At 58.5% G+C, this 57,671-nt stretch carries 52 protein-coding genes and 1 tRNA gene (2 of these 53 cut by a window edge); 17 read left to right on the top strand and 36 right to left on the bottom strand.

Annotation, left to right across the window (positions count from 1 at the left end; genetic code table 11):
• Positions 1 to 351 carry the 3' portion of a DUF1707 domain-containing protein gene (locus tag CHU70_RS02690; RefSeq protein ID WP_070429388.1) on the top strand. The gene continues 342 nt to the left of window position 1, outside the view, so the window shows 351 of its 693 coding nt (coding positions 343-693); the start codon falls outside the window, past its left edge; its stop codon occupies positions 349 to 351.
• Between the two features lie 57 nt (positions 352 to 408).
• Here the strand turns inward: CHU70_RS02690 and CHU70_RS02685 are convergent, their stop codons facing one another.
• The 8 genes from CHU70_RS02685 to CHU70_RS02650 all read right to left on the bottom strand — a co-directional run bounded on the left by CHU70_RS02685 (position 409) and on the right by CHU70_RS02650 (position 9,019).
• On the bottom strand, positions 409 to 1,812 hold the full coding sequence (locus tag CHU70_RS02685) for an aromatic acid exporter family protein (protein WP_147719446.1): 1,404 nt from the start codon (positions 1,810 to 1,812) through the stop codon (positions 409 to 411).
• A 97-nt stretch (positions 1,813 to 1,909) separates the two neighbouring features.
• Positions 1,910 to 2,320: a DUF3151 domain-containing protein gene (locus CHU70_RS02680; RefSeq protein WP_016421545.1), complete on the bottom strand. Its 411-nt coding sequence runs from the start codon at positions 2,318 to 2,320 to the stop codon at positions 1,910 to 1,912.
• A 132-nt stretch (positions 2,321 to 2,452) separates the two neighbouring features.
• Complete coding sequence (locus CHU70_RS02675) at positions 2,453 to 3,670, bottom strand: glycoside hydrolase family 76 protein (RefSeq protein ID WP_049169856.1); 1,218 nt, start codon at positions 3,668 to 3,670, stop codon at positions 2,453 to 2,455.
• A 69-nt stretch (positions 3,671 to 3,739) separates the two neighbouring features.
• Positions 3,740 to 4,411: an RNA methyltransferase gene (locus CHU70_RS02670; RefSeq protein WP_070429389.1), complete on the bottom strand. Its 672-nt coding sequence runs from the start codon at positions 4,409 to 4,411 to the stop codon at positions 3,740 to 3,742.
• Complete coding sequence (locus CHU70_RS02665) at positions 4,398 to 5,243, bottom strand: lysoplasmalogenase (RefSeq protein ID WP_016421548.1); 846 nt, start codon at positions 5,241 to 5,243, stop codon at positions 4,398 to 4,400. Before CHU70_RS02665 ends, CHU70_RS02670 begins: the two co-directional genes overlap by 14 nt.
• A 117-nt stretch (positions 5,244 to 5,360) precedes the next feature.
• Positions 5,361 to 5,921, bottom strand: a complete 561-nt coding sequence (pyrE, locus tag CHU70_RS02660) for an orotate phosphoribosyltransferase (protein ID WP_147719444.1) — start codon at positions 5,919 to 5,921, stop codon at positions 5,361 to 5,363.
• A gap of 51 nt (positions 5,922 to 5,972) precedes the next feature.
• The gene (locus CHU70_RS02655) at positions 5,973 to 8,000 is read right to left on the bottom strand and encodes a hypothetical protein (RefSeq protein WP_147719443.1); all 2,028 of its coding nucleotides are present in this window, start codon (positions 7,998 to 8,000) and stop codon (positions 5,973 to 5,975) included.
• 188 nt (positions 8,001 to 8,188) lie between these two features.
• Positions 8,189 to 9,019 (bottom strand): sulfurtransferase, encoded by an 831-nt coding sequence (locus CHU70_RS02650; RefSeq protein ID WP_016421551.1) that lies wholly within the window; start codon positions 9,017 to 9,019, stop codon positions 8,189 to 8,191.
• A gap of 70 nt (positions 9,020 to 9,089) precedes the next feature.
• Here CHU70_RS02650 and CHU70_RS11440 point away from each other — a divergent pair, with 70 nt between their 5' ends.
• The gene (locus CHU70_RS11440; protein ID WP_255456206.1) at positions 9,090 to 9,221 is read left to right on the top strand and encodes a hypothetical protein; all 132 of its coding nucleotides are present in this window, start codon (positions 9,090 to 9,092) and stop codon (positions 9,219 to 9,221) included.
• Positions 9,222 to 9,283: 62 nt separating this feature from the next.
• Here CHU70_RS11440 and CHU70_RS02645 read toward each other — a convergent pair whose 3' ends face one another.
• From CHU70_RS02645 to clpB, 3 genes are all read right to left on the bottom strand, one after another.
• Positions 9,284 to 10,822 (bottom strand): HNH endonuclease signature motif containing protein, encoded by a 1,539-nt coding sequence (locus CHU70_RS02645; RefSeq protein ID WP_147719442.1) that lies wholly within the window; start codon positions 10,820 to 10,822, stop codon positions 9,284 to 9,286.
• 247 nt (positions 10,823 to 11,069) lie between these two features.
• Entirely contained in the window at positions 11,070 to 11,717 is a 648-nt protein-coding gene (locus tag CHU70_RS02640; RefSeq protein ID WP_147719441.1) for a GNAT family N-acetyltransferase, read from the bottom strand.
• Between the two features lie 185 nt (positions 11,718 to 11,902).
• Positions 11,903 to 14,482: an ATP-dependent chaperone ClpB gene (clpB, locus tag CHU70_RS02635; RefSeq protein WP_147719440.1), complete on the bottom strand. Its 2,580-nt coding sequence runs from the start codon at positions 14,480 to 14,482 to the stop codon at positions 11,903 to 11,905.
• Between the two features lie 359 nt (positions 14,483 to 14,841).
• On the opposite strand from clpB, the gene CHU70_RS02630 reads away from it, so the two are divergent.
• Positions 14,842 to 15,729, top strand: a complete 888-nt coding sequence (locus CHU70_RS02630) for a fructose bisphosphate aldolase (RefSeq protein WP_070560409.1) — start codon at positions 14,842 to 14,844, stop codon at positions 15,727 to 15,729.
• Positions 15,730 to 15,841: 112 nt separating this feature from the next.
• Here CHU70_RS02630 and CHU70_RS02625 read toward each other — a convergent pair whose 3' ends face one another.
• Together CHU70_RS02625 and CHU70_RS02620 are read right to left on the bottom strand one after the other, a co-directional pair.
• Positions 15,842 to 16,459 carry a trimeric intracellular cation channel family protein gene (locus tag CHU70_RS02625; protein WP_038626783.1) on the bottom strand — a complete coding sequence of 206 codons (618 nt, stop codon included), beginning with the start codon at positions 16,457 to 16,459 and terminating at the stop codon, positions 15,842 to 15,844.
• Between the two features lie 116 nt (positions 16,460 to 16,575).
• Entirely contained in the window at positions 16,576 to 17,424 is an 849-nt protein-coding gene (locus tag CHU70_RS02620; protein WP_070607431.1) for a nitrilase-related carbon-nitrogen hydrolase, read from the bottom strand.
• A 143-nt stretch (positions 17,425 to 17,567) separates the two neighbouring features.
• Here CHU70_RS02620 and CHU70_RS02615 point away from each other — a divergent pair, with 143 nt between their 5' ends.
• The gene (locus CHU70_RS02615; RefSeq protein ID WP_038626786.1) at positions 17,568 to 17,885 is read left to right on the top strand and encodes a hypothetical protein; all 318 of its coding nucleotides are present in this window, start codon (positions 17,568 to 17,570) and stop codon (positions 17,883 to 17,885) included.
• Entirely contained in the window at positions 17,873 to 19,435 is a 1,563-nt protein-coding gene (locus CHU70_RS02610; RefSeq protein WP_147719439.1) for an alpha/beta hydrolase, read from the top strand. Before CHU70_RS02615 ends, CHU70_RS02610 begins: the two co-directional genes overlap by 13 nt.
• Before the next feature lie 94 nt (positions 19,436 to 19,529).
• Here the strand turns inward: CHU70_RS02610 and CHU70_RS02605 are convergent, their stop codons facing one another.
• The 4 genes from CHU70_RS02605 to dnaK are packed head-to-tail and all read right to left on the bottom strand — an operon-like array spanning position 19,530 to position 23,639.
• Complete coding sequence (locus CHU70_RS02605) at positions 19,530 to 19,952, bottom strand: heat shock protein transcriptional repressor HspR (protein ID WP_115598433.1); 423 nt, start codon at positions 19,950 to 19,952, stop codon at positions 19,530 to 19,532.
• Positions 19,952 to 21,148: a molecular chaperone DnaJ gene (dnaJ, locus tag CHU70_RS02600; protein ID WP_070595703.1), complete on the bottom strand. Its 1,197-nt coding sequence runs from the start codon at positions 21,146 to 21,148 to the stop codon at positions 19,952 to 19,954. The genes CHU70_RS02605 and dnaJ overlap by 1 nt, the downstream gene beginning before the upstream one ends.
• Before the next feature lie 59 nt (positions 21,149 to 21,207).
• Complete coding sequence (grpE, locus tag CHU70_RS02595; protein WP_147739747.1) at positions 21,208 to 21,795, bottom strand: nucleotide exchange factor GrpE; 588 nt, start codon at positions 21,793 to 21,795, stop codon at positions 21,208 to 21,210.
• Between the two features lie 2 nt (positions 21,796 to 21,797).
• Positions 21,798 to 23,639 (bottom strand): molecular chaperone DnaK, encoded by a 1,842-nt coding sequence (gene dnaK, locus CHU70_RS02590; protein WP_016421564.1) that lies wholly within the window; start codon positions 23,637 to 23,639, stop codon positions 21,798 to 21,800.
• A 518-nt stretch (positions 23,640 to 24,157) separates the two neighbouring features.
• Between dnaK and CHU70_RS02585 the strand changes: the two genes are divergently transcribed.
• Complete coding sequence (locus tag CHU70_RS02585; RefSeq protein WP_049171733.1) at positions 24,158 to 24,889, top strand: YcnI family protein; 732 nt, start codon at positions 24,158 to 24,160, stop codon at positions 24,887 to 24,889.
• 277 nt (positions 24,890 to 25,166) lie between these two features.
• Here the strand turns inward: CHU70_RS02585 and CHU70_RS02580 are convergent, their stop codons facing one another.
• A complete protein-coding gene (locus CHU70_RS02580; protein ID WP_049171735.1) occupies positions 25,167 to 25,931 on the bottom strand; it encodes a cyclase family protein in 765 nt (254 codons plus the stop codon).
• 246 nt (positions 25,932 to 26,177) lie between these two features.
• Between CHU70_RS02580 and CHU70_RS02575 the strand changes: the two genes are divergently transcribed.
• The gene (locus CHU70_RS02575) at positions 26,178 to 26,954 is read left to right on the top strand and encodes an enoyl-CoA hydratase (RefSeq protein WP_101687927.1); all 777 of its coding nucleotides are present in this window, start codon (positions 26,178 to 26,180) and stop codon (positions 26,952 to 26,954) included.
• A gap of 539 nt (positions 26,955 to 27,493) precedes the next feature.
• On the opposite strand, the gene adhP is transcribed toward CHU70_RS02575, so the two are convergent.
• Positions 27,494 to 28,555, bottom strand: coding sequence for an alcohol dehydrogenase AdhP (gene adhP / locus CHU70_RS02570; protein WP_070767112.1), 1,062 nt, complete (start codon positions 28,553 to 28,555; stop codon positions 27,494 to 27,496).
• A 373-nt stretch (positions 28,556 to 28,928) separates the two neighbouring features.
• Between adhP and CHU70_RS02565 the strand changes: the two genes are divergently transcribed.
• From CHU70_RS02565 to CHU70_RS02555, 3 genes are all read left to right on the top strand, one after another.
• A complete protein-coding gene (locus CHU70_RS02565) occupies positions 28,929 to 32,312 on the top strand; it encodes a heterodisulfide reductase-related iron-sulfur binding cluster (protein WP_147739746.1) in 3,384 nt (1,127 codons plus the stop codon).
• 263 nt (positions 32,313 to 32,575) lie between these two features.
• Positions 32,576 to 33,682, top strand: a complete 1,107-nt coding sequence (locus tag CHU70_RS02560) for a histidine kinase (RefSeq protein WP_222865557.1) — start codon at positions 32,576 to 32,578, stop codon at positions 33,680 to 33,682.
• A 133-nt stretch (positions 33,683 to 33,815) separates the two neighbouring features.
• On the top strand, positions 33,816 to 34,469 hold the full coding sequence (locus CHU70_RS02555) for a response regulator transcription factor (protein WP_016421571.1): 654 nt from the start codon (positions 33,816 to 33,818) through the stop codon (positions 34,467 to 34,469).
• Between the two features lie 140 nt (positions 34,470 to 34,609).
• Here CHU70_RS02555 and CHU70_RS02550 read toward each other — a convergent pair whose 3' ends face one another.
• The 3 genes from CHU70_RS02550 to CHU70_RS02540 are packed head-to-tail and all read right to left on the bottom strand — an operon-like array spanning position 34,610 to position 36,536.
• Positions 34,610 to 35,209 carry a hypothetical protein gene (locus tag CHU70_RS02550; RefSeq protein ID WP_016421572.1) on the bottom strand — a complete coding sequence of 200 codons (600 nt, stop codon included), beginning with the start codon at positions 35,207 to 35,209 and terminating at the stop codon, positions 34,610 to 34,612.
• An 8-nt stretch (positions 35,210 to 35,217) separates the two neighbouring features.
• The gene (locus CHU70_RS02545) at positions 35,218 to 35,892 is read right to left on the bottom strand and encodes a hypothetical protein (RefSeq protein WP_005511744.1); all 675 of its coding nucleotides are present in this window, start codon (positions 35,890 to 35,892) and stop codon (positions 35,218 to 35,220) included.
• 47 nt (positions 35,893 to 35,939) lie between these two features.
• The gene (locus CHU70_RS02540; RefSeq protein WP_048734421.1) at positions 35,940 to 36,536 is read right to left on the bottom strand and encodes a hypothetical protein; all 597 of its coding nucleotides are present in this window, start codon (positions 36,534 to 36,536) and stop codon (positions 35,940 to 35,942) included.
• A gap of 518 nt (positions 36,537 to 37,054) precedes the next feature.
• Between CHU70_RS02540 and CHU70_RS02535 the strand changes: the two genes are divergently transcribed.
• Positions 37,055 to 37,246, top strand: coding sequence for a hypothetical protein (locus CHU70_RS02535; RefSeq protein ID WP_048734418.1), 192 nt, complete (start codon positions 37,055 to 37,057; stop codon positions 37,244 to 37,246).
• 49 nt (positions 37,247 to 37,295) lie between these two features.
• Here the strand turns inward: CHU70_RS02535 and CHU70_RS02530 are convergent, their stop codons facing one another.
• Positions 37,296 to 38,063, bottom strand: coding sequence for an FMN reductase (locus tag CHU70_RS02530; RefSeq protein ID WP_070862478.1), 768 nt, complete (start codon positions 38,061 to 38,063; stop codon positions 37,296 to 37,298).
• Positions 38,060 to 39,184: a CE1758 family FMN-dependent luciferase-like monooxygenase gene (locus CHU70_RS02525; protein ID WP_070862477.1), complete on the bottom strand. Its 1,125-nt coding sequence runs from the start codon at positions 39,182 to 39,184 to the stop codon at positions 38,060 to 38,062. The genes CHU70_RS02530 and CHU70_RS02525 overlap by 4 nt, the downstream gene beginning before the upstream one ends.
• A 303-nt stretch (positions 39,185 to 39,487) precedes the next feature.
• Here CHU70_RS02525 and CHU70_RS02520 point away from each other — a divergent pair, with 303 nt between their 5' ends.
• The 3 genes from CHU70_RS02520 (at position 39,488) to CHU70_RS02510 (ending at position 43,548) form a co-directional block, all read left to right on the top strand.
• Positions 39,488 to 40,024 carry a YceI family protein gene (locus tag CHU70_RS02520; protein ID WP_048734412.1) on the top strand — a complete coding sequence of 179 codons (537 nt, stop codon included), beginning with the start codon at positions 39,488 to 39,490 and terminating at the stop codon, positions 40,022 to 40,024.
• 148 nt (positions 40,025 to 40,172) lie between these two features.
• The gene (locus CHU70_RS02515; protein WP_371416033.1) at positions 40,173 to 41,543 is read left to right on the top strand and encodes a pyridoxal phosphate-dependent aminotransferase; all 1,371 of its coding nucleotides are present in this window, start codon (positions 40,173 to 40,175) and stop codon (positions 41,541 to 41,543) included.
• Between the two features lie 496 nt (positions 41,544 to 42,039).
• Positions 42,040 to 43,548, top strand: a complete 1,509-nt coding sequence (locus tag CHU70_RS02510) for a YibE/F family protein (RefSeq protein ID WP_147719436.1) — start codon at positions 42,040 to 42,042, stop codon at positions 43,546 to 43,548.
• On the opposite strand, the gene CHU70_RS02505 is transcribed toward CHU70_RS02510, so the two are convergent.
• The gene (locus CHU70_RS02505; RefSeq protein ID WP_147719435.1) at positions 43,545 to 44,927 is read right to left on the bottom strand and encodes a UDP-glucose/GDP-mannose dehydrogenase family protein; all 1,383 of its coding nucleotides are present in this window, start codon (positions 44,925 to 44,927) and stop codon (positions 43,545 to 43,547) included. The two genes, CHU70_RS02510 and CHU70_RS02505, sit on opposite strands and share 4 nt — an antisense overlap.
• Positions 44,928 to 45,128: 201 nt before the next feature.
• Positions 45,129 to 45,710, bottom strand: coding sequence for a dCTP deaminase (gene dcd, locus CHU70_RS02500; protein ID WP_147739745.1), 582 nt, complete (start codon positions 45,708 to 45,710; stop codon positions 45,129 to 45,131).
• A gap of 207 nt (positions 45,711 to 45,917) precedes the next feature.
• Between dcd and CHU70_RS02495 the strand changes: the two genes are divergently transcribed.
• A tRNA-Gly gene (locus CHU70_RS02495) sits at positions 45,918 to 45,991 on the top strand.
• A gap of 149 nt (positions 45,992 to 46,140) precedes the next feature.
• Here the strand turns inward: CHU70_RS02495 and CHU70_RS02490 are convergent.
• The 10 genes from CHU70_RS02490 to CHU70_RS02445 all read right to left on the bottom strand — a co-directional run bounded on the left by CHU70_RS02490 (position 46,141) and on the right by CHU70_RS02445 (position 56,639).
• The gene (locus tag CHU70_RS02490) at positions 46,141 to 47,532 is read right to left on the bottom strand and encodes an ABC transporter ATP-binding protein (RefSeq protein WP_147739744.1); all 1,392 of its coding nucleotides are present in this window, start codon (positions 47,530 to 47,532) and stop codon (positions 46,141 to 46,143) included.
• Positions 47,529 to 48,215, bottom strand: coding sequence for an energy-coupling factor transporter transmembrane protein EcfT (locus CHU70_RS02485; RefSeq protein ID WP_070437217.1), 687 nt, complete (start codon positions 48,213 to 48,215; stop codon positions 47,529 to 47,531). The genes CHU70_RS02490 and CHU70_RS02485 overlap by 4 nt, the downstream gene beginning before the upstream one ends.
• Positions 48,208 to 48,804: an MptD family putative ECF transporter S component gene (locus CHU70_RS02480; RefSeq protein WP_070437219.1), complete on the bottom strand. Its 597-nt coding sequence runs from the start codon at positions 48,802 to 48,804 to the stop codon at positions 48,208 to 48,210. Before CHU70_RS02480 ends, CHU70_RS02485 begins: the two co-directional genes overlap by 8 nt.
• Positions 48,805 to 48,838: 34 nt before the next feature.
• On the bottom strand, positions 48,839 to 50,587 hold the full coding sequence (locus tag CHU70_RS02475; protein WP_070437222.1) for an ABC transporter ATP-binding protein: 1,749 nt from the start codon (positions 50,585 to 50,587) through the stop codon (positions 48,839 to 48,841).
• Positions 50,584 to 52,371: an ABC transporter ATP-binding protein gene (locus CHU70_RS02470; RefSeq protein WP_070437316.1), complete on the bottom strand. Its 1,788-nt coding sequence runs from the start codon at positions 52,369 to 52,371 to the stop codon at positions 50,584 to 50,586. Before CHU70_RS02470 ends, CHU70_RS02475 begins: the two co-directional genes overlap by 4 nt.
• An 84-nt stretch (positions 52,372 to 52,455) precedes the next feature.
• Positions 52,456 to 52,923, bottom strand: coding sequence for a zinc ribbon domain-containing protein (locus CHU70_RS11345; RefSeq protein WP_224433374.1), 468 nt, complete (start codon positions 52,921 to 52,923; stop codon positions 52,456 to 52,458).
• 15 nt (positions 52,924 to 52,938) lie between these two features.
• Positions 52,939 to 53,328, bottom strand: a complete 390-nt coding sequence (locus CHU70_RS11335; protein WP_070429408.1) for a recombinase family protein — start codon at positions 53,326 to 53,328, stop codon at positions 52,939 to 52,941.
• A 91-nt stretch (positions 53,329 to 53,419) separates the two neighbouring features.
• Complete coding sequence (locus tag CHU70_RS02455) at positions 53,420 to 54,085, bottom strand: response regulator transcription factor (protein ID WP_070437225.1); 666 nt, start codon at positions 54,083 to 54,085, stop codon at positions 53,420 to 53,422.
• Positions 54,082 to 55,251, bottom strand: coding sequence for a sensor histidine kinase (locus CHU70_RS02450; protein WP_070437227.1), 1,170 nt, complete (start codon positions 55,249 to 55,251; stop codon positions 54,082 to 54,084). Before CHU70_RS02450 ends, CHU70_RS02455 begins: the two co-directional genes overlap by 4 nt.
• 56 nt (positions 55,252 to 55,307) lie before the next feature.
• On the bottom strand, positions 55,308 to 56,639 hold the full coding sequence (locus CHU70_RS02445) for an MFS transporter (RefSeq protein WP_083280580.1): 1,332 nt from the start codon (positions 56,637 to 56,639) through the stop codon (positions 55,308 to 55,310).
• Positions 56,640 to 56,825: 186 nt separating this feature from the next.
• Here CHU70_RS02445 and CHU70_RS02440 point away from each other — a divergent pair, with 186 nt between their 5' ends.
• Both CHU70_RS02440 and CHU70_RS02435 read left to right on the top strand, forming a co-directional pair.
• The gene (locus CHU70_RS02440; protein ID WP_147719434.1) at positions 56,826 to 57,305 is read left to right on the top strand and encodes a universal stress protein; all 480 of its coding nucleotides are present in this window, start codon (positions 56,826 to 56,828) and stop codon (positions 57,303 to 57,305) included.
• A gap of 196 nt (positions 57,306 to 57,501) precedes the next feature.
• Positions 57,502 to 57,671, top strand: partial view of a DUF2613 domain-containing protein gene (locus CHU70_RS02435; protein ID WP_005510537.1) — the 5' portion only. Its footprint extends 25 nt past the window's final position; the window shows 170 of its 195 coding nt (coding positions 1-170); it begins with the start codon at positions 57,502 to 57,504; its stop codon lies off the right edge, out of view.

Genomic DNA, 57,671 nt, shown 5'->3' with positions numbered 1-57,671 from the left:
AAGCTCTCCATCGGCATCTTCGGCGGCACCGACAAGAGAGGCCCTTGGACGTGCGCTCCCACGCACACCACGGTGGCGGCCTTCGGCGGGACCGGCTTGGATTTCCGCGAGGCCATCCTGACCGCGGAAACCACTGTCGTCAACATTGGCTGCGCCTTCGGTGGAGTCGACGTCATTGTCCCCGACCACTACCAAGTTGATGTCGACGTGCTGCCCATCTTCGGCGGCACGGATGTTACTGGAAAGCCGGGACGTCACCTTCCAGCTCCTGGCGCAGGCCAGGCTCCGAAGATTATTGTGCGCGGCTTCGTCGCTTTCGGTGGCGTCGAGGTCAAGCGCGTACCGCACTAGAGCATGCTGCAGTAGCAAGTGCGCCTGGCGAGCCACTACTCGCCCACGTCTCACCGGCTACTCGTCCCATACCTCCGGCGGCATTGCTGGGAACGGCGTCGTCGGCGGCAGCGTTGCCACAGCTGAACGTCTGGACAGGCCACACACCTGCAACAGGTCCACCACCAAGGAGCGGGACTGCGCAAACACAACCTGTTCCGACAGCGTTGCGTCCTCGATCACGCGCGGGTGCATTTTCGCCGCTAGACGACGCAAGTACCGAACCACGTCTTCAAGCTTGACCTCTCCGGATCCCTCGGAAAGCTGAGCGATAGCGATGTCGCCGGATTCGAAAGGCAACTCGCCCCACTCTGGGATTCGGCGCACGGCGGCTTCGTCGTCAAGCACATGACTGACCAGGCGCGTACCTTCAGACACGCCGAGAACAAGTGCGCACAGTTCGGACGAGAAGTCGATGTGATCCTCACGTGCGGTGATAGCGCGACGCGCGAGCACACGGATGTTGCGCATGGCGTTGTCGACGGGATGTACCATGCGCGACAGCGAGTGGATTCTATCCCGAGAGCGCCAGAGCAACGGCGAGATACGGACCTGCTCGCCCGCGTCGGCGACAGTGCGGTCCATCAGCGAGACCTGCGCCTGCATGGAGCGCACCACGCTCAGTGCGGTGCGGATGCGATCGGTGTCGCCCTCTTTCATGCCGATGCCGATGTCATAAAGTACGTCTGCACCCATGTCGAGGACCTTGGCCACCTTGCGGCGAGCACCCGCCAGCGGGCTTCGCGGCAATATCATGAGCACAATAATGCCCACCACACCACCGACGAGAGCATCGATCATTCGGTAATAAGAACCGGCGGTGCCCGGCGGAATAATGGTGGCGATGAGCACGGCTGAAGATGCCGCTTGGTTGACCACAAGCGGACCGCGACCGACAAACACGCCAATGACCATGGCGACGAACACACCGACAGTCAGCTGCCAGATACCCGAGCCGAGGATGGAGATAATCACATCACCAATGCCGACTCCCAATGAGGCGCCGAGCACCAACTCCACAGAGTGCTTTAAGCGAGGACCTGCGGTCATCACGTTGAGGCTGATGAAAGCGGCCATCGGCGCGAAGAACGGGTTGGGGTGCCCCAGTACCTCAAGTGCGAACCAGTAGGCCATCCCGGCAGCTAGCGTGGCTTGGACAATGAGCATCCAACGGGAGCGCACACGGTCAATCGCATGGAGGAAACGCGTGCGGGGCCTCACTTTCTGACGCAACTTGTTTGCTGCGCGGGAGGCCGGATGTAGGTACGTATTGCGAAAATCTTGGAAATCCGGGCGCGGATTATCCTCGACGAATTGCGTTTCCTTAGCTTCGACGAGGTCGTCGACATGCGCGGGAGCAAGGTCCTCTAGATTCCTGGCAGCTGCGGCATCCTTATCTTCCCCACCAGCTATGCCAGCCATGCCGAAGTCACCATCCTCATGTAAAAAACTGTGCGCTTTTTATGTACCCGTTGTGCTGTTGTGCACTCTTATGTGCCCGCTGAATCTCTGTGCGCGATTAAAGACCCAGTTCTGGCAACGCGGATTCATCACTGTCACGCAGCAACGCCATCATGCGATCGAATTCATCATCCTCGCCGATAGCCTTAGCAGCCTTAGCCAACGCTGCGAAGGCGCGGAGCACACCACGATTCGGCTCGTGCTCCCACGGAATGGCTCCGAACCCCTTCCAGCCGTTTCCACGCAGCAGGTCCAGACCGCGGTGGTAACCAGTGCGAGCGAAGGCATAGGCCTGAATCTCCTGGCCCTCGGACAAGGCGCTTTCAGCCAAATCCGCCCAAGCCTGGGAATCGCGCGGGCATGCGCGAACCACGGCCTCCGGGCTTGCGCCACCGTTGCGGGCAGCAACGGCCTCGTCAAGAACGGGGAGCTTCACGGGAGCAGGAGCCATCATGTCATTGAGTTTCATGCGTCCTATTGTGCCAGGCATCACGTGGCGATGGCAGGGGCTCAGTAGGTGACTCCCTGTTGGCAACGGCGGGCACAGCGCGGTGGTACAACGTCGGCAAGCGCCAGATGACGACCAACTAGCGTTCCCCGACTACTCCGGGCAGCTCGGCTTCGTCGAATCCAACGACTCACCATTTTCCAGCTTGGTCGCAACAAAATCGGCCACTCGGGCGCACGCTTCCATCAGCATCCAACCCGACAGTTGGACAGAGAGGTCACGCTCCTTAATCGCCGAACCGCGAACCGCGCCACCGACTGATTGCGCAACCGAACCGCCCTGTGGGAACTGAGCATTATCGTTCCAATCTGCGGGGAAAAGCGGCAGGCCATCAACCTCGAGGCGGTGGTACCAGCACTTCTCCCCCGAAGCCAGAACCAGTCGGCGAGCAATGCGAGCTGCCGCGCGATTCATGCGATTGTCTCCAGGCAAACGCACCGCCGCATCGGCGAGGTATCGCACCAGGATGCCGTTGAACAGACCACCATCGCCGCCACCGGCACCGGCGATAACATTGTCGGTGGTCGCCAAATCCTTTGCCACCGCGTGGATGAGGTTTTGCACGCGCGTGAAATACTTCGTCGCCTGTTCACGCTGGCCGTGCGCCCGAAGCGCAAGTCCCACTTCGAGGCAAGCGCCAATCATGACACCCTGGTTGTACGTAAACATGCCCTTCTGCACGACGGCACCTGCCATGGACAAGCGAATGCCGTCGTAGAGCAGCCCTGAGTCCGACAGGAGGTTGGCGTAAACCCAATCGATAAGTTCCTCTGCCTCCTTGATACGACCAGCCCGGGCCAGAGCGATGGCTGCAGGACCGTTCGAGGGGACGTTGAAAAAGAGGTCCTGCTCACGCCACGGCAGCACACCCGTGGACTCCTGCCGACCATCGCCCAAGCATGAAATCAGCCGTGCTGTCGTCTTCTTGGGCACCGATGCGCCGAGGACAGCGTCGGCACGCCCGAGCGCCAACGCCATCCACGCGCGATCGTCGTAGTACTTGTTCTTGGTCAGCAGCGTGAGGTTGCGAATGCGGATACCCCGAGTGGTCTGGCGGATAGCGCGGTACTTCTCCTTAGAAGGCACGCGCTTGGCTGCGTCTACCAGGCAGTCGAGATACTGCGCCTGCCACCAGTAATGCCAGTTGATGAAGACCTTATGTCGAAGCGGCGCGGGCCAGGAAGCCATTGCCAAATTCGTGCCCGGAAGACCCCACAGCTTCGCCGCATGACGGTTGCGAATCGCCTGTTCAGCCACGTCCGCACGATAGGCCCACGTTTCGGCCTCCGGACGCGACATTTTTAGAACCACTGGCTCTCCTTAAAACGGCTGTGAAACAGCTCTAAAACAGCCTTCGAAATAAAACACCTAAGCAGACAATTACCAGGCCGCGGTGATATCTGCATGAGTACGAATCCAAGAGTGCATGGCAATACCCGCCGCTACCCCCGCATTTATCGAACGCGTCGAGCCAAATTGGGCAATCGACACCGTCAAATCCGCCGACTGCTGTGCTTCTTCAGTCACTCCCGGCCCCTCCTGGCCGAAGAGCAAAAGACAACGCTCGGGCAACTCAACGGTTTCGATGGGTACGGAGCCCGGCACATTGTCCACGGCCACGACAGCCAAATCATGCTCGCGCGCCCAGCTAATGACCTCCGACACCGTCTCGTGGTGCAGCAAGTGCTGGTAGCGGTCAGTCACCATCGCGCCGCGACGATTCCAACGCTTGCGCCCCACGATGTGCACGGCCTCCACCAGGAAGGCATTTGCGGTGCGTACCACGGTGCCAATGTTGGAGTCATTCTCAAAATTCTCGATGGCGATGTGCAACGGATGACGACGCTTATCCAGCTCCGCGACGATAGCCTCCATCGTCCAGTAGCGGTAAGCATCGACGACATTACGTCGGTCGCCCTCATCCAGAAGCTGCTCATCGTATTCTGGGCCGGTCGGTCGGGGTTCGTTCGGGTGCTCCTGCTCCCACGGCCCCACCCCGACACGAGCCTCAAACCATTCCGTCGGCCCCTTCCCGGGCTCAGGCGCGGTCAAGAGCCAACAGCCCCTCGACCAGGAACAACTGCGCCACGGTGTAGGTGTCCATCACTGCCGCATTCAGAAGCTTGCCGACGACGCCCTCCTCCGCAAACATCTTTCGAGCCATCAGTAGCGTGTCGGAGACGAGGAACAGGTTGCCACCGTGGCCGAGGCCGTAGGCGGCATCGGCAATCGGTAGGCCGGTCTGCTCATCAGTACCGACAGCACCGGCACCCTCCAGCAGCGCCGGGTCATCGGCCAGTGCGGAGGTCACAGCCAGCAGCGGACCGTAGCCAACAGCAGCGGGCAGCGCCTCGGGCTTTACAGCACCGACCAGCGGTACCGAACCAGCCCACAGTGGGAAGCGAATGGCAGCACGCAGCGCGCTAATCCGAGCTCCGGCACGCCACAGCAGCACGTGGTAGGCAACCTGGTTAACTGCGAACGGCACAGAACCGCGGTTCAGGTTCGGCTTATTCGGCATGAGAATCAAGTCGCCCAGCCAACCGCCGGCGAGGCCGATGAGCAGGGTGGTCGTCGTAAAGCGAGACGTCTCGTGGCGACGGCGCCAAACGTTGGCCGCCAACAGTGGCATGAGGACAGTCTTGGAAACTCGACGTGGAGTCTCCCAGCCGAAGGCACTGGAGACAACGTTGACCGCACTGGCGGCGATGTAGCCGGCACGTTCTGGGGCACGGCGAGTGTCGGAGCTCGCGCTGGCGATACCGACGAGTGCGCCGAGGCCCTCGCCCGTGCGACGCACAAACATGTCAGCGACGGTTTCCTTTGTGCCGGGAAGTTTGGTCGTGGTGAGCTTGGACAGGAGTCCTGCGCGCTTGGTGGTCATGGGGATGTTCCTCTTTCGTGGGACTGCGTTGGGGCGGTGAGCTGGGTGAGGCTCGGTGAGCTGGGTGGGGCTCGGCGAGCAGGGTGAGGCTCGGCGAAAGCTCTAGCGCTCAGATTCTTAGGCCAGACCCAAGTCATCCAAACCGAGCAGGTAACGGTACTCCAGGCCTTCAGCCTTGATGACCGCGCCGGCGCCCGTCGCGCGGTCAACCACCGTGGCGACACCGACAACCTCAGCACCGGCCTCACGTAGTGCAGCGACGGCGGTCAGCGGCGAGTTGCCCGTGGTGGTGGTGTCCTCCACAACCAGGACCTTCTTGCCTACAATGTCCGCCCCCTCGATGCGGCGCTGCATGCCGTGCTTCTTGGCTTCCTTACGCACCACAAAGGCATCAATTGGACGCCCTTCGGCGTGCATGACAGAGGTAGCCACCGGGTCCGCGCCAAGCGTCAGACCACCGACGTGCGCGTAGTCCCAGTCGGCAGTGAGCTCCCGTAGCAGGGAACCAATCAGGCGCGAGGCCTCATGATGTAGGGTGGCGCGGCGCAGGTCAACGTAGTAGTCAGCCTCACGTCCAGACGACAGCGTGACCTTGCCATGAACAACCGCCAGCTCCTTGACCAGCTCGGCCAAACGCTGCAGCTTCTCCTGATTGACATTGCTCGTGTGGATGCTCATCTGAGGTTGTCTCCTAAATAAACGACTGTGTGCTCAAGGATATGTCTGGTTCTACTCGTCCGCGGAATCAGGGGTTGCGCCCTTGTCCTCGGATACAGATTCGGTGGGGTCGTCGCTGCTGTCGAGGTCTGGGGCGGCGTCGGTAAAAATACTGGCGGGCTTCACATTTGATCGCACCACACGCCCCTGGCTCGAGCGCATCCGGCTATGTTCGGGGTCCTCACCAAGCGCAGGAATCTGCTGGCCAGAATCCCCAATGTCCTCCGACTCACCAACGTTTGCACCCATCTTTCGTGCCGTTGACCGCGAAGGCAGCGCCGTCGGATCCAGCGGTATATCCCGCGTAGGGCGCCACGACGAACCGTCAATCGCCTGCACCACCGTGGGTTGTGCATTGCTTTGCGACGGCCACTGCGAATCATCCGTGGTTGCATCCGCGGTAGCAGCGGACGAGGACGAAGGAGAATCTGCGTAAACAATTTCCTCAACGTCCAGCGGCTCTTCGCCCTTGCTATTCTGCGCGCTGTGACTCTGGGCATGCCCGTTCTGTGAGCTGTGATCCTGCGATTCGTGGTTAGCAGAACCGTTGCGACGCTGATCTGGTACCGCGTGCAAGTGCCCACGCCCGGTTCCATCCGAAATCAAGGAACCAGAGTCAACGGACTGCTCGGTGAGCTGCAAACGAGTGGGATCCCACTGATTAGTGTCCGGAGCGACGGTTTCGCCTTCCGCTGGTGGCAACCTGCGTGCAATGTCGGAGAAGTCCGACAGCGATGCCAGTGCACCGTCCCAGTCCTCTGGCACTGAATTATCAATCAGCTGAGCCAAGGACCAGGAGTTTTCGGACCACATGCGGGTAATGGCCGGGTGCACGTCGGCAAGCATGCGGGTTGCACGGTCGTCGAAGATGCGATGAATGAGCTCTGGGTCGGTAGCTGCGACTACCAGGCCGGCTTCGGTAGCTACGTGAGGCAGCGTCGTGCCGCCGCTGCGGCGCAACTCGAAAACCTCATCGCTGGATACAGAACGGCGGATGGCGATGGTGGTGATGCCGCCGACATCGGCGAGGTGCATTTCCCGGCCAAAAGCGAAACCGGAGACCACGGCCTTGGCATCGCCGTCCGGCGTACGCTGCCAGTACGACGGCAGCTCATGGTCCACACGGTTGTAGACAGAATTACGTTCCTGCGCCCAGGCCTTCCGCAGGTGACGCACACGGCGACCGCTGATACGTCGACGGACAGGGGCCACTGACTGCTGCTGGGCGCGCTGCGGTTGCGCGGGCTGGGTGGGCTCAGTGGGCGGGGTGGCCTGGGTGCGCGCCGCACGATCGGATGATTGCGGCACTTCGTCAGTCTCGGCTTTTACGCCGGACGCAGCTTCGGATTCTGCACCGTCAACAGTTCCAGTGCGAGCGTCAGCAGCGGTGGTGCTGTCGGCCCCTGTGGCAACGGCATCGCCCACTAAACCTATCTCGGGCTCATCCGCGGTATCGGTATCTTCAGCAATCACTGACTCAGCTGGCTCCGCGCCAGGCCCTGCGCCAGATTCTGTGCCGGACTCCGCGCCGCTTCGGAGAGTCATGTCCGTTCCCGCATTCAGGTCAGCTGCTGCTTCCGATGTTTCGGGAGCACCCGCTTCTTCTGTTGCTTCGGGCATTTCAGCAGGGGCCACCGGCTCGATTCCCGAGACAGATTCAGGCTCCGTCGGCGTCTTTTCTACAGCTGAAGTCCCCAGTTCTGTCGTCGAAACCTCAGTTTCAGAGTCAACTTCAGCGGCACCATCAGTCTCAGCGACAACCTCAGAGTCAGAGTCAGCATCAGCTGCGACATTCGGTCTCGCCACAGAAGCTGTCTCGGGGCTGCCTTGCTCCGAAGAATCCGACTGTTCGGACACAACATCTTCTGCCGCCACACCGGTTACTTCGCCGGTGGAGTCCGAGGGCTCGTCGTAAAGCGATGGCGATGACGGAGACGCCACAGCAGTCTCACTTGTGCTGCGACGGCGGCGGTCGACAACGAACAGCGCGACTGCGGCGATGATGAGAATCGCTGCGAGGGTGAATACTAGGGGAATCATTAATCTCCTAGCTTAAGCCAGAAGCCGTTCTATTTGGTCAGCGACAAGATGCCGTCCCCCGTCTGGCGCAATACCAATGCCCGAGGCGAGAGCGTTCAGGACTCTCTAGGACGGTAAAGGGCGAGGGGCAAAAGCCACATGGACGGCACATCAGGGGTCCTGGGGCGGTCGCCCTGGCCCGAGCCCGCTTAGAAGCGGACGATAGGCAGGCTCGGATCGCCAGCCCACTGGGACCAGCCGCCGACATACAGAGCGGCGCCCGTGATGCCCGCTTCTTCCATAGCCTGAATGAACAGCGAGGAATGAAGACCGGAACCGGAGTAGACCGCTACATTGCGACCGTCTTCGATACCGACGGAGGCAAAGCGCTCACGGAGCTGCTCAACAGGCAGGAAGGAGCCGTCGGCATTTTGCAGACTGCGAGCCGCCAGGTTCACGGCACCCGGGATGTGACCTGCCTGCAGATCGACGCGCTCACTACGACCTTCAAAACGGCTGGGCTCACGCGCATCCACCAAAATTCCACGCTCAGACCAGGTGCGTACGTCATCGAGGCTGGCAACAGGCATATTGCCTTCACTCACCGCAATCGTTCCAGGCCGCGGCAGATTTCCGGGCCCGAAGGCAGTCTCGTTTCCATCTGCTTCCCAAGCAGCTAACCCACCGGTGAGGACACGCACATTCTCCAAACCTGCCCAGCGCAAAATCCACCAAGCACGTGACGCGAACAGTCCATCGCCCGCGTCGTAGACGATCACCAGATGCTCCGAGCGGACTCCCCATCGACGGACGGCATCGCGCACACGCTCGATATCCGGCAACGGGTTGCGACCAGCTTCTCGGCTTGGAACACCTGCTAGGTCCAACTCGGGATCACAGAACACGGCCAGTGGGATGTGAGCCGTGGCGTAGGAGTCATATGGTTTTTTAGCACGCGACCAGCGTGCGTCAACGACGACGATACGACCGCCGCCGGCAATCTTGTCACGAAGCTCTTGTACCGAGATGGATGTTGTCATAATTCCGGATTCTAAATCGATTGACTTGGTAGCGCGATATGTACGTTATTAAAACTAGGAGCTTGGGAAGGTGCCTGAAGATGCTGCCCACCTGGCCGTTTTCATCTCAGGCACAGGCCATGGAATCGGCTGTGCCACCGCAGAAAAACTGCTGCACTATGCCGCCAGCATCGGCACCCCCTTTCCTCAACCGCTTTATTAACACAAAGCTGACTACGAAACGGAAGATCAGCCTCTAAGCCAGGCCTCGGTCTCCCAATCCGACTACCCACCGGGATCCGGCCCCATCTCGTCATTGCCATCCACTGTGTCCCCCGCCCGTTTCTCTCGCGCTTTACGACGCAACCAGCGCCCCGGGCTATCGAACGTATCGGGGTCCTCATTGGATTCCGCTTTCCGGTTTCCTTCCTCGTCTTTCGGGGGCACCCAGACCACACGATCAGTAGAGGCCTGCTCACACTCCCCGCTAACCCCGTCCCCTTCGTCAGTTCCTAGAATCTCCGCCACCTCATCCGGCCGGAGCGTCCACCAAGCATTTTCATTACATCGAGCATCGTCGATCTTTCGATGCGTACCCGGATCCACCAACGTGAGATTATCCAGGTCAGTGCCACCACCGGAAGCCCACGACTGCACATGGTGAACATCGCACATAGCTCCCGGAGTGCCCATGCCCGGCGCGGAGGAACCTCCTTCCTCTCCAAGAAGGGCCAGATACTGCGGCAAAGTCCCCAGCCTGCGGGACCGACCAAAATACAAGGTCTGCCCCTCATTCCCCAATACTTGGAGGAACGAATTTCTATCAACCATCTGTTGCACGGCCTGACTAATGGAAATTCGCACTCCCGCGTCTGAGACCGCTTTGCCCGATCCAGGAAGTACAAAATCTTTCCCCTCAGGCAGGGAGACTCCAGCTAACGCTGCCACATCTGCGATATGCGCGACGGTGACCACCGATGTCGTCCCCCGCGCCGGCTGAAGCTCACCGCCTGGTTGAAAGCCCCCGTTCACCGCCGCTTCCACGGCATCATGGAAACGCTGCTCCGGATTCCGCTGGTCATCGGCGCCTTCTTCGAGTAACCCACCAGGCCGCGCATGATCTGCCTGCAGCCTTTTGAGCACCGCCGCAAACGAAGGCGTAACCACACCGCTCAACCGGCTCATGCCGTCCGGCCCCTGAGCACCGATTTTTAGACTTCGTTTCCGAGCGCGGTCCTCATCCGTATACGGGTCATCAACCCCCAACATCGCCCGCAGGCGGTTCGGCAATTTATTGAGATCATCAACACGGATTTTGTCCACTAAATCTGCAATGTGCTTGTCCAGCAGCCTAGACAGCTGTGCATGCTCCGTTGCCGGCAGCTCCCGAACGGCTTTGTCAATCTTCGCAACAGCATCCGCACCGACAACACCTTCCTCAACCTTCTGACGAAGGTTCGGCATTCGCACATCCTCATTCGCCGGAGCAAACGGATCAACATTCCTACTCAGACGTCCGACGACATTGATACGCTGCCTCGCTTCTGCTCGCGAGATTCGCATCTCCTGCGCTAGCCACGCGATCCTTCGGTGCTCCGCGCTGGGCATCCGCCCCTTCATAGTCTCCACATAAGTCGCATCAATTACTGCGAGTCGTTTTCGCGCTTTCTCAATCGACTTATATGCATCGTGCGCATGATCCGGTGCAAGTACTTCGAAGTTCTCCACGATGACTGTCGACAGAGCTTCAAACTGCGCAACCGCATCTAAAACCTGCGATGTCGAAAGCGGTCCACCGCCGTTTGACGCCGATGGTGTAGACATTTCCCCACCCCTTTTAAAACGCTAGCAATCCGAATCCCCAAATGGACTAACTAATTTCCCTCCCCCACATTATCGCACACCCATTCGACACACCACAACCCCCTAAGTCAACTTTTTCGAACCTTTTTCCGAAACGCTGCCTCGCTTCCAGCGCCTAAACACCCCACCATCCGCCCTGAAAACCCCACCAACTCGCGCAGTCCCTCACCACCCGCGCAGCCCCCACCAAAAACTGCACGCCGAAAACCTAAAACCGCACCACCATCACATCATGGTCCGGGAAGCTCGAGCGCCCCACTAGCTCAAATCCCGCCTTCACATAGGCTTTCGCCGCCCGCGGGTTGGCATCATGGACAGCCAGACTAACCCCCGGGTACCCCAGCTCACGCGCATACTCAAGGAGTCCTGCAATCATCGGCTGCGACAGCCTGCGCCCAACAACACCCGGACGCAGCGCAATCGCTACCTCAGGAATCCGATTTTCCACAAACCCGTACCCCGGATCGTCCTGCGTAAACGTACGCAGCCAGGCTGCCCCCACCGGCACTTCATAGCTCTCGTGCTCTTCGCTTGACGACGAATCCCCGCGCTCCAACCATTCCGCCTTAATGGCGGCCGCACTGTAAGTAGCCTCGCGAGAAACCCTCGGTTCAAATGGGTCAGTGCGGGTCATGTCGCCACTGAGCGACTCGAGGTCAGCGTCGTCAAGCGAAGTGGCGAAAAGGATAACCCCGCCCTGACTCGCGTCCCACTGGTCGACGTATTGACGCCTCGTCACTACATAGTCTTCCGGCAGTGGCTGACTTTCATCTCCGAACGTTTCCGTTAGTTCGTCCATCCAGGCAATGAAGGGACGGTCGGAGTCTGTCGCTGGTCGCCACTGAAAGTTAGTCATATTTGCGCACTATACCGGCGCACTCCAGACTGACCGGAATACAACAAGCCCACACGGTCGGCCACAAGGCACATAAACCCGGACAATAAAAGCACAAAAAAGGGGCGGTTCAGGAGAAAACTCTCCCAAACCGCCCCAACAAACAGACAACCTGCTGTGCAGTTATCACCTGAGTATCAGGCGCCCTAGACTCGGGCTACGCCATCCTCGTCATAGCCGACAACCTTCAGCGACTCGCCATCGTCAGCAACCGTGACCTCTACGCGGTCACCATCGCGAACATCACCGGCGAGCAGTCGACGTGCCAGCTCATCACCGATTGCCTTCTGCACCAGGCGACGCAACGGACGAGCGCCGTAAGCCGGGTCGTAGCCACGCTCCGACAGCCAGTCCAGCGCCCCATCGGAGACATCCAGCACCAGTCGACGTGCCTCCAGGCGTTCTGCCAGGTTGCGAACCTGAATGTCCACAATGCCGCGCAGCTGCTCGGAGGTCAGCGGATCGAAGATCACTACATCGTCGAGACGGTTGATGAACTCCGGCTTGAAGGCCATCTTGACCGCGTCCATGATCTGCTCATGCGTACCACCAGCACCGAGGTTGGAGGTCAGAATCAGAATCGTGTTTCGGAAGTCCACGGTTCGACCCTGACCATCGGTCAGGCGACCTTCATCGAGCACCTGCAGAAGCACATCGAACACATCCGGGTGAGCCTTCTCCACCTCGTCGAAAAGCACGACGGTGTACGGACGGCGACGAACAGCCTCGGTGAGCTGACCGCCAGCGTCGTAGCCGACGTATCCGGGAGGAGCACCAATCAGACGAGCGACAGAGTGCTTCTCGCCGTACTCGGACATATCGATGCGCACCATCGCACGCTCATCGTCGAAGAGGAACTCCGCCAGCGCCTTGGCCAGCTCCGTCTTTCCAACGCCAGTTGGACCGAGGAACAGGAAGGAACCAGTCGGACGGTTCGGATCGGCAACACCTGCACGCGAACGGCGGACAGCATCGGAGACAGCCTCCACAGCGGCAGTCTGACCAACAACGCGACGGCCGAGGTTGAGCTCCATTTCCAGTAGCTTCTCGGTCTCACCCTGCATCATCTTGCCAGCCGGGATACCCGTCCAGGCGGAGACAACCTCAGCGACCTCTTGAGGCGTGACCTCCTCCTTGAGCATGGAGTTTTCCTCTGCGTCAGCGACCGATTCCTCGGCGGCCTCCAGTTTCTTCTCCAACTCAGGGATGCGCCCGTAGCGCAGCTCTGCGACACGGCCGTAGTCACCTTCGCGCTCAGCCTTTTCGGACTCAGTGCGTAGGGCATCGAGCTCTTCTCGAACGGAGCGGACATCATCAATCGAGGACTTCTCGTTCTGCCAGCGAGTCTTCAGAGCGTTGAGCTTCTCGCGCTCATCTGCAAGTTCCTCACGGAGCTTGTCCAGACGCTCCTTCGACGCGATGTCAGTTTCCTTCTCCAGGGCCATTTCCTCGATTTCGAGGCGGCGCACAATACGTTCCGCGGAGTCGATTTCCTCCGGCGAGGAGTCAATCTCCATACGCAAACGCGATGCGGCCTCATCCACCAGGTCGATAGCCTTATCCGGCAGGAAGCGGGACGTGATGTAGCGATCCGACAGCGTTGCCGCAGCCACCAGCGCGGAGTCCTGGATACGAACACCGTGGTGGACCTCATAGCGCTCCTTCAGACCACGCAGAATACCGATGGCGTCCTCAACGCTCGGCTCACCGACAAAGACCTGCTGGAAACGACGCTCCAGCGCGGCATCCTTCTCGATGTACTTGCGGTACTCATCCAAGGTCGTCGCACCGACCAGGCGGAGCTCACCACGAGCCAGCATCGGCTTAATCATATTGCCCGCATCCATCGAGCCATCACCCGTGGCGCCAGCGCCAACGATGGTGTGAATCTCATCGATGAAGGTAATAATCTGACCGTCGGATTCCTTAATCTCGTCCAGAACCGCCTTCAGGCGCTCCTCGAACTCACCGCGGTACTTCGCACCGGCGACCATGGAGCCTAGATCCAGGCTCATCAGCGTCTTGCCCTTCAGAGATTCCGGCACATCACCCGCAACAATGCGTCGCGCCAGCCCCTCGACAATGGCCGTCTTACCAACGCCCGGCTCACCAATGAGCACAGGATTGTTCTTGGTGCGACGACTTAGGACCTGAACCACGCGACGAATCTCCGCATCGCGGCCGATAACAGGGTCAATCTTGCCCTCACGCGCCCGCGCGGTTAAGTCCGTCGCATACTTTTCCAGAGCCTGATACTGCTCTTCCGGATTCTCCGTTGTTACCTTCCTCGATCCACGCACGCTAGTCAGCGCACCCTTTAATGCCTCGGCAGTAGCACCCGCCGACTGCAGTACAGTTGCCGCCTCCGACTGGCCAGTTGCTACACCGATAAGCAGAATTTCCGTGGAGACATACTCGTCTCCAAGCTCGCCCGCCAGCTCCTCGGCAGCGTTCAGTGCATTAACGGCGTCCCTATTAAACTGCGGGTTCGCCATATTCGCCCCGCTTGCCGACGGGTACCCCGCGACCAGCTCCTTAGCGCGGGTCAAAACCCCGGAAGGATTAACACCCGCTGCCTCAAGCAGCGGAGCCGCAATACCCTCCTTTTGCTCCAGCAGCGCTACCAGAATGTGCCCAGGCCGAATATCCGGGTTACCCGCGCTGGTCGCGGCCTTCATAGCTTCCTGGAGAACTTCTCCAGTCTTAGTTGTTGGTGTAAAACTCATAACTTGCGCCCCTTTGACTCAACTTTGTCATTCACTACCCATAACGTATTCAGCCTTGAGTCTGTTCCACTCAACTTCAAATTTTACAATTTCATACTGTGATTCACGCCACATCCACAGCGAAAAGGATTGCGCTCGGCAGCGTCGTTAAGCGCAGTAGCGCACCGGAAAGCACTAGAAAACATTGGAGAGCTCCAGAAACCACGCGCGGACGCACTCCAATACACCGTCCGACGCCCTCACCAGCGCACTCCCGCCTGCTTCGACTTCCCCCATGTGAGTGATGGGCGGGCAGCGCACTCATACTGTTTTGGTTACCCTGGTAGATGACATTCCTTCATTCTCACGAAAGGACTCGAATGAACATCGAGCAGGCACGTCAGATGACTGAGGGCAAGGGCTTCATCGCCGCTCTCGACCAGTCCGGTGGATCCACCCCGAAGGCTCTGCGCCTGTACGGCATCAACGAGGATCAGTACTCGAACGAAGATGAAATGTTCGACCTGGTTCACGAGATGCGTACCCGCATCATCACTTCCCCGTCCTTCAACTCTGAGCAGATTATTGGCGCGATTCTCTTCGAGCAGACCATGGATCGCGACATTGAGGGAATCCCGACCGCTCAGTACCTGTGGGAAAAGAAGGGCATCGTCCCGTTCCTGAAGACCGACAAGGGCCTGGCAGACAAGGAAAACGGCGTTCAGCTTATGAAGCCGTGCCCGGGCCTGGATGAGCTGCTGGAGCGTGGTGTCGCTAAGGGCATCTTCGGTACCAAGATGCGTTCCTTCATTGCTGAGGCAAACGAAGAGGGCATCAAGGCCAACATTGCTCAGCAGTTCGAGTTCGGCAAGCAGGTTCTGTCCCACGGTCTGGTTCCGATCCTGGAGCCGGAGGTCGACATCAACGCTGCCGACAAGGCAGAGGCTGAGGACATTGTCCTGCGCGAGCTGCTCGCCGGCCTGGATGACCTGGCCGATGACCAGAAGGTCATGATCAAGGTTTCCATCCCGACCAAGGATGACCTGTACAAGCCGCTGATTGAGCACCCGAAGGTCATGCGCGTCGTTGCCCTGTCCGGTGGCTACGAGCGCGAGGACGCCAACGAGCGCCTGTCCCGCAACCACGGCATGATTGCTTCCTTCTCCCGTGCACTGTCTGAGGGCCTGTCTGCTCAGCAGTCCGACGAAGACTTCAACGCAACCATGGCTGAGTCCGTCAAGGGCATCTACGAGGCTTCGATTTCCTAATCGTCCGCTGTGCATTTGCGCTTCGCTGTGCATCTGCGCTTGTGGGCGCCTCTAGGTAGCCGCTAGCGCAACTAAAAACTCCCGTACCAGGTTTTCTTGGTGCGGGAGTTATTTAATCGCGCCCTTGATAATCAAATACCGGCAGCGACCAGCCACGCCACAGCGCCGCTAGTCGAATGAACAGCGCCGACAGTACAGCGCAGATAATGTTGATGCTCTCGTGCAGGCCAACCATGTCGAGCACGTAGTAAAGCGTCGCCGCGACGACTGCGATGGAGGCATAGAGCTCCTTTTGGAACACCAGTGGGACGCGGTCACACATCAGGTCGCGGAGCACACCTCCAAACGCACCGGTAAGAACGGCGCCGACAATAGCGATGATGACACCATGCCCCATCTCCATGGCCACGCGGGCACCAATGATGGAAAACGCCGACAAACCGATCGCGTCAGCGACCAAGAACACGACTCGGAAGTGCTTCATCAGGAAGTCGGCCAACAGCACCGTGATCAGTGCCGCACCGACGATAACCAGCAAATATTGTGGGCTTGCAACCCACACCAACGGATAGTGGCCGAGAATGACATCGCGCAGGGTACCACCGCCGATAGCAGTCATGCACGCAATTGTTGAAACCCCAAAGAGATCCATGCGCATTCGACCGGCCGCTAGTGCGCCGGTGACGCCTTCGGCCGTAATTCCAATGACCCAGAGGATGTGGAGCAGCATGATAAGAAATATAAAGGACTTCGCCCGAATCGGTAGAACTATAGGCTAATATCCCGCAATCTTCGCTCCCCCACTCCTGCTTTCAGCTCGGCTCGGCCCTCTTCATTGCTTCCCAGCTAGCCCTGATCGCGAATCTCCAGCACCGGAATCGAGCGGCGAATCCGCTCCACCTCCGCTATATCAACATCGGCGACAAGCAACTGCGGGCTGTAGCCCGCCGAGGCAATAACCCCGCCGTCCGCATTGACCAGCATGGAGTGCCCCGCGCCAGTTGGCCCCTCATCCTTCCCCGCTGCCTTAGCCCCGCCAGGCCGGGCCGCATCAACTGCCGCAATCACACAAGTGCTATCCAGCGCACGCGCCGAGACCAGAGTCTGCCACTGCGTCACCTTGCCCGGACCATCATTCCACGATGCAGGCAGCGCGATGACCTCCGCGCCCAGGTTGGCCAGTTGAATGAATTGCTCCGGAAACCTGATGTCAAAGCATGTCGCAAGGCCGAGGGCGACCGACGATCCGTCGGCAAGCGGGACATCACACACCACGTGCGCGTTGCCCGGCGCGACGGTATCGGATTCGCGAAACCCGAAAGCGTCGAAGAGGTGGAGCTTGTCGTAGAACTCGACACCGGGGCCGTCCTCATCACGCCAAGCCAGGAGCAGCGAATTGAAGACACGGTGCATCGTCTTACCGTCGCGCTCCACTTCATCTGCCGGGCGGAACATGCCGACTACCACGCTGATTCCGGCATCGTGAGCGGCCTGCGAGACCTCCGCTACGAACCTATCGCTGCTGGACTCCGCCACGGCATCCAGGCGACCGGAATTGAACGCCTTCATCGTGGCCTCGGGGAAGACCACCAAATCGGCGTTGTCCTGTGCTGCTCGCGCGATAGTCACCTTTACCGCGTCCAGATTCTCTTCAACCGATGCTGACAATTCCAACTGAGCCAGTGCAATACGCATGCCTAAATGTTACCGGCTCCCCCGGATTGACTGTCCTGAAGTTATCCACAGGACGTCGCCGTGCGTTGCTATCGCTCAGAGTTATCCACAGTTCGCTGAAGATGCTCTTCCGCTGCCTTTCGCCACCCAGCAGAATCAAAAACATGGCCGAACACATCACAGTCAATCCAGCTCAACTATCCGCCTTAAGCCGCTCTTACCAGCAGATCTCCACTCGTATTGATGGTCTTTCCACCATCGTCGCAGCTGCCCCGGGAAGTGCCGACCTCACCTCTGCCCTGCCCGGCTCACGGATTGTCCCCGCTGCCTCCACTACTTGTGGGAAGTGGTCGGAATCATTGCTTGCCGCGTGCACAAACATCGACGTTATTGCGCAGGCTGCCGATGCCCTCGCGGTCAGCGCTCTCGCGCACGAGCATGACCAGTCCGCCGCCTTGGAAAAGCCGTCATGGTCACGGTAGGCGAAGCGCTGCTGTGGCGTGTGGATTCGCTGGAGATCCTCGCCCGGGCGCTGCGTTCCGGGGCGCGCGCCCTCACCGATTCCGCCGACAGTTCCCAGGGCGCACTCAACGCGCTTTCAGAGGATGACTTCGCCGGCGACAACCGCAGCGCCGCCGAGGCTTCTGTCACCCACAGCTCCACGCGTCTGCGCCGGAGCAGCGTAGCGCTCGAACGTCTCGCCGCCTGCTGCAGCGATACCGCCGCCATGCTTAACGACGTCATCCGCGAACTTACCGACGCGGTAAACCAGGCAACCAACCTGGGGTTTCAGGTGAATCTGGTTTCTGGTGCGGTGACTCCGCCGGAGGGCATGCTGTCTACGATTGCGCGCAGCCTCGTTCATCCCAAAATTCCTTCCGGGCCTTTCACCATGGCCGAATGGCGTGCAACCTCGCAGCTTCGGATTCAGTCGGCCTTGGCTGAACTCAACCGACTCGATGAGAAGGCGGCGGGCGCAATCTCAGCTCTTTCACCACTGGTGGCAAGCGGAGCTAGTGGCTCGGGTAGATTGCAGCCATCGCAGGCTGGTCGTGGTACTGGCACCACTAGCGACAAAGAGATTGACGGTGGTTGGGACTTGGAAGTTGGGAGCGGATGGGCTGGGGCGTATTCGAGTAGCCCGCTATCAGAGATAGATGCCGCCATGTCCGCTCGCGCCAGGGCTTTGGGGCTGCCTCCTGGACAACTATTGGAGTCCTCGCCTGGACATTCTGCGATTGCGTTCGGTGACGTTGAGCGAGCATCGACTGTGATCACTCTCGTCCCCGGTACCAGCTCTAGCGCGGAGGACGCTAGCAAGCAGTTCGAGCGTGTAGCCGCGACCTTCCACGCCGCCGGTGGAGATCCGGAGGATGTGGCGGTGGTGTTGTTTTCCTATGACGCGCCACCCAACCTCCGTGAGGCCATACGCACCGAGTATCACAATTTTGCTGCAGAGCGGCTGCAGCACTTGCAAGCCGGTTTGATTGAGCGTTCCGGTGGTGTCGATAGCGGTGACACCGCAGTTGCCGGTGGCGCTACCGCCCATGCCCAGTCTCCTACTCAGCGGCACGTTGTCGCCGGCTATAGCTATGGGGCGACGGTGGTCTCGCAGGCCTCCCTTGGTAGTGGCCTCTACGCGGATAGGGTGCTGCTCATAGCTCCGCCAGGTGTTGGCCCTGGACTGGAGCGTGCAAACGACATGAAACTGCTCAAGCCGGACGGTACAGCCCGACCCGAATATGAAAATAGCCACCGTGTGGCGGTGGCGACGTCCCCGATGGACCCCATTCGGATTCCTGCCGAACTGGGGATTCATGGGAAAAACCCGGCGGATAAAGACTTCGGCGCGTACGCACTCAACCTGAGTGAGCGTGGCCTGTCCATGCGAGACTTGGCCGAATTCATGGTCACTCCCGTGCAGGATATTCCTCAAAAGTATCGGCACGTTCAGGGCAACCCACACATCGAACACTACTTTAACGATGGAGTTTTCACCCGCGAGACCAACTGGTGGCTAACTGATAGCTGACCGGCGTCTCAGATCAACAGTTGCTTATCCGCGGCCCAAATTAACAAGCCAAGAGAAAACGGACTAAGCAGCCGACGCTGCTTAGTCCGTTCAATCACCTGTGTGGGTTATCCTCCCCAACACGATCACCTCTGCGCCCGCGCCGCGTGCGCGGCTCCCACATCACCACGGCCGTAGAGCGGGGGACGTGAACCAGTTCGCCACGCGAGCGGCGAGCCTGTGCCTTTGCCTGGTAGAGCTGCTCTCTCAGTTCTGCATTTTCCTGCTCAAGCGAATCCACCCGCTCAGTCAGGTCGATGATGGCCTTAATACCGGCCAGGTTGACGCCGTCTTCCTGACTCAGACGCTGAATCTCACGCAGCAGCGCAACATCGCGTTTGGTGTAGCGCCGACCTCCTCCGGAGGTGCGCTGCGGAGTTACTAACCCGAGTCGGTCATAATTACGCAGCGTTTGCGCATGCATGCCGGCGAGATTCGCGGCTACGGATATGACATAGACCTCAGTGTTGTCGGACATTATTTCGCACCTGCCCAACCCTCACGAGGATTGAACCCGCTAGCACGCTCCGCTTCGACGTAGGAGCGCAACGCCGAAGTGGCATTGTCATCCAAATTGGTCGGTACCTTCACGCGCACGGTCACTAGCAAATCCCCCGGAGTGCCATTGCGCTTTGGGATACCCCGACCGCGCACACGCAGTGTTCGGCCATCGGCTGTGCCAGCCGGCACACGCACACGAATCTTGTCACCCAACGTCGGCACAGTAATGGTGCCGCCGAGTGCGAGTTCGCCGAAGCTCACCGGCACCGTGACCTCAAGGTCATTGCCGCTGCGGGTGAAGACTTCATCCGGGCGAACATGAACGGTGACAAAGAGGTCACCGGCCGGACGCCCTCGCAGTCCCGCTTCACCTTGGCCAGCAAGACGAACCTTCTGGCCGTCCACCACACCTGCGGGGACGCGAACGGTGATGGTACGACGACGGGTGGTCACACCGGTGCCGTTACACTGCGAGCAGGGATTCTCAATGCGAGTTCCCTGGCCACCACAGTCCGCACACGGGCTGGAGAAGCCGAAGGCCCCCTTTTGCTCCTTGACATACCCCGAACCGTGACAGGTGGTACACGTCACCGGCGAGGTTCCCGGCGCTGCACCCGAACCATTGCAGTTCGTGCATGGCGACGGGTTGGTGAGCTGCAGCGGGATAGTGACACCTTGGGCGGCCTCGCGGAAATCGAGCGTAATCTCTGTCTCCACATCCGCACCACGGCGGGCCTTCTGCCGCCCGGCAGCACCAGCGCCACCATTGCGGTTTACGAAGCCGCCCAGGAAATCACCTAGGCCACCTGCACCACCAGCATTGCCACCGAATCCGGCACCTCCACCGAAGAGATCCGACACGTCGAAGTCGAATCCACGTCCACCGGCAGCACCGGCCCCGCCAGCACCTGCGGCACCGGGGAATCGGAAACCACCTGCGAGCGCTGCACGCAGCTCATCGTATTCGCGGCGCTTGTCCTCGTCACCGACCACCGAGTATGCCTCGGAGATTCGCTTGAACTTATCTTCAGCAACCTTGTTGCCCGGGTTCTTATCCGGGTGGTTCTCCCGGGCTAACTTGCGGTAGGCCTTTTTAATCTCGTCGAGTGACGCAGACTTAGAGACGCCCAAGTCAGCGTAATAGTCCTTATCTGCCCATTCCCGTTGAGTCATGGTGCATCTCCTCCTTTCAAAAAACTAATTCAAAGAAATCTGCGTCACTTGTGTCTCCGCTACTGCGGATCGCCGATGATTACCATCGCCGTACGGATGACACGGTCATTAATGCGGTAGCCCTTGCGCAGCACATTGGCTAGAACCTTGTCATCCCCTTCGGAGAGATCCTGGACAGCCTCGTGGATGTCCGGGTCGAATTCCTCTCCTGCAGCACCAAACTCCTCAACACCCTGTGCGGTCAGCACGCCGCGGAACTTATCCGCGAAAGCCTTCAGCGGGGTGCCGTCTGCCAAGTCGCCGTGCTCTTCAGCCCGGTCGAGGTCATCAGCCAAAACCAGCAGTTCTCCAGCCAGCTTTGCCTTTGCCTGTACGCGCTCGTTCTCACGGTCTCGGTCAACTCGACGACGGTAGTTTGCGAACTCCGCCGACAGGCGCTGCAGGTCCTCCGTACGCTCATCCAACTCACGCTGGATGGCTGCAACTGGGTCTGCAGCTTCCTCCGCGGCGGTGTCGCCGGCGGCATTTTCGGTCGCCGGCTCCACGTCGTCGTCAAGCTTGGCCTGCTCGAAGACCTCGTTGACCTGATCGGCCAGGTTGGCCGGCTCCTCCGGGGTGGGCTGGTTTCCCTGATCCTGGTCAGTCATTCTTACTTGTCCTTCTCATCCTCGTCGACGACCTCAGCGTCAACGACGTTGTCGTCAGCGTCAGCGGCCTCAGCACCCTCGGCTGCGGTTGCACCCTCAGCTGCCTGAGCCTCGTAGATAGCCTTACCCATCTCCTGGCTCTCAGTGGACAGCTTCTCGACGGCGGACTTGATGGCCTCGATGTCGGAGCCCTTCAGAGCCTCGTCGACTTCCTTGGCAGCCTCTTCAACGCGGTCGCGGATGTCCTGGGAGACCTTGTCCTCGTTCTCCGATGCGAACTTGCGGGTCTGGTAAGCCATGGACTCAGCCGAGTTGCGGACTTCCTGCTCCTCGCGGCGCTTCTTGTCCTCGTCAGCGTGCTTCTCAGCGTCCTTGATCATCTGGTCGATCTCCTCCTTGGAGAGGCCGGAGCCGTCCTGGATGGTGATCGTGTTTTCCTTACCAGTGCCCTTGTCCTTAGCGGTGACGTGGACAATGCCGTTAGCGTCGATGTCGAAGGTGACCTCAATCTGCGGGACACCACGCGGCGCCGGAGCGATACCGCCCAGCTCGAAGGAGCCCAGCAGCTTGTTGGCAGCAGCCATCTCACGCTCACCCTGGAAGACCTGAATCTGAACGCTCGGCTGGTTGTCTTCAGCAGTGGTGAAGGTCTCCGAACGCTTGGTCGGGATAGTGGTGTTGCGCTCAATCAGCTTGGTCATGACACCGCCCTTGGTCTCAATACCCAGCGACAGCGGGGTGACGTCGAGCAGCAGCACGTCCTTGACCTCACCGCGCAGAACGCCGGCCTGCAGAGCAGCACCAACTGCGACAACCTCGTCCGGGTTAACACCCTTGTTCGGCTCACGACCACCGGTCAGTTCCTTGACCAGCTCAGAGACTGCCGGCATACGGGTGGAACCACCGACCAGCACGACGTGGTCGATGTCGGAAACCGGAACATCAGCGTCAGCAATGACCTGCTGGAACGGCTTACGAGTGCGATCAAGCAAATCGGAGGTGATGCGCTGGAACTCAGTACGGGACAGGGTCTCGTCCAGGAACAGCGGGTTCTTGTCAGCATCAACGGTGATGTACGGCAGGTTGATAGATGCCTGCTGCGAGGAGGACAGCTCAATCTTGGCCTTCTCAGCAGCCTCACGCAGACGCTGCAGAGCCATCTTGTCCTTGGTCAGGTCGATGCCGTTGCTGGACTGGAACTTCTCAACCAACCAGTCAACGATGCGCTGATCCCAGTCATCGCCACCGAGCTTGTTGTCACCAGCAGTTGCGCGAACCTCAACAACACCGTCGCCAATCTCCAGCAGGGAAACGTCGAAGGTACCACCACCGAGGTCGAAGACCAGAATGGTCTGCTCCTTGTCGGACTTCTCCAGGCCGTAAGCAAGTGCAGCAGCAGTCGGCTCATTAACAATGCGCAGAACGTTCAGGCCAGCAATCTGACCCGCTTCCTTGGTCGCCTGACGCTCAGCATCGTTGAAGTAAGCCGGAACGGTAATAACCGCATCAGTGACGTCGTCACCCAGGTAAGACTCAGCGTCGCGCTTCAGCTTCATCAGCGTACGAGCGGAAATCTCCTGCGGAGTGTACTTCTTGTCATCGATCTCGATGCTCCAGTCAGTACCCATGTGGCGCTTGACCGAACGAATAGTGCGATCAACGTTAGTGACAGCCTGGTTCTTAGCGGACTGGCCAACCAGGACCTCACCATTCTTTGCAAATGCAACCACCGACGGAGTGGTGCGCGAACCCTCAGCGTTCGCAATCACCTGAGCCTCGCCGCCCTCGAGGACGGAGACACAGGAGTTCGTCGTACCCAAGTCAATACCAACAGCGCGTCCCATGATGAATACCTTTCTAGAAGAGTAAAAGAATTGCCCTTAAGTCTTACGCGCTCAAGTCTGCATTGCCGTAGAAAATCTGTCAAGCAAACTTGAGTGTGTCCGACTCAATGTTTGTCATGCTGTGCAACGGACTATGGGGCAAAGTTATTCCCACCCAACTCAACTTTTCTAAAAAAACCGTCATCACCGCAGGTCACCGCGATAAAAGATTTTTACAAGACTATGCTCTAAAGCCACTCACGGTAGCCGACAGCGCAATTTTCTATACAGAATCCTGCCTCTGGACTCCAGGGGGACAAAGAATTTCCTAGCACTAGCCCTGGGAACTTTCCTGCACAGCGAACCGACTAATCCCCTGACGTGTTTTGCAGCCACCGGCTCATCAACAGGCCATGCCCTTGTTACCCCATGGCCTGACACCGAATCAGCTCTGGCGGCTCCACTAATACATGTCTAAATTCTCCCCATTTACGGGGCGATTGAGCCAAGAATTCATCCCACTTATTTAGGAGTTTTTCGTGCCTCAGAATGCACAGCGACACCATTTCCCCTTTTTCCGTGGGCTCGCAGTAGCGTCGGCAAGCGCCGCACTAACCCTCGCCTTCCCTGCCATTGCATCCGCACATGTGCATGCAACCCCGTCGTCTGCCCCGATTGGCGGCTACGCGGATCTGGCTTTCGGGGTCGGCCATGGCTGCGACGGTTCGCCGACGACGAAGGTCGAGTTCACCATCCCGGAGGAGTTCGAAAAGGTTACGCCGAACGTGAACGCGAACTGGGATGTCACCAAGGAGTCGACCGGCTCTGGCAAGAATGAAAAGGTGCAGAAGGTCATCTACACCGCAAAGACTCCACTGCCGTCGGACCTGAAGGATTCTCTGACGCTCAGCGTGAAGGTGGCTGATGACGCAAAGCCGTCGACAGTTGAGGTGCCGACGCTGCAAACCTGTGAAAAGGGTTCGATGAACTGGGCTGAAAAGGACCACGATAGTGACTACCCGGTTCCAACTGTGGAGCTGATTGAGAAGTCGGAAGACAATGAACATAGCCACGGCCACGACCACAGCCACAACCATGGCACCAGCGAGACAAACCACGGCGATAGCCGCTCAGACGACGTGGAGCATTCCGCAGCTGCTACCAGCGAGGATTCGAGCAGCACGCTTGGCGGCTGGGGCCTGGGGCTCGGCCTCGTGGGCGCGCTGACCGGTATTGCCGCATTGGTAGTTTCACTGCGCAAGCGAGGTTAAGACCACAGGCGGATTGCCACTCGGGAATCCGCCTTCACCGCGGCACTGCCGCCCATGCCTTCACAGAGCTCACCCCATGCGAGCACATAGAGCCGGCCGATCTTGACAATGCACGCCGGAGGATAATCCGTGCTGTCGGCTCGTCGTTTCGGTCGACGCAGTGAACGGACAATGCAAAGCTCTCAAACAATGACGGCTGAATCACGCATCTAGGCTCGGATTGAGTTAGGCGAAGCTTTATGGCGTATTCGAAAACCGTTCGAAGGCAGTGGGAGGATTACACTGGCAAAACAGCAAAAACTCGAGCTGGGAACCCCGTCCCATCCTTTGGCTTCGGCCAGGAGGCAACCACGAGAGCCCCCGTTTCCGGCACCTGGTCGAGCCCAGCCAGAAGTTCAATCTGCCATCGGTCACGCCCTAATAGATAGAGTTCCGTCGGCAAGCTGCCACCATGAGCCACGATGCCGGGGTCCGTATCAGTGGTCTCGTGCCCAATCGCCACAACGCCACGGTTGTCTATCAACCATTCGACAACCTCAACGTTCCATCCTGGGTAGTGAGTCACGCCCTCTTCATCCGCATTGGCCATTGCCTCAGCGTCAGGCCACCGCTTTGACCAGTCACTGCGAAATGCGACAAATGCACCGCCCGGAATCAAACCATTGCGTTCCTCCCACGCCTCGACATCAGCAATCGAAGGGGAGAAATCATTATCCCGAGCGACTTCAGCAGTGAAATCTAGGACGACCAAAGGCAGGATCATCTGCTCGACGCCAATATTGTCAAGAGTTCTCGTCTCTTGGACGAAATGCACAGGCGGATCCACATGCGTACCCCACTGGCCAACAAACTGATACTGGTCGATTTCAAATCCATGCTCAGCAACGGTGAAAAGCCGTGTTCGCTGTTCGTCGGGAAGCGCAGGGAATTTCGGCTGACCGGCGTGAAACGCGTGAGTCAAGTCAACATAGGTGTGGTTTTCCCGAAGCTTGCGAGCAATGTCCCATAGTTCGTGCGTGTTTGCGGTGTTCTTGTTCGACATAAAGCGAAGTATATAGACAAAGCTGTCTAGTTAGCCAATATGGCCACCGGCACATCGAGCACTAAAAGACACCAACTCGCCCCACCCTGCACCTATCAGCTCAAACAGCCTGACGACACCCGCTACCGCAGGTACCCTCGCATACAGGAAAGACTTTTCAAGCCGCAGCCACGTTCTTCAGATTTTGGAATTGCGGGCTACATACACAACTTTCACCAAACTCAAGCCATCCCAAAGGAGTATCTAATGACCACCTACGAAAACATCCTTACCGAAACCCGAGGTCGCGTCGGCATTATCACCCTGAACCGCCCGAAGGCACTGAATGCCCTGAACCACAAGACCATGGAAGAGGTCGGCGCCGCAGCTACCTCCTTCGACCGCGACTCCGGCATCGGCGCGATTATCATTACCGGCTCCGAAAAGGCCTTCGCCGCAGGTGCGGATATCAAGGAGATGGCGGAGAAGTCCGGCACCGAGATGTACGTCTCCGACTGGTTCGCACGTTGGGACGTTCTAACTTCCGTCCGCACTCCAGTTATCGCCGCCGTCAATGGCTATGCCCTGGGCGGTGGCTGCGAGGTCGCTATGATGGCGGACTTCATCATCGCTGGCGCTAAGGCCAAGTTCGGTCAGCCTGAAGTCAACCTCGGTATCTCTCCGGGCATGGGCGGCTCGCAGCGTCTCACCCGCGCAATCGGCAAGGCTAAGGCAATGGAGATGTGCCTCACCGGCCGCATGATGGGCGCCGAAGAAGCTGAATGCGCGGGTCTGGTCGCCCGCGTCGTCGAGCCGGAAGCGCTTCTCGACGAGGCCCTGAAGGTCGCCGACACCATTGCGTCGAAGTCGCTGGTTGCCACTACCCAGATTAAGGAACAGATCAACCAGGCCTACGAAATGACGCTGTCGCAGGGACTGCTCTTTGAGCGTCGCACCTTCCACTCCCTGTTCTCCTCCAATGACCAGAAGGAAGGCATGGCCGCTTTCACTGAAAAGCGCGAGGCAAACTTCACCAACTCGTAAGAGCGCGCGGCGGCGTTGGGTGCGAGGCGCGGCGGCGCGACCCAAGTACTTTTTGCCAGCTTTTTGTAGGAAGTAACCGCGAATTCGGCGCTACTTCCTACAAAAAGCTGGCAAAAATGTTTCTGGGGGGGGCAGGCGAGGCCACCCCGGGGCCAAGAGCGCCACCACCCCCTGGGAGGCCACCGGAACCGACTCCCCAGAGTCCGTAACAACGGCGGACCTCGCCAAGCGATTCCCAGGGGCCCACATCGCCAAGACACTAAACCACGTCTCTTACGAGGAACTGATTAGCGATTACCGAACCCCGGAAGAGATCGCCGAGGGCGCACCGCGCCGAGCGATTGCAGTCATGTCGACAGACCCTGCGGCCCTCGAGGCCGCACGAGCAACAGTCGAAGCCTTCGGATTTGAACCGGTGCCCGTTGACGTGAGCGTCGGCAAGCGATTCAGACCCGACGGCGACCTTTTCGGAGTATGGCTATCTGCGGACCAGATGAGACGGGCGGTCGAGAAATAGAGGCGCCGACTAGAGCCTAGGACTAGTAGCGAATGGCCATGCGACCATCAATCTTGCCCTGCCGCATCAGCTCGAAGACATCGTTAATTTCGTGCAGCGAGCACTCCTTAACTGTCGGCTTGACCAGCCCGCGGGCGTAGAAGTCGAGAGCCTCGGCCATATCCTGACGCGTGCCGACGAGCGAACCACGAATAGTGAGATTGCGGAAGACAATGTCGAACACGCTCGCTGGGAACTCCCCCGGCGGAAGGCCATTGAAAACAATGGTTCCATCGCGGCGCGCCATGCCAAGCGCCTGGCCGAACGCACCCCTATGGACAGCAGTGACCAGAATGCCGTGAGCCCCACCATCGGTATAGGCCTGAACCGCCTGGACCGGATCCTCATCCTTAGCGTTCACAACGAACTCGGCACCCCACTCCTTTGCGTGGTCGAGTTTGTCTTCCGCGATATCCACGGCAATTACGCGCATACCCATCGCCTTGGCGTATTGGACCGCCAAATGCCCCAATCCACCGACGCCAGAAACCACCATAAACTGCCCCGGCTTCGTCTCGGAAACCTTGAGGCCCTTATATACAGTCACGCCGGCGCAGAGAATCGGCGCGGCCTCCAGGTAGTCCACGCCCTCCGGTATGCGAGCAGCATACCGCGTGTCGACCAGCATGTACTCGCCAAAGGAACCGTCCTGGGTATAGCCGCCATACTCGGCGTCGTTGCACTGAGTCTCGCGGCCGGTCCGGCAGTACTCACAGTCACCACACGCGGACCACAGCCATGCATTGCCGACAATGTCACCCACGCTGACCGAATGCTTTCCAGGGCCAAGCTCGACCACCTCGCCGATTCCCTCATGCCCCGGAATGAAAGGCGGCTCCGGCTTGACCGGCCAGTCCCCCTCTGTCGCATGCAAGTCAGTGTGACAGACGCCGGAGGCAATCAACTTCACGAGCGCCTGATTCGGCCCCGGCTTTGGCAGATCGACATCGCGAACATTGAGGTTTGGCCCAAATTCATCAACAACTGCGGCGGTGAACTGGGAGGATTGCCCGGAACGGACACGGTCTGACTGCACGGAGGTCATGATCAATCAACTCCTTGATTAGTCGGAAAACAACTGACGTACAACCCCACACTTTTTGAAAACAGTTTGCATTAGCGTATTTCGTTTCGTTTGTAAAACTGTGGAGCGCAAAAGTCAGCATAAAGTGACGCACGCCACCCTGTACACCCTTATTTTTCTAATGGAATATATTTAGAGCATGATCAGCGGGCGGAATTAAGAAACCCATTCGTTGCGAAAATCGCCGAAAATGCGCAGGTTACACCACATAGCCATGATTTCAGCACTAATTACGGCGTTAGTTATGTACGCGTCCGTGGCTCGTGATACAACTCACAAGAGAACTATTTTCACTCAGCCATCACCCTGGCTGAGCCAGCCTAGAAGGAACATTATGAGCGTGCTCAACCTCGCCGCGGCGACGGCTGACACGGCGATTCCGGAATCTACTGGATTCACCGTCGCAGTCGGCGTTATTGGCGTCCTGTTGTCCCTGCCCTGCTGGTTCATCTTTATTAAGGGATTCACCCATATGGTGAAGACCATCATGGTGGGCCAAAAGACGTACGGTCACACCGGTGAATGGGGAACCCGTATTTGGACCATGATCCGAGAGATCGTCGGTCACACCAAGATGGCCAAGAAGCCCGGCGTTGCTGTGGCTCACTGGTTCGTCATGGTGGGCTTCCTCCTCGGTTCCCTAGTGTGGTTCGAGGCGTACATTCAGACCTTCTGGCCCGCTGGCGGTTGGCCTCTTCTGAAGGACTGGACGGTCTGGCACTTCATTGACGAAATCCTCGGTCTGGGCACCACCCTGGGCATCCTGGCACTGATTCTCGTCCGCCAGACCAACCTGGGCAAGGAGCGCCTGAGCCGCTTCTACGGCTCCAACGCCAAGGCTGCCTACTTCGTTGAGACTGTCGTCCTCATCGAGGGCCTGGGCATGATGTTCGTCAAGGCTGCCAAGCTGGCTACCTACGGCGACCACGGTAACACTGGCGCCGAGGTCTGGACCTGGGCGAACTTCGTCACCGGTGGTATCGCACAGATTCTGCCGGCCTCCGAAGTCATGGTGTCCATCTTCGCGCTGATTAAGCTGCTGTCCGGTATGGTCTGGCTCTTCGTTGTTGGCCGCAACCTCACTTGGGGTGTCGCATGGCACCGCTTCCTGGCGTTCGCCAACATCCTGCTCAAGCGCAACGCTGACGGCTACAACGCCCTCGCTGGGGCTAAGCCGATGACCTCTAACGGCGAAATCCTGAACCTGGAAGAGGCTGACCCGGAGGTTGACTCCATGGGCACCGGCGTAGTCACCGACCACTCCTGGAAGGCTCTGCTGGACTTCACCTCCTGCACCGAGTGTGGTCGCTGCCAGGAGCAGTGCCCGGCATGGAACACTTCCAAGCCGCTGTCCCCGAAGCTGCTGGTTAACCAGCTGCGTGACCACGCTTACGCTTCTGCCCCGTACCTGTTGGCTGGCGAGACCATCGAAACCGCTCGCGAGGGCGAAGGTGCTGGCGCAGCACTCCTGACCAAGCCGCTGGTTGGCGACGGCGACGAGGGCATCATCGACCAGGACGTTCTGTGGTCCTGCACCAACTGTGGTGCCTGTGTTGAGCAGTGCCCGGTTGACATTGAGCACATCGACCACATCGTTGATATGCGTCGCTACCAGGTCCTGGTGGAGTCGGACTTCCCGACCGAGCTGGCTGGCCTGTTCAAGAACCTTGAGACCAAGGGCAACCCGTGGGGCCAGAACGCTTCCACTCGCGCCGACTGGATCAATGAGGTCCGCAAGGAAGGCGTCGTTGTCCCGATTTGGGGCGAGGATGTCGAGAGCTTCGACGATACCGAGTACCTGTTCTGGGTCGGTTGTGCCGGTGCTTACGACGACAATGCGAAGAAGACCACCAAGGCTGTTGCAGAGATGCTTTACACCGCAGGTGTGAAGTACGCTGTGCTCTCCCAGGCCGAGGGTTGTACTGGCGACTCCGCTCGCCGTGCTGGTAACGAATTCCTCTTCCAGATGTTGGCTGAGCAGAACATCGAGCAGCTCGACGAGGTCTTCGACGGTGTGCCGCCTAAGCAGCGCAAGATTGTCGTCACCTGTGCGCACTGCTTCAACACCTTCAAGAACGAGTACCCGGAGCTGGGCGGACAGTACGAAGTTGTCCACCACACCCAGCTGCTGAACAAGCTGGTTCGTGCTAACCGCCTGCAGCCGGTTGCTTCGGGTCAGGGCCGCCAGGTCACCTACCACGACCCATGCTTCCTGGGCCGCCACAACAAGGTATTCGAAGCTCCGCGTGAGCTGATTGGCGCGTCCGGCGCCAACCTCGTCGAAATGCCACGTAATAAGAACACCGGCTTCTGCTGTGGTGCTGGTGGCGCTCGCATGTGGATGGAAGAGACCATCGGTCAGCGCATCAACGTAAACCGCACCGAAGAGGCTGTCGGAACCGGCGCTGAGGCAATTGCCATCGGCTGCCCGTTCTGTAAGACGATGATGAACGATGGCGTCAACAACGTCATCGAGGACGACGAGAAGAAGCCGGAGGTCCTGGACATCGCCCAGATGCTCCGCGACTCCGTGAAGGTCGACGGCGAGCTGCCGCAGGCACGCGAACCGGAGTGGATTGAGCAGCCGGAGCGTGGCTGGGTCGATCCGAAGAAGGCTGAAGAGGAAGAGCGTCAGCGCCTCGAGGAAGAGGAAGCTAAGCGCAAGAAGGCTGAGGCTGCCGAGAAGAAGAAGGCAGAGAAGGCTTCCGCTGCCGGCGCTGGTGCCGCAGCTGCTGGTGCTGCTGCAGGCGCTGCTGCCAAGGGTGGCGCTCCGACTCCGGGTGGTGCTCCGAAGCCAGGCGGCGCTAAGGGCGGTGCCCCGACCCCAGGTGGTGCCAAGAAGGGCGCTCCGACTCCGGGTGGTGCTCCAAAGCCAGGCGGTGCCAAGGCCGGCGCACCAACTCCGGGTGGCGCCAAGAAGGGTGCTCCTGCTCCGGGTGGCGCTCCGAAGCCAGGCGGCGCCAAGGCCGGCGCCCCGGTTCCAGGTGGTGCAAAGGGCGGCGCCCCGACCCCAGGCGGTGCCAAGAAGGGTGCTCCAGCTCCGGGCGGCGCTCCGAAGCCAGGCGGAGCAAAGGCCGGCGCACCGGTTCCAGGTGGCGCTAAGAAGGGCGCTCCAGTTCCGGGCGGCGCCAAGGCCGCTAAGCCGGCCGCGCAGGCAGAGCCAGCAGCTGCAGAAACCGAAGCTCCGGCTGAGGCTCCGAAGGCAACCAAGGGCGCTCCGATTCCGGGTGGCGCACGCAAGGGTGCCCCGGTTCCAGGTGGTGCTAAGAAGGCAGCCCCGGCCGCCAAGCCGAAGGCCGAGGAAACCGCTCCCGCCGAGGACACCGCTGCTGAAGTAGCGGCCACCGAGTCCGAGCAGCCAGCAGCTGACCAGCCAGCAGCTGAGCAGCCGAAGACCGCATCCGGTGCTCCGGTTCCGGGCGGCGCACGCAAGGGCGCTCCAATCCCGGGTGGCGCACGCAAGGCCAAGCCAGTCGCCAGCACCCCTGCCCCGGCAGCAGAGGAAACCGAAGCTCAGGAGGCTCCTGCTCAGCCAGAGGCAGAGCAGGCTCCGGCGCAGCCAGAGGTTACCGAACAGCAGTCGGCGGAAGATGCCACCTCCTCCGAGCAGGCCACTGAGGCCCCAGCCGAGGAGACGCAGGCGCCGTCGGCAAGCGCTAAGAACCTTCCGCGCAACCAGCACGGAGTTCCGCTGCCAGGATCGGCGCGACGTAAGTAGCGCTCGCTAAGTAAACAGGAATCCGCCCGAGAGGTTATTCTTCCCGGGCGGATTTTTTGTGCTTTACGACGGTCCCTGCGCCACGGCATTAATCATGCAAATGGCACTCTCAACCGCACTGACAATATATTGATTACTGCATATTGATTACTGCATCCCGTTAGAGATGACCGCGTTGTGGTGTGGAAAGAGGTCTTGGCGTAGTGATTAAGAAATCGCTGTCACAGATAAGGGACTTTCTGAGGACTCCGGGGTCAGTGGAGATGGTCATTGCGCTGGTTCTCACGGCTCTCGATGCGCTAATTTTCCGCGAGAGCAACTCTGATCTGTTGTTGCCGACCATTATCGGTGGCCTTCAGGTCATTCTTGTTGCAGTGGCGACCTATCTGCCACTTTTTGCCATGGTGGTTGTCCCAGCGAATTTCTTGGCATTGACTTTCCTTCCCACAGAGCAGGCTCCAATGCAGATTTTCTGCGCGCTTCTCATCGTGGAAGTGATGCGTGCTAACAACAACAAGATGCCGGCGAGAATCACTGCGTTGCTCTTGTTGGTGATCTCAAACTACGACGTCAACACAAGTACTTTCGCACGTGACCATGTCGCGACCTTTGTGACAACACTGCTTTTTGTAATTGCCTACGCCATCGGCATGATGCGCAGTCGCTACAAAGAACAACGCCGGCGGGCAACGATTGAATCTAACCGCGCTCTGGAAGAGCAACGCCTTGAGTTGGCGACCGTACTGCACGACTCCACTGCCAAGTCCTTTACTCGCGTAACCATGCTGGCGCAGGCGCTCGCCATCGAGCGAGAAGGGACCGATGAAAAACTTGAAGAATCCCTGGAGGACATCGCAGAGACCTCCCGAGAAGGCCTGCTACAGCTTCGCCAGTTGCTTTCATTGCTGAAATCAGCTGACGACGAGAGTTCTTTGACCTCAGCTATCGGCCAGGATGAGCGAGTTCCCAGCATGAACAAGGTGCTCCAACAGGCCAAGGATGAACTGCAGGAAGCTGGGTTTAACGTTTCGCTGGCCACGAAGATTGAAACCGAGCCCTCTTTGACGCAGATTTCAGAGGTTATCTCGCCGGCGCTGTCGGAGTTCTGCACGAACATTCAGAAGTACGGCGAACCGCAAACGAACGTTCACATTCTGGCGCTGAGCAATGAGGAAGATGGCTTCACGCTCGACATCAGCAATCAGATATCGAAGGCGCTACCGCATTTTCTGCCGCGGGCGATGCTCTCGAGCGGTTTGGGGCTTTCCTCACTGCATCGGCGAGTGCGACCGTGGGACGGTTCCATCACGTCAGAACGAGAAGGAAATGTGTGGAATTGCAAACTCCACATGCCACCTACCAACCAGTAGGTTACGCTAGCGTAAGATTGATGTAGTAGCCGCCTGTGACGAAGATATCTCTCGAAAAGTCCTGGTTAGCGTAGTAATATCACACGATGACAGATATTGTTCGGTTTTTATAACTTCTATGAAAGGTTCGCGGATGTCTGACATTAAGGTTCTCATTGTCGACGACGACCCACTCGTACTCTCGACGCTGCGAACCTATTTCAAGAAGGCACCGCATATCACCGTGGTCGATGAAGCCAGCGATGGCCACGAAGCTCTCAACATTATTGCCCGTGGTGGCGTTGACGTAGTTTTGACCGATATTCATATGCCCAACATGGACGGCGTTGAGCTACTTGAGCGCATTAAGAAGGTGGAGAATCCACCGAAATTCATCGCTATCACCTCATTTGATACCGATGAAACAATGCTGAAAATCTTGAGTCTCGGCGGAAATGGCTACATTCTCAAAACTGCCCGCCCGGAATCTGTCATTGGCACCGTTGAAGATGTCTTCCAGGGTGGCACCGTCATCTCGCCGATTTCTGCGACTCGGCTGATTAAAACTCTGCCGTCCCGCAACATTTCCTCGTACAAGATCACTCAAGCCGAGCGAGAGGTTCTCGGCCTGATCTGCCGCGGTAAGTCAAACCACGACATCGCCAAGGAACTCGGCAAGTCGCCGGGCACTATCAAGAAGCACCTCTCCAGCATGTTCAATAAGTTTGGAGCTACCTCTCGCCTGGACCTGGCGCTGAAAGCAATAGACGCAGGCTTCCACCCGCCGGCATCCGCTGCCGCAGAATAACCAGGGGCTCTGAGATTTGGCCGGTTAGCGGCTCTGAATTGAGCCTTTGCAGGCCCGAGATGGATAGCAAAAAGGGGCATATTCACTTTCGCGAATATGCCCCTTTTACCCGTGCTGAGTGTGGAGAGAGAACTGTGTAACTACTGGATGGTCACCTCGACATGTCGCTCGCGCGGAGCCACACCGAAGTAGGTGCGCCCAATTGGCTCCCACGTCTTCGAGTTGGCGTTGCAGCGAACAGTCTGTCCGGCGAACTCGTCAACCAGGAATCCCCAGCTCAGACGACCAGTTTCACCCTTGCGTACTTCGTATGGCCCGATCTTCTGCCCGAGGCTCCAAACCATCTCTCGGGAGTATTCCCAGGAGTACTTGCGGTTGAGCTCCTTGCTGACCTTCACACTGACAGAGATATTGGTCCACCACTTCTTGGTCTTGGACTCCTTGATGGTCTGCGTCAGCGGAATCGGCTCATCACCGATGTCATTCTTCGTAGAAACAACGCCCTCAACGTCGTAGCGAGAGCCGGTGATTTCCACGAACTCAGCCACCGAACCCGGAGCTTCACAAGTGGTTCCCGGTGCCGGACCGCGGTCAACTGCCGCCGGCTTGGGCACTGGTACCCACTCCTCCGGCGCGAACGGTTCACCGGCTCCTGGATTCGGGGCGGCCACCGCTGTCGGAGCACCGAGTCCGAGCGCAAAGACCGTCGTCAAGCACATGGCGACAACACGCTTTTTCATAACTGCTCCTAGTCGTTAATCGTGGCGGATGCCGGGCCGCCGTCACCGGAGTTACCGCTGACAGGCGCCCACTGCTGACGGTGCTCGCCCTCCTTGGTGGTCTTGTGCCAGACCACGAAGCGAGTCGACGGCCCCTTGCCGTTGTACTCACCGAAGTAGGGCTCACCGCGCCACAGGCCGGTCTTCTGGTCACAGGTGCGAACACGGCCAATGAAGGACTTCATGTGCACGCCGTAGTCTGCGCGAACGGTCTCACCGGGGTTGACGGTCACCGGGCCCAGCTTGTCGCCAACCGACCACTGACTGACCTCGACGATGCCGTACTTGTTCTTCACCCCGTGGAGGAACACGTCCCACATATTTCCGGAGCTCATGGCCTTCACAGACTCGTTGACTCCCTCTGTCACCTCGAGGGTGTACTGAATAGGGCGGTCAGTGCGGTTGGTGAATGAGTTAGTGCCGTTGTAGCGGTCCCATTCGTCGGTAATCCACTGTTCCCAGGGGTGACGCTTGGCATCCTTGACCGGGTCACATTTATCCGTATTGGTGAAACCGGTGTGGTGCTCATCCTGGTCAGGGGTCTGGGTCAGCGGGGTCGCCGCGGCCTGTCCAACGATGCCTGGTGCAAGAAGACTTGCACCCATCACCGCGCAGGCCAGGGCCTTCTTTTTCAGGCTCAACATGGAGAAACTTCCTTCTGCTTCGAGGTCTTAAAGAGGCTCAGCCCGTCTTAGACGGCGTACTCCTTGACCTGTGCCGGAGCAGCACCGTCGACGGAGCGATCAGCTTCGTTGGCGCGCATGGAAACGCGAATGTGGCGCTCCTTCGGGATGGTGCCCCAGTACGGACGACCTGCGTCGATCCACTTTCCGCCCTTACAGGTCAGGTGAGTACCTTCGAAGGACTGGTTCAGGAAGCCATACTCCAGAACACCGGTGTAGCCAGGCTTGACTGGGTACGGGCCGAGGGTCTGGCCAACTTCCCAGGTCTGAGTGGACTGGTAGCCGGCGCTAAAGGTGACATGGAAGAGCTTGAGCAGGTCGAAGTCGACCGAACCGCCGACATTCCAGGACTTGGTCTTGCCCTCCTTCAGGGTCTGGGTCAGCGGCAGGTCGGTGTCGCCGTAGTTAGCGACAGTCGCAGTACCTTCGACCTCGAACTTCGAGCCGGTGATCTTCAGGGACTGGCCGGACTGGCCTTCAACGGAGCAGGTGCCACCGACGGTGCCCGGGGTAGGGGCTGGGGCAGCTTCGGCCATCGGGGCGACAGCCAGCGAGGACATGGTAACCAGGGCTGCAATGGAGCCGGAGAGCAGGGTCTTCTTCACGGCGAAATCCTTTCAGGATGTGACGAGCAACTCGTAAGGAAATACTTGAACTGACACCTGCAAAGGTAAGTCGAAATTCAGCGTTTTGTAATGGAAAATTTTCGACTGGCTTTACGACGGCCGCAGCAATTATCCACATAGTAAAAATGGAATCTCACCGATTTCTGCCACGCGAAAATACGACATCTAATTGACCCTGACCAGCGATTATGGGCGCCACAATAAGATTTCGGCGATCAATTTAAACGCATTAGAACTACACCTTTTGAACCAATTCAAAAATGCCTCGGTCGGCCACTTGGTACTAGACAATCAACATTTCGGCCACTAGCCCACCTACATAAAGACACCAGAGAGTAGCCGAATGGCCACCCCCAGGCGCGGGCAGGTAGAGAGACCTCCACACTTCACACTCTTGATTAAATAGTTATGATTTCTTTATTAATCACTGGCGAAGTCCGGCAGTCCACAAAGCCCTGACACTTTGCCGAGGCAGATATCTTTCGGAGTACTACCTAATGTTTCGACGCACTTCTGTTCTTGCTACCACCATTGCATCCGCAGCACTTTCCCTGGGCGCGCTGACCGGCGCCCCGGCCGCTACCGCAGCACCGACAGCTACGACCAGCAGCGACGACCTGCAGGTTAAGGAATACGCTCTTTCCGATACCTTCTCTTGCGACTACTACAACCTGCCGTGGTGCCGCTAAAGAGCGCTGACGCCGCCCTCCCCTGCCCTCCCTTCACGTGAGCGCACGGCTACTTCGCGGTACCGTCGAGCCCCTCTAGCAGCGTGGCAAAATCCGTGACGTTAGTATCCACCCGCGTGTTTGTACTGCGTCGCCTGTTCGGCGCGCTGGCACCCTGATTCCCCTCGCTGGCCCCGCCCGCTGAATGCGCTGCACCCTTTTCTTCAGCTTCGTTCCCAAAATCTGGACCAAAACCGACTACTGCCGAGCGAACACCGACAAGGTACTCGGCAAGCTCACGAGCTGCACGCACGACGCGATTGTTCATCTCCGCGCCGGACACTCCGCCGGCGCCATTTCCGGCACCATCGCCAGCACCAAAGTCCTCAGTGGCTGCAAATACAGCAGTCGGCATAACCGTGCCGCGCAGGTAGCTAAACAGCGGACGCATCGCATACTCCAGCACCAACGAATGTCGTGCTGTGCCAGCCGTCGCAGCAATAATGACCGGCATAGAAGTCAGCGCATCCTTATCCAGGGCGTCGAAAAACATCTTGAACAACCCCGAGTAAGACGCTGCGAACACCGGGGTCGCGGCAATCAATCCATCAGCACCGCTGACAGTCTCGAGGGCGGCGCGCAATTTTTCGTCGTAAAGCCCTGTGGACATCACAGTGCCGAGGCTGACAGCGAGTTCGCGCAGCTCGACGTACTCAATTTGGAGCCCCTCGCCACGCTTGGAGACCTGCGCCTCGACGGCCTCCGCGATGCGGTCGGCAAGGATGCGCGTGGTTGATGGATCGGAAACACCAGCACTTACGACGACGAGCTTTTTCACTGCTGATTCCTTTCAGCCGGGCGGACGAGAAGGTGCGGGGAATCTACGCCTTCGGCAACCAGCGAGGCATGCGTCGGCGGGTCGGAAGGCACGTGCGCCGGGCGGCGGCGCTCAAACTCTTCACGCAGGACCGGAACGATTTCGGTTCCCAGGATTTCAACCTGCTCCAACGCCATTTCCAGCGGCAGGCCGGCGTGGTCGATGAGGAAGAGCTGTCGCTGGTAGTCGCCAACGGCATCTGCATAGCCCAGGTAACGTTCGATAATTTGCTCAGGCGTGCCGACGGTCAGTGGAGTGATGTTCTCGAATTCTTCCAGAGATGGCCCATGTCCATAGACCGGGGCATTGTCGAAGTATGGGCGGAAAATCTCCTTGGCCTTCTTCTCCGTCTCAGCGGCGAAGACCTGACCGCCAAGCCCGACGATTGCCTGATCAGCAGCACCATGACCGTAGTGCTCAAAGCGCTGGCGGTAGAGGTTGACCATGGCTGTGGTGTGCTCGATATTCCAGAAAATGTGGTTATGGAAGAAGCCGTCCCCATAGAAGGCGGCCTGCTCAGCAATCTCAGTGGAGCGGATTGAGCCGTGCCACACGAAAGGTGCTACACCGTCGAGCGGGCGCGGTGTGGACGTAAAGGACTGCAGCGGAGTGCGGAATTGACCTTGCCAATCCACATTCTCCTCACGCCAAAGAGTGCGCAGCAGGTGATAGTTCTCGATGGCCAGCGGAATTCCCTTGCGAATATCCTTGCCAAACCACGGATAAACAGGCCCGGTGTTGCCGCGGCCCATCATGAGATCAATGCGACCTTCGGAAAGGTGCTGGAGGTAGGCGTAATCCTCGGCGATGCGCACGGGGTCGGTGGTGGTAATCAGCGTTGTCGAAGTCGACAGAATCAGATTTTCGGTCTGTGCTGCGAGGTTGGCTAATAAAATCGGCGGATTCGCCGGTGCCACAAACGGTGGATTGTGGTGCTGGCCAGTAGCAAATACATCGAGGCCGACCTCTTCGGCCTTCTTCGCTAGGGCGACAGTTGCCTTAACTCGCTCATGTTCAGTAGGGATTTGTCCAGTCGTGGGATCTTTTGTGACGTCGCCAATTGTAAAAATTCCGAATTGCATAATTCTCAATCCTAAATAGCAGTTGTTGACATGTCAACGCCTGTTAGGCTGGGCATAAGCGCTTAAAACGACTCCATATAAACCGCCTCCAACCAAAGGAGCCTCGCCCAGCCATGACAAAACCCCGAGCCAATCGCCCGACCGGATGTGCGCTTCTAAAAAATATTCGGCATTTTCTTTGAACTTTGTTGACACATCACCACATCTAGAGTTATCGTTGACACGTCAACACCGGAAGTTGGTTCCGGCGGACAAAAATACTTCGAAACATTCGAGATACTTTTAACTTTTAGGAGATTCACTATGGCTCTTCAGTCTGGCAACTACGTTCTTGATGCACAGCACTCCACCGTTGGATTCACCGTTCGTCACGCAATGATCACTAAGGTCCACGGTCAGTTCACTCAGTTTGAGTCCGTTATTAATTTTGATGCCGACAAGCCGGAGAATTCCACGGCAAAGGCGACCATTCAGGCGAACTCCATCAACACCAACAATGAAGAGCGCGACAACCACCTGCGCTCGAAGGACTTCTTCGGCACCGACGAAAACCCAACCTTCGAATTCGTTTCCACCGCTATCGAGCTCCAGAGCGAAGAAAAGGCCACCGTTACCGGCGACCTAACCATCAACGGCATCACCAAGCCGGTCACCCTGGATGTCGACATTTTCGGCTCCGCTGAAGACCCATGGGGTCAGACTCGCGTTGGCTTCGAGGCAGCCACCAAGATTGACCGCACCGATTTCGGCATCGATTACAACGCTCCTATTAAGACTGGCGGCCTGCTCCTTGGCAACGAGATTTCCCTGCAGATCGACGGCTCCGCAGTTAAGCAGTAACTAGCAGCCAGAACCCCAGCTGCCCGCACCCCAGTAAAGCGTCCTGCATCCTCATGCAGGGCGCTTTTGCGCAATCAATGTGCAATTAATCTGCCCCCGCTGTGAGAAAAGCATGGTGCGGGAGCAAAAAAGTGGCATGCTTAGACAGGTGAGTTCCAGTAAAGACACTTCCCAGGGCACCGAAACCACCAACGAGACAACGCAGGACGCTCAGGCTGCGCAGGCCGCTCAGGCCGAGCAGTCCCGTGCTGCCCGTGTTGCCGCCCGTCGTGGAAACATCAGGGCACCTCGCCGCACTCCACTGAAGACACTGGACCAATCCTCCAAGCTGCAGAACGTCCTCTACGACATTCGCGGTCCGGTGACTACTCTCGCCGAACAGATGGAGGCCGACGGCCACCGCATCATGATGCTCAACACCGGCAATCCGGCAAAGTTCGGCTTTGATGCACCTGACACCATCGTGCAGGACATGGTCCGCGCCCTCCCCCACGCACAGGGCTACTCCGAGTCCAAGGGTATTTACTCCGCACGCCGTGCCGTCGTCACGCGCTATGAGATGGACCCGGACTTCCCCCGTTTCGACGTCAACGACGTCTGGCTGGGCAACGGCGTCTCCGAGCTGATTTCCATCACCACGCAGGCGCTGCTCAACGAGGGCGATGAGGTCCTCATTCCAGCTCCGGATTACCCGCTCTGGACTGCAGCAACCACCCTCGCCGGCGGCAAGGCCGTCCACTACACGTGCGATGAGGAGAATAACTGGGCCCCGGATGTCGAAGACATTCGCTCGAAGGTGACGGATCGCACGAAGGCGATTGTCATCATCAACCCGAACAATCCGACCGGCGCGGTCTACACACGCCAGACACTCGAAGCCATCGTCGATATCGCTCGTGAGCACTCACTCCTGCTGCTTTCCGACGAAATCTACGACCGCATCCTCTACGACGATGCAGAGCACATTTCCACTGCCTCCTTGGCCCCGGATTTGCTCTGTATCACCTTCAACGGCCTGTCCAAGACCTACCGTGTGGCCGGCTACCGCGCTGGCTGGATGGTGCTGACTGGCCCGAAGCGCCACGCAGAGGGCTTTATCGAGGGCATCAACTTGCTGGCCAGCACCCGTCTATGCCCGAATGTCCCTGCTCAACACGGCATTCAGGTGGCACTTGGCGGCTACCAGTCCATCGAGGACTTGATCTTGCCAGGCGGTCGCCTTCTGGAGCAGCGCAATGTCGCCTACGAGGGACTGACCTCAATTCCAGGCGTGAGCTGTGTAAAGCCGATGGGCGCCATGTACGCATTCCCGAAGCTGGATCCGAACGTCTACGAAATTCACGATGACGAGAAGCTGATGCTCGACATCCTGCGTGAAGAGAAGATCCTGATGGTCGGCGGCTCTGGCTTCAACTACCCGATGCCGGATCACTTCCGGATTGTCACCCTGCCATGGGCACGCGACCTGAAGGAAGCTATCGAGCGCCTGGGCAACTTCCTGGTCAGCTACAAGCAGTAGCAGTACTTAAGGTTGCGCACGCTGCTGGTTCTGCCCTTCTCACATATCGATGCGCTATTCACTTATGGCCGCACTGGAGCGCATCGATGAGTGAGTATTGCATCGATAGGTGAGCCATAGCGCTGATGACTACGGCTCGGCGCGCCGGAATGGCGGTACGCCTTCCGGTGCTGGTGCAGCGATTAGGTTATTAAGGGTGGGCAGGCATTCAAAAGATTCAATGAACTCTGACAACCAGCAACCTTTTCGCGTTGCTCCGGGTTCCGACATAGGTGCGCATCTCGACGTACTGAAGAACTCGAACAGCGGCTCCCCTACCGGCCGGTTCCGGGCTGTCAATACCGCGAATCAACCCAACTCTGCAACTTCGGCTGCCCCAGCACGACATGCAGAGCCTGCCGCACATTCAAAACCAGCACCGGCACGGCAAAACGAACCTGCGCAAGCCAAACCAAAACCAACGAAACCGCGGCACAACCCCACAAGAGCACGTCGCTTGCTGGCCACAGTTCTCACAGTTGCTGGTATTGCCACTTTCCTCGCAGTGATTGGGCTCTGGCCATCGGGTGAAGCTCCGAGCCCAGGGCCGGGATTCCTGCAGTCACAGACGTCAGCTGCAGAGACGGTTAAGGGAACCGTCGTAAAGCACAGCGTCGGCGCGTGCAATTCGCCTGACAACGGACGCGTCTTCGACGACCAGCCGCGTCCAGGGCTGACGGCTTCGCTCAACGACCCCGCGGCGCCGAAGTGCCAGATCTCGGTCATTGAGCTGACCTCGGGCCCAGACGAGGGCAAGAAGACTCTTCTGGAGGCATCCGGCCTGCCCGGCGAGATTGAGCTGGCGGAGGGCGACAAGGTCGTCCTGGCAATTCACCGTCCAAACGCTGCCGGTACCGGAGCTGTCGACAATGGTGCCGTGCCGAATCCGGGGTTGATGACACCACCTCCCGGCATTGTTCCCGCGCCTGCCCCTGAGGGCGCAGAGGATGCGCCTGCACCAGCCCCAGAGGCTCCGGCACCGACTCCGGCACCAGCTCCGGCCCCGGAGCAGGAACCAGCACCTGAATCCGGCGCAGAAGCTCCTGCTGCTCCTGCTCCACCCGCACCACCTGCCCCCGAGGCTCCCGCGGCCGACACTAACGTCGTCGACCTCGCACCTCATCAGGTTGTCGACACCGCTAGCATCGGGAACACCTACACCTTTCTGGACATGGATCGCACCACGACAATCTGGTTGTGGCTCGGCGCGGCAGTACTTCTCATCATCCTCGTCGGCATGACTCGCGGGGTCTTGAGCCTCATTGGTCTTGGCATCACGCTGGCCACAGTGATGGGATTCCTGGTTCCGGCACTGCTACGCGGTGGCGATCCTGTGGCCTTAGCCATCACGGCGGGCGCGGCGATCCTCTTCCCGGTGCTCTTCCTCGTACATGGCATCAATTGGAAGTCAGCTTCCGCACTGGCGGGAACACTCACCACGATGGTGTTGGCGGCGGGCCTGGCCAACCTCGCAATCTCCACGTCACAGCTACGTGGTCTCGGCAACGAGGACAACCTGCTCATTCAGCTTTACCTGCCTGACGTCTCCGTCACAGGTCTGCTTCTGGCGGGATTCATCATCGGCGCGTTGGGCGTGCTTAACGACGTCACCATCGCCCAGGCATCGACCGTCCAGGAGCTTTACGAAGCAGCTCCGCGGTCGCGGCCTATGGAGGTCTTCCGCTCGGCAATGCGCGTCGGTCGCGATCACATCGCGTCGATGGTCTACACACTGGTACTGGCGTACCTCGGCACCGCACTACCGCTATCGATTTTGTTAAGCGTCTCCGACCGGCCGCTGATGCAGTCGTTGACCTCCGATGTCGTGGCCACAGAGCTGCTGCGTTCCACCATCGGTGCGGTGGCTTTGGTACTCGCAGTGCCGATTACCACCCTCATCGCCGCCTATACCGTGGCCCCGGAGGGTATGAAGTTTCCGAAGCGCTCGAGGGCGGCTAGCATTTAGCCGCGGCCGAGGCAGGTGACATCCCAGCCTGCGGCACGCCACTGGTCGGCTGGCAGGCAGTTGCGGCCGTCGAGCACTGCTGCACGCTTGACCAGCTTCTTCGCAGCCACCGGGTCGATGTCGCGGAACTGCTGCCACTCGGTGGCGACGACAACCATCTCCGTGCCTTCCAGGGCAGCTTCGATGCTCGGTGCGTACTCCAAGGTCGGGAAATTCTTCTTGGCGTTCTCCATGGCCTGCGGGTCATAAACACTCACCGAAGCGCCCGCCAGAGACAGCGAACCAGCAATCGACAGCGCCGGGGAGTCACGCACATCGTCAGAGTTCGGCTTGAAAGCCGCACCCAGCACGGTCACGGTGTGGCCGAGCAGCGAGCCGCCGAAGCTACCACGCACCAGGTCAACGGTCTTTTCACGGCGACGCATGTTAATCGCATCGACCTCACGCAGGAAGGTCAGCGCCTGGTCAACGCCCAGCTCACCGGCGCGGGCCATGAATGCGCGGATATCCTTCGGCAGGCAACCGCCGCCGAAGCCCAGACCCGCGTTGAGGAAGCGGCGGCCAATTCGGGCATCCATACCGATGGCGTCGGCAAGCGTGGTGATATCCGCACCTGTGACCTCACAGATTTCGGAGACCGCGTTGATGAAGGAAATCTTGGTGGCGAGGAATGCATTCGCCGACACCTTCACCAGCTCTGCGGTGGCAGTGTCCGCGACGATAAGCGGCGTCTCGCGCTCGAAGATAGGACCGAAGCACTCGCGCAGGCTGTCCTCAGCGATTGACTCGACCTCCTGACCAGCACCATTGAGGATCATGCCCGGCTTCTGGGTGCCCAGCACCACACGGTCCGGCTCCAGGGTGTCCTTTACCGCGAAGCCCTCGCGCAGGAACTCCGGGTTCCAGGCGATCTCGAGGCTGGTGTTCTTCAACTGCTCATCACCGGCTGCGGCGCGCTCACCGATCATCTTCGCAGCTAGCTCCTGCAAGCGCGGTGCGGTACCGACGGGCACAGTGGACTTACCAAACACTAAATGCTTGCCGACGACGCGCTTGGCCAATTCGGTAACAGCTGCGTCCACATAGCGAACATCGGCTGCGTACGAGCCCTTGACCTGCGGAGTTCCGACACCTACGAAGTGGACGTTCGCAAATTCAACAGCCTCGTCGTAGTTAGTGGTGAAACGTAGTCGCCCCGACTCAACGTGCTTCTTTAGCAGTTCGGGCAAGCCGGGTTCAAAGAAAGGAACTTGGCCTGCGGACAATGCCTCAATCTTGGCGGGATCAACATCTACGCCGAGAACCTCGTGGCCTAACTCCGCCATCGCCGCGGCATGAGTGGCGCCAAGGTAACCCGTACCAATAACCGTAATACGCATAAGGGCTATTATTTATCGAAAGATAAAAGGCCCTCAAGCCGATTTAACCCTTAAATGGTGTGAACTAAAGGCCCATATTTAGGCTTTTCACCTGCGGAAACTCTTTATTGAACAATTGTTTCCATTTCTTCACCGAGAATTCACTCGGGGCTATTCACAATTCATTTATATTCCGAGTTCATATCCCGAGTTTCAGGTGCCTTATTCCTCATCACGGAAGTTCAGGTACGCACGCGACGGCGTCGGGCCGCGCTGCCCCTGATACTTCGAACCGAGCTTGCCGGAACCGTAAGGCACTTCTGCCGGCGAGGACATCTTGAACAGTGCCAGCTGGCCGACCTTCATATTTGGCCACAGTGCGATAGGCAAGTTCGCCACATTGGATAGCTCCAGCGTGATGTGACCTGAAAACCCTGGATCAATAAAGCCGGCGGTCGAGTGCGTTGCCAGGCCCAGACGCCCCAGCGAAGACTTACCTTCCAGGCGGCCTGCCCAGTTCGGAGGAATAGTGAAGTACTCCAGGGTCGATGCCAGGACGAACTCGCCCGGGTGAAGAATGAAGGGCTGCCCTTCTGGAACCTCGTGCGGGGACGTCAGTTCTTCCTGCGGCAACTTCGGATCGATGTGCGTGTACTGCGAGTTGTTAAAAACTCGGAAGAACTTGTCCAGACGCACGTCGATGGACGAAGGCTGAATCATCTTCGGGTCAAAAGGATCAATGCCGAGATGGCCGGAGCCTTCGGCATCGATAGCGGCACGAATATCACGATCTGAGAGCAACACATAGACCAGCTTAACCGCTCTGTAATGCACAGCGTGCGCGGGTTGCAGGATATGCCCGCGATAAATTCAGCGGAGCTGCTGCCAACCAATTTTTTCGACGCGAATCGAGAGTGCTACATTGAAGTTACAGAGGGCGACTGATTTCCTGCATGCCACACCTACTGTGCCAATCCCGTGGCGTGCTTTTAATCATTCCGCCTACTGTGTGCCGATGTAGTTCAATGGTAGAACTCCTGCTTCCCAAGCAGGCGGCGCGGGTTCGATTCCCGTCATCGGCTCCACTTAGACGTCGAAAATGATAAGTAGGCGTTTGCGTTAGCGAGTATGCCCCAAGGGGGTCAAGAAAATCGCTTGCGTTAGCGAGTGTATAGCGCGTTAACTCTGACCTGTAGAAACACTTTCCTCTCTTTCGGCTGAGTGAGCGTTTGCGTTAGCAGGCGTTGATTTGGTCGAGGTGGATAGCGTGGTCGGCGACCTCGGTAACGAGTTCAGCATCGTGGGTGATGACGATGACGACGGCACCAGTGTCAGCGAGTTTACGCATTACTCGGGAAATCGCGACAAGGTGTTTGTAGCCAACACCGGACGTGGGCTCGTCGAAGATGTAAACTTTCTTGTTCGCAGCAAGCGCTGTAGCAATAACCAGACGTTGACGTTGCCCGCCAGAGAGTGCTTGCGGATGATCAGCCTCGTGGTCGGCAAGGTCGAGTTCTTCAAGGATCGCGTGGGCATCGATGTGTTGCTTTTCGGCTTTGGTCGTGCCGAGCGTGACTTCGTCGATGACGGTATCTGAGAACAACTGTCGGGTAGGGTCTTGCATCACAAGGTAGGCGTCGCGGCTGGTGAATTTTTGTCCGCCGAGTGTGATGGATGCATGTTTGGCTTTTTCTAGTCCGCAAACAATGCGTGCCAGTGTTGATTTGCCTGACCCGCACGGGCCGAGGAGTGCCGTGATTTTCCCTGCCGGAAACAACACGTGGTTAATATTGAGGACTGTGTTTCCGTGGCGGTAGGCAAAGGCGAGGTTGTCGATTGTGAGCCCTTCACCTTCTGGTTCGGGCAGGCTCGGCATGGATACGGGCACTAGGGATCGCAGCCCAAGCTGTTTGCGCTCCTCATCCGAGGTAGCGTAGAACTCTTCGCCGGTTGCGGTGAGGACAATCTTGCCTTTGTCGAAGCAGTAGACACGGTCGACGATCCCGGAAAGGAAACTTAGCCGGTGTTCAGCAATGATGATGGTGTGTCCATCGGCTTTGAGCCTGGCGATGAGTGTGGCGAGTTGGTCGATAACGTCAGCGGACAAGTTCGCGGTTGGCTCGTCAAAGACGATCAGCGACGTGTTGTTGCACATGGCGACGGAGCAGGCCACGCGTTGCATCTGTCCGCCTGATAGTTGTGTGACGCGGGATTCCAGCAGGTCGGCGATACCTAACTCGGCTGCGACCTCGTCAATGCGGGCACAGATCTCCTGCGGGTCGCGGCCGAGATTTTCTGGGCCGAAGGCGAGTTCTTGGCGCACGTGGGTGGTGTAGAACTGGGTGCGCGGGTTTTGAAACACTGTCGAACAGTGGTGGGCAAGGTGTGGCAGGTCTGTTTGTGCCACGTCAATGTCGTCGACTGTGACGTTTCCGGTAAGGTCGCCGTCGTGGAAGTGCGGGATGAGCCCGTTAAATAGCCGTAGTGCGGTGGTTTTTCCTGACCCGGATGCGCCACACAGCAAGGTGACGGTTCCGGGTGTGATGGTGATGGTTGCGTCGTTGATTGAGGGGTGGTCTGCTCCTCGATAGGTGAAGGTGACCCTAGTTGCTTGGGCTATTGTCATAGGACGATTCTCCATATCGCGAAGCCGATAACGATGAGCAGAATGACTGCGTCGACCACTCGGAATTTCACGACTGTGACTGAGGTGGGCTTTGCGGTTCCGCCCAGTCCGCGCACGAGGGCGGCCGATGCCAGTTCGTCCCCGCTGCGTACCACGGTCGATAGCAGAGGGATTGTGAAGTATTGCGCCGCACGCAGTGAGAGCACGGACATGCCGCGTAGTTTCATGGCATCTGAGATCGCTTTAACTTCGTGGCCGATCACGGGCAGCACACGTAACGCGACTGAGATCGGGATCGTGAAACAGGTCGGGATTCGTGAGCTGGCGAGTGCTTTTTGCAAGGTGGCGGGTCGGATTACGCCGATCGCGTAGGCTCCCATTCCTGCGCTGACGCTGAATCGCCACATCCACTGCAGAAACAGCACGAGGAACGCGCTGGCTGTTGATTTCCAGACCAGGGGTATCACGAAGACGAGTGTGCCGAGAGCCGCAAACGTGGCCAGGTAGACGGCCACCCAGCTCGGGCGCACGAGCGTGTTGGGGTTGATCGTAGCGCTCGTCAGCATCACGGCGGCGAATCCGCCCAGAGTACACACGAACCACGGCGAGTAGGCACTGTAGATCGTGGTGGAGACGATGACGAGCGCTGCGATAATGGTGCGCGGGTCGGGAAGTTTAGACAAGACCGGCCCGTTCAAAGTGTTTGCGCGCGACCCTGGTTCCCAACAGACCAGCAAGCCAGCCCACGATGAGCATCACGCCGAAGAAGCCCAGCAGAATCGGAATCGTGACGACCTGTGCCATCTTGGCGGCATACTCGGCACCCATTTGTTCGGCGATCTGCGACATATATGCGTCTTGGTTCATAAATAGCGGAATCCACGGGGAAACATAGATCGGCAGAATAAACAGTGCATATGCCAGCGGGACACGAACTTTCACGCTCTTCGGCCCCTTGGTGATCACCAAGTCAGCGAGCAGGCCGAACACAGCGGCGATCGCAATTCCTCCCACCCAGTGGCCGGTCACGAAGAAGAGGATTTCGATGATAATCAGCATGATTGTCAACGCCCCCATCTTCGGAGTGCGGGCAGTAAACAGCGCAAAGACGATGCCGTTAACGAGGATAGAAAGCAAGAAGCCGGCATACATGGCAGCCGGAATGAACCCGAGCATTCCGAATGCAAACACGATGACGAACATCAAGGCAGTGAAGACGCCGATATTGATGAAGTCGCGCGCGTTGAGGCGCGAGGATGTGGGTGTGGACATAGTTTTTCCTTTTATGTGCTGATATGCGCTGTGTTTAGACGAGTTGCCATCCGCCTGCGTTGATGCGCTCTTGCCAGAAATCGCGGTATTGACCCGGCTGGTTGACCAGCTCGTCGTGGCACCCGCGCTGGGCGATACGCCCACCGTGGGAGAGCACAATAATTTGGTCAGCTTGTCGAATGGTTTCAAGTTTGTGGGCGATCACGATCAGCGTGGAGTGCTTGCGTAGCTCATTCATCGCCGCAACAATATTGGCTTCATTTTCCGCGTCCAATGCGCTGGTGGCCTCATCGAAAAGCACGATCGGGGCCTTCTTCACCAAGGCGCGAGCGATAGAGACGCGTTGCCGTTCCCCACCTGACAGTGCACGCCCGCCAGAACCCGCCAATGAATTCCAGCCATCTGGGAGGCGGTTGACGATTTCCGTCACGCCCGACAGGTCAGCGGCCCACCTGATTTCTTCATCGGTGGCTTCTGGGTTGCCAAGGCGAATGTTGGCTTCGAGAGTGTCGTTGAATAAGTAGACGTCTTGGAAGACAAGAGACACCTGGCGCATCAAATCTTCGGTGGTCTGCTCGCGCACGTCCACTCCGCCAACGCGCACGCTGCCGGACTGCACATCCCAGAAACGTGCAACCAACCGGGCGATCGTCGTCTTCCCGCACCCAGATGGACCAACCAGGGCACACATGCCACCTTGCGGGACATGGAAGGAAATATCACGGAGAACCGGGGTGTCCGGATCGTAGCCGAAGGTGACGTCCTCGAAACGAACATCACCAGGGGCGTTTATCGGTGTAGAGGCATCGGGTTCGGACAGTTCGGGGGCATCCATGACCTTGTCGACGTGGTTCATCTGCTGGCGGCGTTCTTCCAGCCCGGTCATGCAGCCACCGATGTCTTGGAGCATGGTGGTGAACCGCAGGCACATGCCGATTGTGACCACGGCGTTCAGCGCATTCATTTGCCCGCCGAGGGCGAGTTGGGCGGTCAGCCAGATCATCACCACAATGAGCGCTTGAACGAACATCCCATTAATCAGGTTCGCTAGTGTTTCGATCCACAATGCTTTGCGACCCTTGCGGTCAGCCTGTTTGAATGCCCGATCAAGGGCCGGGTAGTCGTCGGCGACATGGCAGGAGCGCAGCGCGCCTTGGCAGGTGGCGAATTCGACCATGCGAGCCGCCAGCTCCGATTCGGCTGGTTCGGAAACCTTCTTGCCCTTATCGAGAAGCACACGGGAAATATGGAGGAAGGCAAGCATGATCGGGAACGCGATCGTCAAGGTCAGTCCCAGCCGCCAATCCCAGAACCAGGTTCCCACAGTGATCACCAGCACGGCCGAGAGTTTTTGGACGAGAGAGAAAATGAAATGTGCCGCCGACTCGCCCAAGTTCATCATTTCCTGGGTGACCATGCGCGACAGCCGTCCAGAGCTACCCGAATCGAACACTCCCAACGGTAGGCGGGCTACTTTGTTACCTACTGCCTGGTGGACGTCGTGAATGAATCCAAGCGCGCCGATATAGCCGGTGCGCATGCCATAAAACTCCGTGCCCACGCCCAGCACCGCGAACACCGCCAAGGCGATGAGCCAGCCCCAAAACGACAGCCCCCACACCGGCATTCCGGTCGCCAAGGCGCTTGCTGCAGGGAGTAGCGCGAGCAGGGCAAAGCCGTGACACAGTCCTGAGACCGCACCCCACGCTTGACCAACCGAAAGGTCTCGCCACGAGGCGGGTTCCATCAAACGCTTAAAGCGTGGCAGCAATAGTTGATTCATCGTGTCATCTCCTCGCATGCACCTTGGGCAAGAAGTGCCTGATAGTGCGCATTACCCAACAACTCGTCGTGTTTACCGACCACAGCAATGCCCCCGCGTTCCATGACGACAATCTGATCCGCGCCCCTGATCGAGGCCAGTCGGTGGGCGATCACAATCACGGTTCTGCCTTTGGCAAGAGTCGAGAGAGCTTGTTGGATTTTCGATTCCGATTCCGGGTCCGCCATCGCCGTCGCCTCGTCCAGCACCAACACTGGGGCATCAACCATGAGCGCCCGGGCGATCGCGATACGGGCTGCCTGCCCGCCCGAAACGTGGGTGTCCTCCCCCAACACAGTGTCGTAACCATCTGGCAGGCTCATGATGAACTCGTCGATCTGCGCTGCTCTCGCCGCCTGCCGCACCTGATCCAAGGTTGCGTCTCGCGCGCCCAGGGCAATGTTGTTGTGGATGGTGTCGCGAATAAGCTGTGCATCTTGCAGGACGAATGCGACCGTCGAATACAACACATCCTGGGAAATGCTCTTTAGATCAACCCCGCCGATGGTGATCGTGCCAGCGTCCGGGTCATCAAAGCGGGCCATCAAACTCGCCAACGTCGACTTCCCCGCACCCGACGGGCCAACCAGCGCGGTCACCGTGCCTGCCGGAATGCTCAGGCTCACCTCGTCTAATGCCTGGGTGTCGTCATAGGCATACGACACACCCCGAATCTCGATATCATGACCGTGTGGTGTCTGTGGCGCATCGGGCTGACTCAACGCCGGTAGCTCCATGACATTCACCAGCCGTACTGCCGCTGAACCTGCGAGCTGATAAGACCAGGCGATGGTTGCGACTGCCATCAACGCTCCCGGCAGCACCAAGGCAATCAACGTCGTCGCTATCACCTCGTAGATGCTCACCCAACCGGCGTTCATCATCAACGCGCCACCGCCAAGGTTCACGATCAACAACACCGGGATCGACACCCACGAAAATGAGGCGACCGACATCGACACCAGCGGCATACACCACGCCCGGTAGAACTTAGAAAACTCGTTAGCTGCATCTAAATAGGCTTTATGTGCTTGGCCAACCTTGCCGAACGCTTTCACCACTGAGATACCGGCAACGAACTCGGCCATCGTTGCCGAAACCTGAGCAAGCTTGGTGTCCATTTCCGCGGTCTTCTCATTCATCCCACGCATCGACATGCCATACATGCCCACATAAACCGGAATCGTCGCAATCGACAGCAGAGCGAGCCGCCAATCCACCACGAACGCATAGGCCAACAAGGCGAGCGGGGAGACGATTGCGTTCAGTTTCTCGATCGGCCCGTGTGCGATCACTGTGTGCACCGTGGCCGTATCATCCTGAATGGTCTTGCGGATCTTCCCTTCGCCCTCGCGGGTAAACCACGACAGCGGAGCAGTCGACATTCGGGCGGCAATTTGCCGACGCATCTGATTACGCAACGACAGGTCAATAAAATGCGTCACGCCCAACGCAACAAAATACAAAGTCAACCGCGCCATGTAAGCAGAAACAAGGAGCATCACGATCCAGTTCACCCGCGCCGGGTCCACCCGGTCTTGCATCAGCGCAGCTCCCAGCTCCACCAAAGCCACATAGGGTGCGATAGCCAACACCCCAGAGGCGAACGTTAAGGCCTGCGCGATAAACAGTTTGCCTTTCACCGGCTGCGATAGCTGACGGATCGCGTTCTGGCCAGCGACTGATTTTTCCTTCGCCGACCCATACTCGCCTTCAACAACCCGATCCGTTGCACTTTCGTTCACGTAAGCACCATCCTTCTTAGGCATGCCTAACCTTACTATATTTCTGGGAGGTGTGTCTACTGTGCACGTCAACTGATACGAACATCACCCTTTCAGGGCAATCCTCACCTGTTCACCGGTGCGGAACACGAACCGGATCGCGTCCTCGGTGACAATGGCGTGGTCGATAAGTGCGCTCCATTGTGCGGGGTGAAACTCGCTCACAGGTTCCCCTGTCAGATCATTCAGGGTTGTGGTGATGGCGGCGTGCTTGGCTGTGTTCGCTGCGATATCTTTTTCCAGGCTTGTTCTACGTGCGAGCGTCTTACGGTAGGTAGTATCGAGTTCGGCGTACGCGGATTGGCAGGCGTCCTGGTCGAGCGCACACCGCTGGTTTTCCGCAATCAGCGCTTCGATCTGCTCGTCTTTCACCGTCGCGCTGCTGCAGGGATGTTCGTCTGTGTATTTATGGTTGCATTGCCAAACTGCGTCTTTGCATTTCGTGTTCGACGCCCACGTTTTACGCCCATACCACGCCCCACACCGAGCACATTCCAGCCGGGTGGAGAACAACCCGACTTTCGCTGACTATATGTTGCCATGCCTGGTGGCGAGTTCGTATTGCATCTGATCCCAGATACGCGGTTCGGTAATCGGCTCATGATTACCTGATACATAGTATTGGGGTACTTCGCCTTCGTTGACCTTCATCTTCTTAGTAAGGAAATCGGTGGTGAACGTCTTTTGCAGCAGGGCGTCGTCCTTGTATTTTTCGTTGGACAGGATGGAGCACACTGTCGAGGTTGACCACACTTCTTTCCCGCGCGGGGTGAGAATCTTGCGGGCAGCGAGCTCGGTTTTAATCTCACTGATCGCTATCCCATCAAGGAACAGCTGGTAGATCAACCGCACGGTCGGAGCCTGCGTCTCGTCGATGACGAGGCTTCCACCCTCGCCTTTCTTATATCCGAGTAGCACCAATTACCCATAATCCCCACGCCGACTCCCGTTTCGAAGGAGTCGGCGCGGGGGCTTTTGCGTGGGTATGGAGCTGATTCAGGGGCGCAACCTAAGCCGACGGCGACGACGACGGCGACGGCGACGGTGCAGTGTATCTCAGCCACCGCAACACTGCTTTAACACGACGGTTGCTATCCTCCGGCTGGAAGCCGAGCTTTAAAAACACATTCGCCACATGCTTACTCACTGCACCAGCGGTCAGCACCAGGCGCTTTTCCATTTCCTTATTACTAAGCCCCTGCGCCATCAGGTCGAGCACTTCGCGCTCGCGCGGGGTCAGCGCGGCGATGCCGTCCTGCTTTGCAGTAAGCAGCGTTGCGACCACTTCAGGGTCAACCACGGTACCACCACCACGCACTTCTTCCAGTGCTGCGACGAAGTGGTCGACATCCGAGACGCGTTCCTTAAGCAGGTACCCAAAGCCACCATGCTGCAGCAGGCGATCCAGATAACTGGCCGCTACGTATTGACTGAGCACCACAACCGGCTGGTCAGGGTTGTCCTGGCGAAGTGTGGAGACCGCGAGCAGTCCGTCGTCACGCATGTTCGGCGGCATCCGGACATCGGTGACGATGACATCGAACGCTTGCCCTTCGGCGGTGGCGAGCAGCTGATCCGCATCGCCGACGGCGACGACCTCGTGCCCCAGCGCCCGCAGCAGGCCGGTTAGCCCCTCGCGCAGGAGTACGGAGTCCTCTGCCAGCAGTATTTTCATCGTGTCCTTCCTTGGCGAACGGGCAGTTCCAACCGCAATTCGGCACCACCGTCGGCGTTGGTGAGCGACACGGTGCCACCGAGCGCTGCCGCCCGTTCCCGCAGGCCTGCAATGCCGGTTCCATCGTCATGCTTTACGAGGTCTACAGCGTCCGCCCCCGATGGTGCTTCCAGGCCTACGCCATTGTCGCGCACGGTGACCGTAAGCGTACCGAGATGGGACACGAGCGCCTTCTTTGGAGCCTGAACCGCAAGAGTGATCTCGGCGCTGTCGGCGTGACCATGTTTGGTGGCATTGGTCAACGCTTCCGCTGCACAGTGGTACGCCAGCAACGCTGTGGTCTCATCGAGCGGGCCGAAGTCGGAGACACCATCTTCATGGACGGCTACCTGCATTCCGGAGTGCGCGGCCAGTTCCTCCACTGCTGCCACCAGACCGTTTTCAAACAGTACCGGCGGAGCAATGCCAAGCACCACCGAGCGCAGCTGTGCAAGCGCCTGCGTTGCATTGTTATCGGCGGCGGTGAGCGCCTCGGCTACCTCTTCTTCAGTCTTACCCATGCGAGCAGCGGCAATGTTGAGTTTCAAGGCGGTCAGGTGTTGCTGAGGGCCGTCGTGAAGCTCGCGTTCGATGCGGCGGCGCTCGCCTGAGAAGGAGTCAATGAGCACGTCGCGGGATTGGGTAACTTCTTCGCTGGATGGTGCGAGGATGACGCGGGAGAGCCAAATGGACAGCAGGCCGGCACCGAAGTTGATGGCGATGGTCAGCGCCAAAAAGAGGATGGCGAAAACCCAGGCAACAGCAATTTTCTGTGTTGGGTCCGTCAGAGTCCAGCTGAAAAACTGCACTTCATCAACCAGGAAAGGTGCAGCGAAGAGCACACCGACAGTGAAGCCGCCGCCGACCCACGCTGTGAAGGTGACAAAGCCAATGGCCAACTGGACGAGCAAGTTGACGAAGTTGCGGATGTCGAACCAACGATTGGTCACGCGGTTGGCAATCGGGGTGCCGGACCACGATGCCACCCAGCGAGAGAGCCAGTCGGCACCTCGGCCGATGAGCGGAATCCACGGCAGAAGCACAACAGAGGCAATCAAACCCGGAATGAACAGCAGTCCGAGAATAAAACTCCAGGCCAGCGCGATTAAATTCTTTTTCTTTGTCATAGGTTCAAAGCTAAGTTGGCCCGGGTTCAAATGCAGTGGAGCTAACTCCCCTAAATTCAGTCGAGCTGAATACGCCCCGGCTTCTTTTCACCGATACCTCGGTCGGCCAGTTCGTCATCAATGTACGTTGGCCGACCGACAGCCAGCCCAAGCACTGCAAGCACGACCGTAGTACCAAGCAGTACGACCAGAATAGGTGTCCACGTTTCCGTCGTTCCAGCGGCCACACCCACCAGGAATGGCCCGACTGCGGAGAAAATGTAGCCGATTGGCTGCACGAAGCCGGACAGCCGCGCGGTCAGCTCATGGCTGCGCGTGCGGCCCGGAATCAGCGCGATAGCCATGGGGAAACAAAAACCACCCACGCCCAGCAGGAACGCAGCCCCAATCGCGTATCCAACACCAGTTTCCGCCGCTCCCCGCTGGTCGATCAGAATCATCAACGCGTACCCGAGGAAGAAAAGGCAGCCGAGACCAAAGGCGACGTAGGACATGGTGCGGAGCCGTGCAATCAGCGGTGGCATCAGCAGACCGCCGATGATGCCCAGCCCTTGAACAATCATGGATGCCGCGGTAGCTACGCTGACGCTGATGCCTGCGTCGATAAGCATTTTCGGCATCCAGCCCATCAGCACGTAAGCGTTCATCGACTGCACGCCGAAGAAAACTGCCAGCGCAATGGCTGTCGGAGACTTCCAGATTGGCGTGTTTGCCGAGGAGCTGACCGAGGCCTTCGGATAGTCGAATCCGATGCGCGCACGCAGCGGCAACCACACAACGAGCTGAACAAAGGCGGTGATCGCCCATACGGCAATCGCCCAGCGCCACATATCGACGCCACCTGTGGACGCTTCGGGTGAATCGCTAATCAAAAACGCCGTCGCCGGCCCCAGTCCGCCCCCGAGGGCGAGCATGCTCGAGTACAACATCATCAGCACGACGGCATGACGGCCGCCATGCACCTTGATCCACGCAGGTAGCAGTACATTTCCCAGCGCAATACCCGCAACCGACAACGCCGTAAACAGAAGGAATAGCCAGATGCTGCTCACCCACGGGCGCACCGCAAGGCCGACGAATAGCAACGTCGCAGACAGTGTGAGTGCACCGCTTAAGCCCATTCGCTTGCCGACGGAAACCGCGGACAACCCAATCGCGAAAAATGCGAGCCCCGGAATCGCCGTAATCAGACCACCAAAGGCGGAGGAAGCGCCAAGGTCGGATAGGAGCTGATCAAGCACCGGACCAATTGACGCGATACTCGGGCGCAAATTCAGCGCCGCGACGATTACGGCGATAACAAGAACGGGAACGCTGAGCGCGATGGCATTCTTCGAGGACCCAGCAGCCTTTGGCTGTGGTTGCCCTGGTTTTTCTTCTATCGCCATAACAATGGACGTTACCGCTTCCTGCTAATGACTCTCTAGCCGACCCGAGCCCGCTGGTTCGGGGAAGCTTAAAAAACTAGCGTGCTGAATGTTGCTGTTGTCCTATCCTGGACTACAACGACATCTCTTTTTCTTTATCTATTGACAGTCTTTCGGCTATCTCTGACGTAAGGATTGAACTCAAAAATGGTTGAACCGATTTCTGATTCCATGCTCATTGCCTACGACGGCTCCGACGAAGCCAAGCGGGCGCTGGCCTATGCCGGAAAACTGCTGCGCGTTAAGAAGGCCTACATTCTGACTGCCTGGGAACCCCTGCAGCGCGCTGCAGCGCGCACTGCTGGCGCCTCTGGCATGATGCAGCCCGACTGGGATGCCACGACTGAAGACGGCGATCCGGCTCACGACGAGGCCGTCCGTATTTGCCGTGAGGGTGTACAGATTGCCGCTGAGGCTGGCTTCGTCGCGGAGCCCTACTTGGTAGAGACTGAAACTACTATCTGGTCGGCCATCGTCGATGCAGCTCACGACCTCGATGCGGACGTGATTATCTCCGGCACTCGTGGTGTGACTGGTTTGCGTGGTCTGTTCACCGCCTCGACCTCTGACGCGTTGCTGAAGAATGCTGGCCGCCCGGTCCTCGTCGTTCCGGGGGAAAAGGAATAATTTCTAGAAAATTTTTAAAAACTTACTTAGCTGATAGAAAATGGGTTAATCTCTCAACTAAGAAAACTCAATGACCGCTGAAACCGCTCAAAATTCAAGGCGGGGAGAGAATCCCAGCTGTTCCACTGGTTTACAGAAGTCACAGAGTGTAGTTTTATAAACAGTATTGACTTAATGCACACGAGGAGTCCTCAACATGGCATACGAAACTGATTCCGAGCAGCGTCGTAGCGTTGGCCCTGCCCTGGCCTCGGCGCTCATTGGCGCCCTTCTCGGTGGTGCCGCTATCTTCGGCATCGGCCAGGCTCTGACCGAAGACCGAATTCCGGAAGCACAGGCTGTTTCCACCGATGACGCTCTGCTTGG

This window comes from Corynebacterium sp. LK10 (genome assembly GCF_008042455.1).
Classification (GTDB): Bacteria; Actinomycetota; Actinomycetes; order Mycobacteriales; family Mycobacteriaceae; genus Corynebacterium; species Corynebacterium jeikeium_D.
Note: the sequence above shows the minus strand (reverse complement) of the source record. Positions and strands in the feature narration are given on the sequence as shown.

Bases quoted from the DNA above. Each gene is read 5' to 3' on its own strand.
- CHU70_RS02685 (WP_147719446.1), bottom strand. From the start codon at position 1,812: ATGGCTGGCATAGCTGGTGGGGAAGATAAGGATGCCGCAGCTGCCAGG.
- CHU70_RS02680 (WP_016421545.1), bottom strand. From the start codon at position 2,320: ATGAAACTCAATGACATGATGGCTCCTGCTCCCGTGAAGCTCCCCGTT.
- CHU70_RS02665 (WP_016421548.1), bottom strand. From the start codon at position 5,243: ATGACCACCAAGCGCGCAGGACTCCTGTCCAAGCTCACCACGACCAAA.
- pyrE (WP_147719444.1), bottom strand. From the start codon at position 5,921: ATGAGCATCCACACGAGCAATGTCAATCAGGAGAAGCTGCAGCGTTTG.
- CHU70_RS02655 (WP_147719443.1), bottom strand. From the start codon at position 8,000: ATGATTCCCCTAGTATTCACCCTCGCAGCGATTCTCATCATCGCCGCA.
- CHU70_RS02650 (WP_016421551.1), bottom strand. From the start codon at position 9,019: ATGACAACATCCATCTCGGTACAAGAGCTTCGTGACAAGATTGCCGGC.
- CHU70_RS02645 (WP_147719442.1), bottom strand. From the start codon at position 10,822: ATGTCTACACCATCGGCGTCAAACGGCGGTGGACCGCTTTCGACATCG.
- CHU70_RS02640 (WP_147719441.1), bottom strand. From the start codon at position 11,717: ATGACTAACTTTCAGTGGCGACCAGCGACAGACTCCGACCGTCCCTTC.
- clpB (WP_147719440.1), bottom strand. From the start codon at position 14,482: ATGAGTTTTACACCAACAACTAAGACTGGAGAAGTTCTCCAGGAAGCT.
- CHU70_RS02630 (WP_070560409.1), top strand. From the start codon at position 14,842: ATGAACATCGAGCAGGCACGTCAGATGACTGAGGGCAAGGGCTTCATC.
- CHU70_RS02625 (WP_038626783.1), bottom strand. From the start codon at position 16,459: ATGCTGCTCCACATCCTCTGGGTCATTGGAATTACGGCCGAAGGCGTC.
- CHU70_RS02620 (WP_070607431.1), bottom strand. From the start codon at position 17,424: ATGCGTATTGCACTGGCTCAGTTGGAATTGTCAGCATCGGTTGAAGAG.
- CHU70_RS02615 (WP_038626786.1), top strand. From the start codon at position 17,568: ATGGCCGAACACATCACAGTCAATCCAGCTCAACTATCCGCCTTAAGC.
- CHU70_RS02610 (WP_147719439.1), top strand. From the start codon at position 17,873: ATGGTCACGGTAGGCGAAGCGCTGCTGTGGCGTGTGGATTCGCTGGAG.
- CHU70_RS02605 (WP_115598433.1), bottom strand. From the start codon at position 19,952: ATGTCCGACAACACTGAGGTCTATGTCATATCCGTAGCCGCGAATCTC.
- dnaJ (WP_070595703.1), bottom strand. From the start codon at position 21,148: ATGACTCAACGGGAATGGGCAGATAAGGACTATTACGCTGACTTGGGC.
- grpE (WP_147739747.1), bottom strand. From the start codon at position 21,795: ATGACTGACCAGGATCAGGGAAACCAGCCCACCCCGGAGGAGCCGGCC.
- dnaK (WP_016421564.1), bottom strand. From the start codon at position 23,639: ATGGGACGCGCTGTTGGTATTGACTTGGGTACGACGAACTCCTGTGTC.
- CHU70_RS02580 (WP_049171735.1), bottom strand. From the start codon at position 25,931: ATGTCGAACAAGAACACCGCAAACACGCACGAACTATGGGACATTGCT.
- CHU70_RS02575 (WP_101687927.1), top strand. From the start codon at position 26,178: ATGACCACCTACGAAAACATCCTTACCGAAACCCGAGGTCGCGTCGGC.
- adhP (WP_070767112.1), bottom strand. From the start codon at position 28,555: ATGACCTCCGTGCAGTCAGACCGTGTCCGTTCCGGGCAATCCTCCCAG.
- CHU70_RS02565 (WP_147739746.1), top strand. From the start codon at position 28,929: ATGAGCGTGCTCAACCTCGCCGCGGCGACGGCTGACACGGCGATTCCG.
- CHU70_RS02560 (WP_222865557.1), top strand. From the start codon at position 32,576: ATGGTCATTGCGCTGGTTCTCACGGCTCTCGATGCGCTAATTTTCCGC.
- CHU70_RS02555 (WP_016421571.1), top strand. From the start codon at position 33,816: ATGTCTGACATTAAGGTTCTCATTGTCGACGACGACCCACTCGTACTC.
- CHU70_RS02550 (WP_016421572.1), bottom strand. From the start codon at position 35,209: ATGAAAAAGCGTGTTGTCGCCATGTGCTTGACGACGGTCTTTGCGCTC.
- CHU70_RS02545 (WP_005511744.1), bottom strand. From the start codon at position 35,892: ATGTTGAGCCTGAAAAAGAAGGCCCTGGCCTGCGCGGTGATGGGTGCA.
- CHU70_RS02535 (WP_048734418.1), top strand. From the start codon at position 37,055: ATGTTTCGACGCACTTCTGTTCTTGCTACCACCATTGCATCCGCAGCA.
- CHU70_RS02525 (WP_070862477.1), bottom strand. From the start codon at position 39,184: ATGCAATTCGGAATTTTTACAATTGGCGACGTCACAAAAGATCCCACG.
- CHU70_RS02520 (WP_048734412.1), top strand. From the start codon at position 39,488: ATGGCTCTTCAGTCTGGCAACTACGTTCTTGATGCACAGCACTCCACC.
- CHU70_RS02505 (WP_147719435.1), bottom strand. From the start codon at position 44,927: ATGCGTATTACGGTTATTGGTACGGGTTACCTTGGCGCCACTCATGCC.
- CHU70_RS02490 (WP_147739744.1), bottom strand. From the start codon at position 47,532: ATGACAATAGCCCAAGCAACTAGGGTCACCTTCACCTATCGAGGAGCA.
- CHU70_RS02480 (WP_070437219.1), bottom strand. From the start codon at position 48,804: ATGTCCACACCCACATCCTCGCGCCTCAACGCGCGCGACTTCATCAAT.
- CHU70_RS02475 (WP_070437222.1), bottom strand. From the start codon at position 50,587: ATGAATCAACTATTGCTGCCACGCTTTAAGCGTTTGATGGAACCCGCC.
- CHU70_RS02455 (WP_070437225.1), bottom strand. From the start codon at position 54,085: ATGAAAATACTGCTGGCAGAGGACTCCGTACTCCTGCGCGAGGGGCTA.
- CHU70_RS02450 (WP_070437227.1), bottom strand. From the start codon at position 55,251: ATGACAAAGAAAAAGAATTTAATCGCGCTGGCCTGGAGTTTTATTCTC.
- CHU70_RS02445 (WP_083280580.1), bottom strand. From the start codon at position 56,639: ATGGCGATAGAAGAAAAACCAGGGCAACCACAGCCAAAGGCTGCTGGG.
- CHU70_RS02440 (WP_147719434.1), top strand. From the start codon at position 56,826: ATGGTTGAACCGATTTCTGATTCCATGCTCATTGCCTACGACGGCTCC.